Source organism: Erythrobacter sp. S249, from assembly GCF_057364975.1.
The window spans coordinates 851,738-909,408 of the sequence record NZ_CP200287.1; the positions used below are offsets into that span (position 1 = coordinate 851,738).

The 57,671-nt window shown below is 56.8% G+C and carries 47 protein-coding genes (2 of these 47 running past the window's edge); 25 read left to right on the forward strand and 22 right to left on the reverse strand.

Annotated features, from left to right (window positions below):
• Nucleotides 1-1,433, forward strand: partial view of an NAD-dependent succinate-semialdehyde dehydrogenase gene (locus tag AC0V6V_RS04160; RefSeq protein ID WP_486164182.1) — the 3' portion only. It extends 16 nt beyond the left edge of the window; the window shows 1,433 of its 1,449 coding nt (coding positions 17-1,449); the start codon falls outside the window, past its left edge; it ends in the stop codon at nucleotides 1,431-1,433.
• Nucleotides 1,434-1,775: 342 nt separating this feature from the next.
• Here AC0V6V_RS04160 and AC0V6V_RS04165 read toward each other — a convergent pair whose 3' ends face one another.
• From AC0V6V_RS04165 to AC0V6V_RS04175, 3 genes are all read right to left on the reverse strand, one after another.
• On the reverse strand, nucleotides 1,776-2,936 hold the full coding sequence (locus AC0V6V_RS04165) for an alpha-hydroxy-acid oxidizing protein (protein ID WP_486164183.1): 1,161 nt from the start codon (nucleotides 2,934-2,936) through the stop codon (nucleotides 1,776-1,778).
• 84 nt (nucleotides 2,937-3,020) lie between these two features.
• Nucleotides 3,021-3,371 (reverse strand): thiol-disulfide oxidoreductase DCC family protein, encoded by a 351-nt coding sequence (locus tag AC0V6V_RS04170; RefSeq protein ID WP_486164184.1) that lies wholly within the window; start codon nucleotides 3,369-3,371, stop codon nucleotides 3,021-3,023.
• Between the two features lie 67 nt (nucleotides 3,372-3,438).
• Entirely contained in the window at nucleotides 3,439-4,944 is a 1,506-nt protein-coding gene (locus AC0V6V_RS04175; RefSeq protein WP_486164185.1) for a ShlB/FhaC/HecB family hemolysin secretion/activation protein, read from the reverse strand.
• Nucleotides 4,945-5,216: 272 nt separating this feature from the next.
• On the opposite strand from AC0V6V_RS04175, the gene AC0V6V_RS04180 reads away from it, so the two are divergent.
• Both AC0V6V_RS04180 and AC0V6V_RS04185 read left to right on the forward strand, forming a co-directional pair.
• Complete coding sequence (locus AC0V6V_RS04180; protein WP_486164187.1) at nucleotides 5,217-7,103, forward strand: FecR domain-containing protein; 1,887 nt, start codon at nucleotides 5,217-5,219, stop codon at nucleotides 7,101-7,103.
• 135 nt (nucleotides 7,104-7,238) lie between these two features.
• Nucleotides 7,239-9,590 carry an EAL domain-containing protein gene (locus AC0V6V_RS04185; protein ID WP_486164188.1) on the forward strand — a complete coding sequence of 784 codons (2,352 nt, stop codon included), beginning with the start codon at nucleotides 7,239-7,241 and terminating at the stop codon, nucleotides 9,588-9,590.
• On the opposite strand, the gene AC0V6V_RS04190 is transcribed toward AC0V6V_RS04185, so the two are convergent.
• The 4 genes from AC0V6V_RS04190 to AC0V6V_RS04205 form a co-directional block, all read right to left on the reverse strand.
• Complete coding sequence (locus AC0V6V_RS04190) at nucleotides 9,587-11,557, reverse strand: sulfotransferase (protein WP_486164189.1); 1,971 nt, start codon at nucleotides 11,555-11,557, stop codon at nucleotides 9,587-9,589. The genes AC0V6V_RS04185 and AC0V6V_RS04190 overlap by 4 nt on opposite strands.
• Before the next feature lie 111 nt (nucleotides 11,558-11,668).
• Nucleotides 11,669-14,314: a TonB-dependent receptor gene (locus AC0V6V_RS04195; RefSeq protein ID WP_486164190.1), complete on the reverse strand. Its 2,646-nt coding sequence runs from the start codon at nucleotides 14,312-14,314 to the stop codon at nucleotides 11,669-11,671.
• 352 nt (nucleotides 14,315-14,666) lie between these two features.
• Nucleotides 14,667-16,466, reverse strand: coding sequence for a BCCT family transporter (locus AC0V6V_RS04200; RefSeq protein ID WP_486164191.1), 1,800 nt, complete (start codon nucleotides 16,464-16,466; stop codon nucleotides 14,667-14,669).
• A 79-nt stretch (nucleotides 16,467-16,545) separates the two neighbouring features.
• Entirely contained in the window at nucleotides 16,546-18,957 is a 2,412-nt protein-coding gene (locus tag AC0V6V_RS04205; protein ID WP_486164192.1) for a glycoside hydrolase family 3 N-terminal domain-containing protein, read from the reverse strand.
• Between the two features lie 102 nt (nucleotides 18,958-19,059).
• On the opposite strand from AC0V6V_RS04205, the gene AC0V6V_RS04210 reads away from it, so the two are divergent.
• From AC0V6V_RS04210 to xylA, 5 genes are all read left to right on the forward strand, one after another.
• Entirely contained in the window at nucleotides 19,060-20,112 is a 1,053-nt protein-coding gene (locus tag AC0V6V_RS04210) for a LacI family DNA-binding transcriptional regulator (protein ID WP_486164193.1), read from the forward strand.
• Nucleotides 20,113-20,178: 66 nt separating this feature from the next.
• The gene (locus tag AC0V6V_RS04215) at nucleotides 20,179-21,585 is read left to right on the forward strand and encodes a sugar porter family MFS transporter (RefSeq protein ID WP_486166041.1); all 1,407 of its coding nucleotides are present in this window, start codon (nucleotides 20,179-20,181) and stop codon (nucleotides 21,583-21,585) included.
• Nucleotides 21,586-21,666: 81 nt separating this feature from the next.
• The gene (locus tag AC0V6V_RS04220) at nucleotides 21,667-22,518 is read left to right on the forward strand and encodes an aldose 1-epimerase (RefSeq protein ID WP_486164194.1); all 852 of its coding nucleotides are present in this window, start codon (nucleotides 21,667-21,669) and stop codon (nucleotides 22,516-22,518) included.
• Nucleotides 22,518-23,945, forward strand: coding sequence for a xylulokinase (xylB, locus tag AC0V6V_RS04225; protein WP_486164195.1), 1,428 nt, complete (start codon nucleotides 22,518-22,520; stop codon nucleotides 23,943-23,945). The genes AC0V6V_RS04220 and xylB overlap by 1 nt, the downstream gene beginning before the upstream one ends.
• Nucleotides 23,945-25,258 (forward strand): xylose isomerase, encoded by a 1,314-nt coding sequence (gene xylA, locus AC0V6V_RS04230; RefSeq protein ID WP_486164196.1) that lies wholly within the window; start codon nucleotides 23,945-23,947, stop codon nucleotides 25,256-25,258. Before xylB ends, xylA begins: the two co-directional genes overlap by 1 nt.
• A gap of 95 nt (nucleotides 25,259-25,353) precedes the next feature.
• Here the strand turns inward: xylA and AC0V6V_RS04235 are convergent, their stop codons facing one another.
• From AC0V6V_RS04235 to AC0V6V_RS04270, 8 genes are all read right to left on the reverse strand, one after another.
• Nucleotides 25,354-26,388 (reverse strand): DUF1838 family protein, encoded by a 1,035-nt coding sequence (locus tag AC0V6V_RS04235; protein ID WP_486164197.1) that lies wholly within the window; start codon nucleotides 26,386-26,388, stop codon nucleotides 25,354-25,356.
• Nucleotides 26,389-26,414: 26 nt separating this feature from the next.
• On the reverse strand, nucleotides 26,415-28,769 hold the full coding sequence (locus tag AC0V6V_RS04240) for a TonB-dependent receptor (RefSeq protein WP_486166215.1): 2,355 nt from the start codon (nucleotides 28,767-28,769) through the stop codon (nucleotides 26,415-26,417).
• Nucleotides 28,770-28,895: 126 nt separating this feature from the next.
• A complete protein-coding gene (locus tag AC0V6V_RS04245; protein WP_486164199.1) occupies nucleotides 28,896-29,411 on the reverse strand; it encodes a DUF3598 domain-containing protein in 516 nt (171 codons plus the stop codon).
• Nucleotides 29,412-29,440: 29 nt separating this feature from the next.
• On the reverse strand, nucleotides 29,441-29,851 hold the full coding sequence (locus tag AC0V6V_RS04250; protein ID WP_486164200.1) for a nuclear transport factor 2 family protein: 411 nt from the start codon (nucleotides 29,849-29,851) through the stop codon (nucleotides 29,441-29,443).
• Nucleotides 29,842-31,266, reverse strand: coding sequence for an MmgE/PrpD family protein (locus tag AC0V6V_RS04255; RefSeq protein WP_486164201.1), 1,425 nt, complete (start codon nucleotides 31,264-31,266; stop codon nucleotides 29,842-29,844). The genes AC0V6V_RS04250 and AC0V6V_RS04255 overlap by 10 nt, the downstream gene beginning before the upstream one ends.
• A 90-nt stretch (nucleotides 31,267-31,356) precedes the next feature.
• On the reverse strand, nucleotides 31,357-32,583 hold the full coding sequence (locus AC0V6V_RS04260) for a serine hydrolase domain-containing protein (RefSeq protein WP_486166216.1): 1,227 nt from the start codon (nucleotides 32,581-32,583) through the stop codon (nucleotides 31,357-31,359).
• 28 nt (nucleotides 32,584-32,611) lie between these two features.
• The gene (locus tag AC0V6V_RS04265) at nucleotides 32,612-32,980 is read right to left on the reverse strand and encodes a hypothetical protein (RefSeq protein WP_486164203.1); all 369 of its coding nucleotides are present in this window, start codon (nucleotides 32,978-32,980) and stop codon (nucleotides 32,612-32,614) included.
• Between the two features lie 2 nt (nucleotides 32,981-32,982).
• Nucleotides 32,983-34,179, reverse strand: a complete 1,197-nt coding sequence (locus tag AC0V6V_RS04270) for a class I SAM-dependent methyltransferase (protein ID WP_486164204.1) — start codon at nucleotides 34,177-34,179, stop codon at nucleotides 32,983-32,985.
• Nucleotides 34,180-34,405: 226 nt separating this feature from the next.
• Here AC0V6V_RS04270 and AC0V6V_RS04275 point away from each other — a divergent pair, with 226 nt between their 5' ends.
• From AC0V6V_RS04275 to AC0V6V_RS04305, 7 genes are all read left to right on the forward strand, one after another.
• A complete protein-coding gene (locus AC0V6V_RS04275) occupies nucleotides 34,406-35,668 on the forward strand; it encodes a hypothetical protein (RefSeq protein WP_486164205.1) in 1,263 nt (420 codons plus the stop codon).
• Nucleotides 35,665-36,954, forward strand: a complete 1,290-nt coding sequence (locus tag AC0V6V_RS04280) for an MFS transporter (protein ID WP_486164206.1) — start codon at nucleotides 35,665-35,667, stop codon at nucleotides 36,952-36,954. Before AC0V6V_RS04275 ends, AC0V6V_RS04280 begins: the two co-directional genes overlap by 4 nt.
• A gap of 2 nt (nucleotides 36,955-36,956) precedes the next feature.
• Complete coding sequence (locus AC0V6V_RS04285; RefSeq protein ID WP_486164207.1) at nucleotides 36,957-38,153, forward strand: class I SAM-dependent methyltransferase; 1,197 nt, start codon at nucleotides 36,957-36,959, stop codon at nucleotides 38,151-38,153.
• Complete coding sequence (locus AC0V6V_RS04290) at nucleotides 38,150-39,355, forward strand: serine hydrolase domain-containing protein (protein WP_486164208.1); 1,206 nt, start codon at nucleotides 38,150-38,152, stop codon at nucleotides 39,353-39,355. Before AC0V6V_RS04285 ends, AC0V6V_RS04290 begins: the two co-directional genes overlap by 4 nt.
• Before the next feature lie 100 nt (nucleotides 39,356-39,455).
• Nucleotides 39,456-40,658: an FAD-dependent oxidoreductase gene (locus tag AC0V6V_RS04295; protein WP_486164209.1), complete on the forward strand. Its 1,203-nt coding sequence runs from the start codon at nucleotides 39,456-39,458 to the stop codon at nucleotides 40,656-40,658.
• A 1-nt stretch (nucleotide 40,659) separates the two neighbouring features.
• Nucleotides 40,660-41,427 carry a maleate cis-trans isomerase family protein gene (locus AC0V6V_RS04300; protein ID WP_486164210.1) on the forward strand — a complete coding sequence of 256 codons (768 nt, stop codon included), beginning with the start codon at nucleotides 40,660-40,662 and terminating at the stop codon, nucleotides 41,425-41,427.
• A 19-nt stretch (nucleotides 41,428-41,446) separates the two neighbouring features.
• The gene (locus tag AC0V6V_RS04305; RefSeq protein ID WP_486164211.1) at nucleotides 41,447-42,307 is read left to right on the forward strand and encodes an isocitrate lyase/PEP mutase family protein; all 861 of its coding nucleotides are present in this window, start codon (nucleotides 41,447-41,449) and stop codon (nucleotides 42,305-42,307) included.
• Nucleotides 42,308-42,312: 5 nt separating this feature from the next.
• Here AC0V6V_RS04305 and AC0V6V_RS04310 read toward each other — a convergent pair whose 3' ends face one another.
• The 3 genes from AC0V6V_RS04310 to AC0V6V_RS04320 are packed head-to-tail and all read right to left on the reverse strand — an operon-like array spanning nucleotide 42,313 to nucleotide 44,380.
• On the reverse strand, nucleotides 42,313-43,230 hold the full coding sequence (locus AC0V6V_RS04310) for an IclR family transcriptional regulator domain-containing protein (RefSeq protein WP_486164212.1): 918 nt from the start codon (nucleotides 43,228-43,230) through the stop codon (nucleotides 42,313-42,315).
• A gap of 8 nt (nucleotides 43,231-43,238) precedes the next feature.
• Nucleotides 43,239-44,072 carry an SDR family NAD(P)-dependent oxidoreductase gene (locus tag AC0V6V_RS04315; RefSeq protein ID WP_486164213.1) on the reverse strand — a complete coding sequence of 278 codons (834 nt, stop codon included), beginning with the start codon at nucleotides 44,070-44,072 and terminating at the stop codon, nucleotides 43,239-43,241.
• A 2-nt stretch (nucleotides 44,073-44,074) separates the two neighbouring features.
• A complete protein-coding gene (locus tag AC0V6V_RS04320) occupies nucleotides 44,075-44,380 on the reverse strand; it encodes an REDY-like protein HapK (RefSeq protein ID WP_486138410.1) in 306 nt (101 codons plus the stop codon).
• A gap of 163 nt (nucleotides 44,381-44,543) precedes the next feature.
• On the opposite strand from AC0V6V_RS04320, the gene AC0V6V_RS04325 reads away from it, so the two are divergent.
• Nucleotides 44,544-44,906: a hypothetical protein gene (locus AC0V6V_RS04325; RefSeq protein WP_486164214.1), complete on the forward strand. Its 363-nt coding sequence runs from the start codon at nucleotides 44,544-44,546 to the stop codon at nucleotides 44,904-44,906.
• 6 nt (nucleotides 44,907-44,912) lie between these two features.
• On the opposite strand, the gene AC0V6V_RS04330 is transcribed toward AC0V6V_RS04325, so the two are convergent.
• The 3 genes from AC0V6V_RS04330 to AC0V6V_RS04340 are packed head-to-tail and all read right to left on the reverse strand — an operon-like array spanning nucleotide 44,913 to nucleotide 47,391.
• Nucleotides 44,913-45,833, reverse strand: a complete 921-nt coding sequence (locus AC0V6V_RS04330) for a polysaccharide deacetylase family protein (RefSeq protein WP_486164215.1) — start codon at nucleotides 45,831-45,833, stop codon at nucleotides 44,913-44,915.
• Nucleotides 45,830-46,711 (reverse strand): polysaccharide deacetylase family protein, encoded by an 882-nt coding sequence (locus AC0V6V_RS04335; RefSeq protein ID WP_486164216.1) that lies wholly within the window; start codon nucleotides 46,709-46,711, stop codon nucleotides 45,830-45,832. The genes AC0V6V_RS04330 and AC0V6V_RS04335 overlap by 4 nt, the downstream gene beginning before the upstream one ends.
• Nucleotides 46,708-47,391 (reverse strand): isochorismatase family protein, encoded by a 684-nt coding sequence (locus tag AC0V6V_RS04340; RefSeq protein WP_486164217.1) that lies wholly within the window; start codon nucleotides 47,389-47,391, stop codon nucleotides 46,708-46,710. Before AC0V6V_RS04340 ends, AC0V6V_RS04335 begins: the two co-directional genes overlap by 4 nt.
• A gap of 151 nt (nucleotides 47,392-47,542) precedes the next feature.
• On the opposite strand from AC0V6V_RS04340, the gene AC0V6V_RS04345 reads away from it, so the two are divergent.
• From AC0V6V_RS04345 to AC0V6V_RS04380, 8 genes are read left to right on the forward strand one after another with little or no spacing between them, the layout of a single operon-like run.
• Nucleotides 47,543-48,835, forward strand: a complete 1,293-nt coding sequence (locus AC0V6V_RS04345) for a 3-isopropylmalate dehydratase large subunit (RefSeq protein WP_486166217.1) — start codon at nucleotides 47,543-47,545, stop codon at nucleotides 48,833-48,835.
• Nucleotides 48,772-48,906, forward strand: a complete 135-nt coding sequence (locus tag AC0V6V_RS04350) for an aconitase family protein (protein WP_486164219.1) — start codon at nucleotides 48,772-48,774, stop codon at nucleotides 48,904-48,906. The genes AC0V6V_RS04345 and AC0V6V_RS04350 overlap by 64 nt, the downstream gene beginning before the upstream one ends.
• Nucleotides 48,907-48,914: 8 nt before the next feature.
• Complete coding sequence (gene leuD / locus AC0V6V_RS04355) at nucleotides 48,915-49,511, forward strand: 3-isopropylmalate dehydratase small subunit (protein WP_486164220.1); 597 nt, start codon at nucleotides 48,915-48,917, stop codon at nucleotides 49,509-49,511.
• Nucleotides 49,512-49,545: 34 nt separating this feature from the next.
• On the forward strand, nucleotides 49,546-50,493 hold the full coding sequence (locus tag AC0V6V_RS04360) for a hydroxymethylglutaryl-CoA lyase (RefSeq protein WP_486164221.1): 948 nt from the start codon (nucleotides 49,546-49,548) through the stop codon (nucleotides 50,491-50,493).
• Nucleotides 50,490-51,680 carry a CaiB/BaiF CoA transferase family protein gene (locus AC0V6V_RS04365; RefSeq protein ID WP_486164222.1) on the forward strand — a complete coding sequence of 397 codons (1,191 nt, stop codon included), beginning with the start codon at nucleotides 50,490-50,492 and terminating at the stop codon, nucleotides 51,678-51,680. Before AC0V6V_RS04360 ends, AC0V6V_RS04365 begins: the two co-directional genes overlap by 4 nt.
• Before the next feature lie 29 nt (nucleotides 51,681-51,709).
• Entirely contained in the window at nucleotides 51,710-52,645 is a 936-nt protein-coding gene (locus AC0V6V_RS04370; RefSeq protein ID WP_486164223.1) for a polysaccharide deacetylase family protein, read from the forward strand.
• Nucleotides 52,642-54,156 carry an aldehyde dehydrogenase family protein gene (locus AC0V6V_RS04375; RefSeq protein WP_486164224.1) on the forward strand — a complete coding sequence of 505 codons (1,515 nt, stop codon included), beginning with the start codon at nucleotides 52,642-52,644 and terminating at the stop codon, nucleotides 54,154-54,156. The genes AC0V6V_RS04370 and AC0V6V_RS04375 overlap by 4 nt, the downstream gene beginning before the upstream one ends.
• Nucleotides 54,153-55,058, forward strand: a complete 906-nt coding sequence (locus AC0V6V_RS04380) for a hypothetical protein (RefSeq protein ID WP_486164225.1) — start codon at nucleotides 54,153-54,155, stop codon at nucleotides 55,056-55,058. Before AC0V6V_RS04375 ends, AC0V6V_RS04380 begins: the two co-directional genes overlap by 4 nt.
• 142 nt (nucleotides 55,059-55,200) lie before the next feature.
• Here the strand turns inward: AC0V6V_RS04380 and AC0V6V_RS04385 are convergent, their stop codons facing one another.
• On the reverse strand, nucleotides 55,201-57,399 hold the full coding sequence (locus AC0V6V_RS04385; protein ID WP_486164226.1) for a YadA family autotransporter adhesin: 2,199 nt from the start codon (nucleotides 57,397-57,399) through the stop codon (nucleotides 55,201-55,203).
• Nucleotides 57,400-57,542: 143 nt separating this feature from the next.
• Between AC0V6V_RS04385 and AC0V6V_RS04390 the strand changes: the two genes are divergently transcribed.
• Nucleotides 57,543-57,671: the 5' portion of a LuxR C-terminal-related transcriptional regulator gene (locus AC0V6V_RS04390; protein ID WP_486164227.1), read on the forward strand. It continues 519 nt past the right edge of the window; the window shows 129 of its 648 coding nt (coding positions 1-129); it begins with the start codon at nucleotides 57,543-57,545; the stop codon falls past the right edge of the window.

A 57,671-nucleotide genomic window follows, 5' to 3' on the forward strand; every position in this document is an offset into this window, starting at 1 on the left:
AAATCAAAATGCTGATCGGCGGCGAATGGGTGACGGATGGCGGTGATGGCACAATGGCCGTCACCAATCCGGCGACCGAGGCGGTGCTTGGCCAATGTCCAAAGGCCTCGTCGGAGCAGCTCGATGCGGCATTGGCAGCAGCAGACGAAGGCTTCAAAATTTGGAGCAGTACGCCGGGTATCGAACGCTACAATATCTTGCGCCGCGGCGCAGAAATTCTGCGCGAACGCGCGCCGCAAATCGCCGATATCATCACCGCTGAAATGGGCAAACCGCGCGCGCAGGCGCTGCCCGAGGTGGTGGTCTCTGGCGATGTGATCGATTTTCTGGCTGAGGAAGCCAAGCGTCAAGGCGGCCGTCTGGTGCCGTCGCGCCATCACGGCCTTTTGTCTCAGCAAGTGCTTCATATGCCGGTCGGCCCAGCGGTGTTGCTGACCCCATGGAACTTCCCCGTGAACCTGGCCGCACGAAAGCTCGGCGGAGCATTGGCCGCTGGCTGCTCGGTGATTCTCAAGCCTGCCGAGGACACCCCGGCCAGTGCGCAAATGCTCGTCGAAGCACTGGTCGATGGCGGATTGCCAAAGGGCGTCATCAACCTAGTCTATGGTGATCCCGGTCCGGTGTCAGAGCACCTGATCGCCTCTCCGATCACCCGCAAGATCAGCTTCACTGGCTCAACAGCGGTAGGCAAACATTTGGGCGCACTCGCCGCGCAGAACATGAAACGCTTCACGCCAGAGCTTGGCGGGCATGCACCGGTCATCATCAGCGAAACCGCGGATTTCGAACGCAGTCTCGCTGCCTGTGTCGCGAGCAAATTCCGCAATGCCGGGCAAGTGTGCGTATCGCCAACGCGCTTCCTCGTGGCCCGCGGCGTTTACGACAAGTTCGTCAGCGAATTTGCGGCCCGCGCGGCTCAGATCAAAGTTGGCGATGCAGGCGCGGATGAAAGCGTCGAAATGGGCCCGCTTGCGCACGAACGCCGCGTCCCTGCCATGGCGCATGCACTCGGCGATCTCGGCGGCGGCAAGGGGGAGGTCGTCACTGGTGGGGCTGCAATCGAAGGCAGCGGCTTCTTCTATCAGCCCACAGTGGTGGCCAATCCCAGCATGGACAGCCGGCTGATGACGGAAGAACCATTCGGCCCGATTGCTGGCATTGTGCCCTATGACACAATCGAGGACGCGGTCGAGACAGCCAACGCTCTGCGCTATGGCTTGGCTGCCTATGCCTTCACCAGCTCGCTGGATGAAAGCCATTACTTGGGGCAAAATTTGCGCGCGGGAATGGTGGCGATCAACCACTTGGCCGTGTCTTCACCCGAAACCCCATTTGGCGGTGTCGGCGACAGCGGATTTGGCTCAGAAAGCGGGGAGGAAGGCTATCTCGGATACACCGAGACGAAGCTCGTCACGATTGGCAAATCAGGCTGAACGCAGCCCGTTTTGTCTCAATCGAGAATAGGTACGATACGCGAGAGGATGCGGCGCATTGGGCTATGGCTTTCCATCGGCTTGATGCGGCCCCAGCGCGCTCGGCGCGAATATTCATCTTGAAGTTGAACCGTCCGGCCCATCGCATCTGGGCCACTCGACCTGATCGTCGGTATTTCCATTTCTGCTTCCCCAAGAGGCAATAGCCTCGAATCGCTATATTTAGCTGTCTAAAAGCTAACACCTAACAATCTGGAAATGGAGTCGCATTTTTCATTTAAGCTGCAGCGAGAACTAGCTTTTTCTGCCAAATACGCTGCTTAAGCTCGGGTAAAAGCCGCCTCAAACCCGCTGAGCCCCCGCCGCGCGCACGGCCTCCAAAGTTGGGTAACCGTTTACCGCCATCAGCAAATCCGCCTCGGCCAGGATCGATCGCAGCACAAACTCTGCACCCTTCGCTCCGCCCAAGGCCAGCCCATACGTGTATGGCCTGCCCACGCCGACAGCAGTCGCGCCCAAGGCCAGCGCCTTAACCACATCAGTGCCGGAGCGAATACCGCTATCGAACAGCACCGGCACGTTGCCAGACGCCTTCACCACGTCTTCAAGCAGGTCGATAGTCGCGATCCCGCCATTTGCCTGCCTCCCGCCGTGGTTGGAGCAATAAATGCCGTCAGCGCCAGTATCGACGGCCTTCTTTGCGTCATCAGGGTGGCAAATGCCCTTCAGCACAATCGGCAGTTTCGTCACTGATTTCAGCCATTTCATGTCGTCCCAGGTCAGCACCTGGCCAAAGGTCGCAGCCCAAGTCATGATCGCGGTCTTGGGATCCTCTTCCGGCGGCTTTTCAAGCAGCGACCGGAACACCGAATCGCAGAAATAATTGTGCAGCACCTTGCCGCGCAATTGCGGGAAGTTAGAGGCGTTGAGATCGCGCGGTCGCCAGCCCGTCACCCACGTGTCGAGCGTGACCACCAGAGCTTTATATCCGGCGGCCTCCGCGCGGCCGATCAGGCTTTCGGCGAGCCCCTTGTGACGCGGCGTATAAAGTTGAAAGAAGCCCGGCGTGTCACCGCAAGCATCATGGACATCCTCCATGCTGTCATTCGCCAACGTCGAAGCGCACAGCGGCACGCCCGTCGCCGCTGAGGCCTGCGCAGCAGCGATATCGCCGTGCTTGTCCTGCGTCGCCTCGCCCGTCAGCCCAATGGGCGCCATGAACAAAGGGGTCGGCAGCTTCATACCGAACAGATCAATCGATAAGTCCCGCTCCTGCGCATCGACCATCATGCGCGGGATCATGCCCCAGTGATGAAAGGCAGATGAGTTGCTGTCTTGTGTGTGCTCATCGCCGCACCCGCCTGCGACATAATTGGTCAATGACGGACCTAGCGCCTCATGGGCGCGCTTTTCCAGCGTCGCAAAATCGACCGGAAACTGAGGAAGAATGCCCTGCAGCCCGTCGTTGTAGATCTCGTTCTGCATCGCTCCGAAATAGCTCATCGCTCAACCCTCTCTCGGTCATTTTTAGATTGTGAGCTTGGGGTGAAGAAGAGCTTGAAGCAAATGGTTTTTGCTTGATCGGCTCTAGTTGAAAAAGCGCTGCAAGGCCGGGCGTACCTTCAAGAACTGGATATAGAACCGCTCAAGAATGCTGAGCACAATCCGGTTGCGAGCCAGCAGGCCTAGTGGGCGGAAAAGCGGGATCGCGCGCCACATAGCGGCGAATGCAGCCGCGCCGCTCAGCAACTCGCCGTCTTCGCTTGCATGAAACCTCGCCAGCAATTGCGCCTGATCGATTGGGCACACAGCCTCGCCCGCTTCGCTGGAAACATCGATGAACTTCACCGCCTTGGCGGTGTCCATGCGCCGCATCAGTGCGATCTCTCGGGTGCACAGCGGACATGCCCCGTCGAACCAAACTGTGACTTTAGCCATGTGTTTTAGATGCGAACGGAGCCGCCAATTATCAACCGAGCAGCTTGAGAAAGCCCGTGCGAGGCGCTCAGAAGTTGATCCCAGCGCGCACGTTCAACTCTGGCGAATTGTCATCACTGCGCTCTGCGCTGCCTCCCAAAGGAAACCCGCCTTCGATCTCAAAACCGACCGGCCCGATGCGGCCGCGCACGCCTGGTCCAGCAGAAAAGAGCGAGCCCTCACCCACGCCCGCGCCAATATCGGTGACATAGCCGCCATCAAGAAAGGCGTAGAATTGGAGAAAGTCGAACGGCAATTTGTCGGGTGCAAAGCGATATCGCAGCTCAGCCAGGCCATAAACACCTTCGTCGCCCAGCACTTCGCTAAAATCATATCCGCGCGTGCGGAACGGCCCGCCCAGCGCCATCTCTTGTGGAGCCAGCAGCGGACGATCTGCAATCTGCCCCCCGGCAGCGAAATAGACATCAAAACGGCCAGCGACCGGCAAACGCGCATCACCCCAGAGCGAGACCTTGGAGAATACACCGTCACCATCGCTGCGCGAGACCAATGGATCGCCGCGCCGGCTTGCACCTAGGATACCCAGACCGCGAACGTGGCTTGCCCCGGCGCGAACGCGTCCGCCAGCCACTGCCCATTGCGTTGTGATACCAATCGAAGCAGTTACGATGGTGTCATCGCGCAGCATCTGCCCCAGCTCGTCTTGCTCAATTGCAATGTACGAAACATTGCCATTGACCCACAGGCTTTTGTCCTTCGACCTGATGATCGGCTGATCAAGCGATATCCCTGCCCGCAACGAATCTCCGTTTACATCACTGTCGCCAAAAGGCCCCTCTGGCGAAGTCGAGCCAATCGAGCCATTAATCCCTGCAGTAAGGCCAGAGCTGTTGACCTGCGTCCGGTAGGAACCGGAAACAAACAGCAATTCTTCTGGATCGACAGGGTTGATCCGCAGGGCAGCGTAAAGCTGATCCGAAGAGCTGAGCACATCGGTTTGGCGAGTGGAGGCCACTGCGCGGTACGGGCCGAACGAACGCGTGCCGTAATTGTCCGCCTGGATCTGATAACGATCCTTTTCCTGTTCCAAATTGACCACCAGAACGGCTCGGCCATCACGGCGTGAAATCTTAGCGTCCTTCAATCGCGCTGAAGGGATGTCAGTCACGAGCAGCAGTGCCGCTTCCAAATCGCTTTGCTTCACCGGTCGGCCCTGCAGGCGGTTCAGAATTCGGCGAGCCTGAGCATTGTCATAGCCATTGATCTCGATTGCATCGACGCGGCCCTCATCGACCGCAATCTGGACAACGCCAAAACCATTGTCATTCTCAAGCACGTCCGCTTTGACGTAGGCGTAGCCTTCTTCCTTCGCGAGATCAGCGATTTGTTTGGTCAGCTGAGCTAGCACTTCCTCGCTGCGTTCTTCTCCAAAGAAACCCTCGACGACCGCCTGATAGCGCGCATCGTCAATGGCCTCATTTCCGAGAATAACAATCGCGCCGATTTGATCGGTTTGTTGCTCTTCAGTGCGCTGCTCGCCTTGCTCATACAGCACTTCGTCGCCGCTTTTCATGACGGACAACATCGTGATCCGCGGCGGATTAACGGTCTCCTGCGCGTTCAACGCAGGCGCTGCGATGCATAAACATGCACCCAACGAAACTGCCTTGGTTAAACGCATTGAAACCTCCTGAATGGAGGCGTGCGCCTAGCTGCAGCGCGCTAATAAACCCTTACCCGCGAGCGAATTAGGGAAATGTTAGCTACCCCGCTTCAGCACTCCTTTAGAGGCGGCGGTTCAAAGGCATACTAGCACTGAACTGTAATCTTATTTGAGACCAACCAATGATCCGCCTTGCCAAGAAATCCCTTGTGGTTGCCGCCTTGATGGCCAGCACCAGCGCCTTTGCCAGCAGTGGCTGGAGCGTTTCCGAGGCGAGCGGGTCGGTTACGATCACACGCGGCGAGAAAGTTCTTCAAGCTCGCAAGAACAGCCGCCTGAACGAAGGCGATGTGATCCGCACCGGCACCGGCGCCCGCGCTGTTCTGGTCCGCGGCAAGGAATATGTCGTTGTCTCACCAAAAGCGCATATCCGGATTGCAGAGCCCGAAAAGTCCGGACCAGTTACGCAGATCTTTCAATATCTCGGCAATGTGCTGTTTAAGATCGAAAAGAAGAGCACCCCGCATTTTGGCGTAGAGACGCCGTACATGGCCGCTGTGGTCAAGGGGACGACCTTCAACGTGTCGGCTGGCGATGATGGCACCAGCGTTCAGGTTACCGAGGGTGCGGTCGAAGTCACCACTGGCGATGATCTCGAAGCAGCCTTGCTCACCCCAGGCCTCGTCGGGCTAGTCGAAGCGGGCGCAATCGGCGATTTGATCGTCATTTCGAACGATCCCGATGGTCCTAGTGCGGAAGAAGCAACCGTACGCGGCACACCTAGCTTTGTGCCCGCTCTCAGCCAGCCAGCAGCAGAGCCGGTTACACGCATCGCTAACGCAGCGGCAAATTCTGGCGGCGCAGCTGGCGCTAGCAGCGTCACCCGGGAACAACCGTTTGCGGGACCTGTTGCGGCCGGACCAACGACCCAAGCTGACGCTGGCCCTGCGAACGGTACTGCCCCAGGATTGCAGGTCGCGATCGGCGCCGCATCTGGCGGACAGAGCGCTTCTTATGACGACTTCAACGACGTCATAACGAATAGCGGTGGCGAAGAGGAAAGCAGCGCGGCCCAAGATTTCGTCATCTCAGAACCAGGAGATGGTGAGAGCGGCCCGATTGAAATCATTGCCGAGGACGAAGGCAACACCGCTGCTCCAGTCGCAGAAGAGACCGATGCCAGCATTGACATCGGCACAGTCGATGTCGGCGCTACTGACGAAAATGGTGCATCTGCGAATGATACAGGTCTCGTCTATGCGGAGGATCAGGCCAATGGTTCTTGCGCTGGTGTCGCGAATTGCTCGGGTGGCGAAAATCCAAACAATGGCGGCATTGATCTAGATGATGATGCCTCCGATGAAGACGTCGGTCTGGATGCTGGCGTAGTTGGCCCGATTGACGGCTCTGATAGCGAAGAAGTCGACGTCGGCGCGGATCTGGGCCTCGGCTCAGGCAATGACGGCAGCGACGAAGACACCACCGGAAATGGAAACGGCAAATCGGGCGGTAACAACGGCAATGCCAACGGCCTCGAGAATGGCAATGGCGGTGGAAACGGCAACGGAAACAACGGCAACGGAAACGGCAATGGCGGCCCCAGTTCCGATGATGAAGACGTCGGCCTCGATGCAGGCGTAGGCGGTCCGATCGACGACTCCGATAGCGAAGAAGTCGATGTAGGTGCAGATTTGGGCCTCGGCTCAGATAATGACGGCAGCGACGACGAAACCACCGGAAATGGAAACGGCAATTCGGGTGGTAACAACGGCAATGCCAACGGCCTCGAGAATGGCAATGGCGGTGGAAACGGCAACGGAAACAACGGCAACGGAAACGGGAACGGTGGCCCCAGCTCCGGTAATGAAGACGGCTCCGAGGGCGGTGTTGGGGTGGACCTTGGAGTGGACCTCGGCGGCGATGATGGCGCGGATGCCGACTTAGGTGTCGATCTCGGCTTGGGCCTGGGTCTAGACGATGACGACGACGATGATGATGCCGGAGAGAACGGCGAAGGCGGCGAAGGCGGTGAAGGCGGTCGAGGCAGAGGCCAGGGCAATAATAACTAAGCTCGAAGCGCTGAATTTCGCCTCTCCAAAGCTCTGATTCTCCCGGTAAAATGCGAGAGAAACCTCACTTAAACCCTTTCTGACTATACGCGTTCACTTCGAAGCGGCATTCCGCCGTCCATCGGGAGTATTTGCGTGCGGCTAGCCAACGCCTCGGTCACAATGCAGGGCAAAGTCGCGCGCGCAGTTGCCTTTGTGATAGCGCTGCTTATCGCTGCGCTCGCAACGCTGAGCGGGCTGTCGGGAAATGCCGAAGAAAGCCTTCGCGACAATCGCGATCGATTGCGTATCAGCGAAGCGTCCGGTGAAATTGTTGTCCTCGAAATCGACGGACGCTCAATCCAGGCGCTTGAGCAATGGCCTTGGCCGCGCAGCTTCTACGCCGATGCCATTCTAGAGCTGGACCGTTTGGGTGCAGAACAAATCGCCTTTGATGTCGATTTCTCATCACGCTCAGAACCAGAGCAAGACGCCCGTTTTGCAAGTGCCCTTAAGCAATTGGGCGGGTCCGTGGTCCTGCCAACCTTCCGTCAAGAAAACCGGGCTAAGCAAGGCGAAGATGGCGAGAACATCACCGAGGCTTTGCCCCTGCCCGAATTTCGCGAGCATGCATTCCTCTCAGCGGTTAACGTGCTACCAAATGCTGACGGACGGATTGAGTTCTACCCATACGGCGTTTCGACCAATGATGTGCCGCGCCCATCCATCGCAAGTATGGTCGCAGAGGAACATGGCCGGATCGATCAATACTTCCGCGTCGACCAAGCGATTGATCCCGACACCATAGCGCGCATTTCCTTTGTCGACTTGCTCGAGGGAAAAGTCGCGCGCGAACAGGTCTTTGGCAAACGCATCATGGTGGGCGCGACAGCGATCGAGCTAGGTGATCGCTATCCAACTGCTCTGTTCGGGGTTCGGCCCGGTGTCGTGATTCAAGCGCAAGCGGCTGAAACACTGCTGCAAAATCGCATGCGCAGCGACAGTGGACCATGGTTGCCACTGACCATTGCAGCAATGGTTTTGGCAGTCATGCTTCGTTCGCTTTCAAGGGGTCGTTCCCGCGTGGCCTTTGGTGCCGTGTTTATCGGGACTGTGGTTGCTGGCATCGCGCTTGCCTTTGATCAGCTCGCGCTGCCCTACATCCAACTGATCCCAATCATGATCTTGCTTGGTAGTTTCATTGGATTGCACCGATTGATCACATCTGCGCTCAGCCTGCGCCATGCGAGGCGCACCGATGCAGCATCCGGTCTTCCCAACCGGCGCGCGCTGGAAATCGAGCTGGCAGACCAAGCGGACCGAGCAATTGCGGTCGCCAGGATCGATGATTTTGAGCAGATTGAAGCGATTGTCTCTGGCTCTGATCTTCCGCGCATTGAGCGCAAAATTGCGAAGCGTCTGGTCGCGCTTGCAGGATCAGAGCAGGTTTATCGAATTGACCGCGCGATGTTCGCTTGGTTCGTTCCGCAAGACCATAGCGACGCTCTCGAAGAACACTTTGCGTCGGTGCAATCCTCCTTCGCGGCACCTTTCGATCTTGATGAGAAACGGCTCAAGATCAAAGCCTTTTATGGCAGTTCGCAAGGTTCGATAGCCGATGCTGTGACTGCCGCAGAATACGCACGCAGGCGCGGCATTGACTGGTCCACCAACGCGCTCGGCCTTCAAGATGAAGCGCAATTCCAGCAGCGAATTCTGGGCGAGCTCGACGACGCGATGCAGACCGATGCAATCCACGTTGTCTTCCAACCGAAAATGCGGCTTTCCGACAGAGCAATTTACGGTGCAGAATGCCTTGTGCGCTGGGACAGCCCAACTCTGGGACGCATCTCACCGGCTGACTTCATTCCAATCTTGGAGACCAAGGGCCAGATCAGCGAGCTGACCAAGTTTGTCCTTGCGAAAGCGCTGGAGCGCAGCCGCGAAGCCAATGAAGCAGGGCAACCGGTTCAATTGGCGGTCAACATTTCGGCGCAATTGCTGTCCGATCCAGCCTTCGTCAACAGCGCAATCGCGATGATGGAAGAGGCGCATAGCAAAGGCGCATCTGGTATCACATTAGAAGTGACAGAGAGCGCGCCGCTGGCCGATCCAGAGCTCGCCAAAACGACGCTCAGGCGTCTTACCGATGCGGGTGCACGCATTTCCATCGATGATTATGGAACGGGCCAGGCAACGCTCAACTATCTACAGGGCTTCCCTGCACAAGAGATCAAACTCGACCAGAGCTTTGTACGCGATCTCGTGGCCAACCGCGCAGACAGGATCATGGTGCAATCCACCATCGATCTGGCGCATGCGCTCTCGTTCGACATTGTTGCAGAGGGAGTTGAAGACGCAGCAACCATCGAGGCGCTCGCCGAGTTCGGGTGTGATTATGTGCAGGGCTGGGAAATCGGCAAGCCGATGGATTGGGCGGACTTTGTCCAATTTCTGAAGTCGGCAGAGGCCGCTAAAACACAGTCGGTCAGCTCCGCAGCGGCTTAAAACGTCGACGCCTTTCCTAGAGCGCTTTTCAGGTCGTCAAGGTAAGGCTCAAACGGTTTCCAGGCGCCCTGCCCCTTACGGTTGATCGGCTGGCGGACCTGCTCGCTGCTGGCAGTGCGCACAGCGCGATCTGTCTTGTGAAAGTCTAGGCAGGCCTCCTCAAACTGCAGCCCCAGATATTCGAGCATCCGCCGCGTTTGCCCTTCGAGATCATCGAGGACATCCTCATGCTGCACGCGCAGAACCTTACCCGGCAATACCGTGTCCCAATGGTCCATCAGCTCGACATAGCCGGAATAGTAGCGCCCGACCTCGGTCAGACCATAGGTGAACTCCTGACCCTCGGCAAACAGCTGTTTAAAGCCGGAGAAACAACAATCCATCGGATCGCGCCGCGCATCAATGATCTTGGCATTCGGAAGGATCAGATGGATCAGGCCAATATGCCGGAAATTGTTGGGCATCTTGTCGATGAAGAATGGCGCACCTTGCCGGTGAACGCGGGTGTTGGTGATAAATTCCTCGCCAAACTTCGCCAATTGCTCGCCGCTCAAATCATGCAGCACGGCTGGATAGAGCGATTGCCCAGCCTTTCGTCCGCGTAGCCGGTGCGCGAGCGCGAGAATATCCGGCAGCTCCAGCGTCCCATCAACTTGGCTGTGGCTCGCCAGGATTTGCTCGAGCAAGGTTGATCCGGCGCGCGGCAGACCAAGGATAAAAATTGGGTCCGGCGCATCGTGGCCGGCGCTATCATGTTTCTCAAACAGCTCTGCCGTGCACAGCTCGCGCTGCGTCGCCAGCTCGGCGGTCATCGCATCAGCGCTGTAGCGGGTTTGCGCGCGTTTCAGGTCATTGCCCTGCGCATAGGCGGCAAAGCTCTCTTGGTATTCACCGCGATCCTCGTGCGCTTTGCCCAGGGCAAAAGACAGATGCACACGGTCCATAAAGGCGAGGTCCGCTCGAGCGATCTGATCGCTCATCGCTTTGAGCTCTTCATCGCTGAACCGGTAAGTCTTTAGATTGGCTAGCGCGTAATAGGCATCGCCATGGTCACCCTTGGCGGCAATGGCTGCGCGGTATCTCGAAACCGCATCTTCACCGCGCCCCCTCGTCTTGAGCGCATGGCCCATGCTGGTTAGCGTAGCCGGGTCTTGCGGCAACTTCGCAAGCACCGCTTCGAACAGCTCAAACGCGCGATCAAAATCGCCTGTCTGCATGCTTTCAATGGCGAGCCGCGACTGGAACAGCGGATTGTCGGGGTCACTGGCGTGGAGCGCCTCCGCTTCCTCTCGCGCGCGCTCGAACTTTTGCCGACGGCGCAGCACATCGACATAATCCAACCGCAGCTGGATATTGTCCGGCTCAAACGTGACCGCGCTTTCCAGCAAGAACTCCGCATCATCCAGAATGCCCAGCTCCAGCCCGATCTTGGCGAGCAAGCGCATCCCCTCAACATTGCGCGGATTGGAACGCAGGAAATATCGGCAGATCTCCTCAGCGCGTAGCACCCGTCCTTCCGCCAAATGATTGGTAACCGCAATCAGCTCCCGCGGCAGAGTGGCGAGCCTTTGCTGCTGTGCAGTCGCAGCGGCAGCTTCGGCGGTGCGCCCTGCCCCGCTGGCGATGCGTGCTTGTTCGCGCCAACTGGCCTCAAGCGCCGGGTTAAACCGGGTGGCGCGGGCAAAGGCGGCAAACGCATTTTCGCTCTGCCCCCGAGCTAGCGCCAAATGCCCCTCTTCCTGCCAGGCCCGGCCATGTTCTGGCATGGCGGCATGAAGCTGCCTCAAGTGGCCTGCTGCATCATTGAGGCGCCCAAGATATCGGCATGCGACCGCGGCCAGGTACAGCGCGTCGCCATCGTCCTGCTTTTCAGCAAGCACTGAGTTCGCGTGCGCCAACCCTTCTTCAAATCGGCCCTGTTGCAGCACCTCTTGCGCGGTTTTCAGCAGCTCTTCGCGTGTCGCCATTTCACCGCCTTACAAATCCTGTCCGCATAAGCCCAGAGCCCAAAAGCAAAGCGGCGGAAATGAACCCACTAAGATCCATTCCCGCCGCATTGTCTTGCTGATTGTGTCAGATCAATAGTCGTAGGAAATCCGCATTCCAACCGTTAGTGGACGATTGGTGGTGATGCGAGCCCGGTCATTGATGAAGTTGCCCGAAATCTCGGCGCGCTCATCGAACAGGTTCTCACCATAGATCTCGAACTTCCAATTGTCGGAGGTCACGCCCGCCGCCAGATCGACCAAGGTGTAGCTGTCGAGCTCAAGCTTGTTGATCTCGATAATGTCGGTCAGCTTGGATGCCGAATGGCTCACTTGAGGCTGAATGTAAGCGCCCAAAGTGTCGCTCAAATCCCATTCGTAGCGGACCCGCAAATTGCCTTGGAATGATGGTGCGAACGCAAGGTTCGTCCCGGCAAGCACGTCATTTGTGGGTGTGAGAACCTCGGTAATCTCGGTGTCGAGCACCGAGAAAGCACCAGCAATTGTCAGACCGGGCGTTGCGTATGGAGCGATTGTGAAGTCCGCCTCCAAGCCATAGATCTCTGCATTGGCGGCATTGTCCGAGAAGAACAGATTGGTGATGCTCGGATCAAAGATAGTCGTCTGAAGGTTGCTGATATCGACATAGAATGCGCTGCCGTTGAAACGCAGCTGGCCATCGATCAGATCGAGCTTCCAACCCAGTTCGTAGTTCTTAACTTCATCGGTTTCGAGCTCAAACGGGACCGTAAATCCGTTGGCGCCTTGCGCACCGCCCGGACGGTTCAGCAAGCCAGGACGAAAGCCCTCTGAATAGGTCGCATAGAAAAGCATGTCTTCGTTTGGCGTCACGGTCAGTGTGCCTTTGAAGATGGTACCGCTTGTCTTGGCGACGTCTGGCGCTTGAAGCGCGTTGAACACTTGCGTCGCTTGCGCGGTGCTCAAGCCAGCCGCCTCGATGTCGGCAATGCTATCGCCCAAGGTGAAGGTTTGACGCAGTGCCGCGTTACAAGAACCGATGAAGGTGAACTGTCCGTCACCATCATAAAGATCGTTGATATTGGTGCCGAATGCGTTCGCGTCTTCGGCCGCACCTGAGTTACAGAACGAACCGTTGGCGCTGCCTTCGAAATCAACTTCGACGTCATAATAGCGTGCGCCGAATGTCGCGGTCAGCAGGTCTGGGACAATATCAAAGCTGGCCTCGCCAAAGATACCAAACTGCTCGTCAGTCCGGCGAATATCGTTGCGGAAGATCGTGCTCGCTGGGAACGGACCTTCTTCAGAGATAAAGCCGGCTTGCGGGAAGTTCGGTGCAAATGGACCAAATGGCTGAGCCAGAACATTGCCCGGATAGGCAAAGTCGTTGCGCTCTTGCAGTTCAAGATCAGAATAGAACCCACCCGCCGTCACGCGCCAGCGGTTTTCCGCCGGAGTGCTAAAGCGCAGCTCTTGAGTGAAGACGGTGGTGTTGCTGTCTGAAGTGACAAACAGGTTTGGTGCCTGGCACGTTCCGCTTGGTGCGGCTGCACCAGGGTAGCTGACCGAGCCATCACAGATGTAATACGGCAGGTACTGACCAACAAACAGATAGTCGGAATAATCGACCCGCTGTTCCGTCTCACGGTCGGTGTAGGCACCGGTGTAAACGATATCGAGCATCGCCAAGCGGCCTTCGACGGTCCAACTGGTGTTCGAGAAATTGTCTTCTAGGCGATCGTCCTCGAAACGCTGAATTTCGAGATTGTCGAGGCCCAGTTCTGGGTCGGCAAAGAACACGCCGTCGGATTCAACGCTCTGGCGGGTGTGCGACAATGTGACCTTCCAGTCAGGCGTCACTTCCCACAATGCGCTCGCGCGGAAACCAGAATATTGGGTGTCGTTAAAATTGTCTTCGACCAAACCAGCATTGTCAGCATTGATGAAGGTGACAGCCGACAGATCGGCGCCCGCTTGGAAACCGCCGCGATTGGCATTCACCGGAACACCATTTGAGCGAACCGTTCCCGATGGGCGAAAACGCGCGCTTTCGCTGACATTGCGAGTGCCCGCGACGTTGTCGATATACCCGCCTTGATCATCAAGGAAGACCACGCCGCGCAGAGCAAACGTGTCGGTCACCGGTACGTTGACCATTGCTTCGGCCTTGTAGCTTGCCTCACCGCCTTTGGTGAAAGACACGCCGCCAGAGAACCCAGCGTCAAAGCCGCTGAGGTCAGGCTTGTTGGTGATCAAACGGACGACGCCAGCTTGCGAACTTGCACCGAAGAGTGTGCCTTGCGGGCCAGAGAGCACTTCGATGCGCTCAAGGTCAGCGGCGTAAACGTCGAGGTTACGGCCCGGCTGTGCAAGCGGTTGTTCATCAAGATAGAGCGCAACGTTTGGTGCAAGACCGGCAACGCCCGCAACCGAGAGGTTCGGCGTGGTTGATGCAAGACCGCGAATGTAGATCGTGCTTTGGCCTGGGCCACTACCACCGGCGGTGACCGTCGGCAGCTGATCGAGATAGTCTTCAAACGTATCGATGTTCAGCTCATCGAGCTGCTCTTCACCGATTGCGGAGACCGACACAGGCACGTCCTGCAGATCTTCACTGCGCTTTTGCGCGGTCACAACAATCGTTGGAACCCCGCCGCGCGCTTCTTCTGCTTCGCCTGCCGGCGCATCTTGTGCGACCGCAGGTGATGCGACAGCAATTGCCAGCGCGCTCACTGAGGCGCGCCTTGCGAACTTAACCATTATGCTTGTCCCCTATAGACATCAGGTGACCCGCGATGCCCGAATGGGCCGCTGAGTCAGTAAAATAGCGCAGTCAGAAAGACTTCGCGCTCTTGAAGGGGCTGGTAACAAGCGATCAAAGGCCCGGCCACAGCTAGCGGTTAAATTTTCAGGACTTAGAGAAGCCATGTTGCAAAATAACAACATCGGCAAATATAGAATGAATTTTGCGAAATAAGAAATTCGTACTTATAGTTTTAAGTTTTTTATTCTCAATTTTTCAGATCTATACTGCATTTCTATACTCGATTTTTTCAAGTTATGGTAAATATCGATCGATTTACTCTTGGTGTCGATCGATCTATAAGGCAAGTTATTCTTTTACCATTACTTTCTCATTCCACTCCTCACATGCTTCTGCAGTAGTGGGCACGCCGTGATGTTTGCGCACAACGTCGAAAACGATCGCCTTCACGATCGAAATCATCATCAGCAGAACCACAAATGAGAACGGCAAGGCGCCGATAATCATGGTGATGCGGATCGCCTCGATCCCGCCGAGGATCAGCATGGATCCAACGACAAACGCCAGCGCGATACCCCAGAAGAAGATGTGGTAGCGGCGCGAACCCTCGTCTTCCCCCGCGCCATTGATCGTGTTGACGATCAGGATCGCGCTGTCAGCAGATGTGATAAGATACGTCATCAGCAACACCACGACCAAGCCTGACACGATTAGAGCGGTTCCATCGCCCAGCATCGCAGCCAAGGTGGCATAGAGTTGATCCGCCATGGGGGCCGCAAGAATGGCTCCATCCGCAGCACCGCTGAGTTCCAGATCGATGGCTGTCCCGCCCACCAGCGCCATCCACACAAAGCACATGAGCGAAGGCACCATCGCCACGCCAAACACATATTCGCGAACGGTGCGGCCGCGCGAAATCCGCGCGATGAACATGCCAACGAACGGAGCAAAGGCGATCCACCACGCCCAATAGGAAACTGACCACCCCAGCTGCCAAGAGACCAGCGCGTCGCCCACCTCGCTACCATCGGAGATGAAACGCGCGAGCGATTGCTGCGGCAAAGTGATGACATAATCCCAAGTAGCGACGCCCAGCAGTTTTAGTCCATAAAGCCCCGATCCCACGGTCGCGAACAGCGCCAAGAGCGCGAAGGACAGCCCCATATTGAGGTTGGAAAGCCATTTGATCCCGCGCCCAACGCCAGACAATGCGCTGACGGTCGAAGCACCAACCAACACCAGCAGAGCCGTTATGATCCCGGCATTTGAGGCAGCAAGCGCGCCATCGTCACCAGCCGTCATAAGCCAATCGCCCATGCCAATTCGGTAGAGGCCAGCGACAAACTGCTCGACACCAAAGCCAAGCGTGTAGGCCACCCCCAGGATCGTCGCGACCACTGCGACGACATCGACGACATGCCCTGCCGGACCTGACATTACCTTCCCAAACAAAGGCGCAAGACTAGACCGGATCGTTAGCGGCAAGTCACGCCGGTGCGCGACATAGGCAATGCCCAGCCCGACCAGCGCATAGGTGCACCACGCGCCAAACCCCCAATGGAGGAAGGTGTAGAGATAGGCCGGTCGCACAGCTTCGGCTGACAGCGGCTCAATATCACCGCGTATAATGTCTGGATTGTTTGCGAAGTGCGCCAGCGGCTCTCCAGTGGAGAAGGTCAGCATCCCAATACCAATGCCAGCCCCAAACAGCATGGCAAACCAGGAGAAACGCGAGAACTCCGGCTTCTCATCCGGCGCACCCAGTCGCAGACTGCCGGATTGCGGGATCACCGCCAAAACCGTGCAAACCACGACCAAGGCCGCAACGAGATAGATGTACCAGCCGCCAAACAGCGCAATGATCGACGTGTTGGCCGCCCCTAAAGTCGCCAGCGCCTTTGCCGGGAAGAAAATCGCCCACATAATGATCAAGGAGACAATTATCTTAGACGGGATCGTCACCGCCCGGCTGAAGCCATCGTAAAAGCCGCGATCGTGTGTCTTAATTGGCAGATCAACAAGTGGTGGCGCAATCGGCGCGCTGGCTGGCGCGCTGGTGCCGCTGACGGTGTCGTTATGGATAATTGTCTCCCCAGCGCGGGCCCGACTAAACTCGAAAAAATGGACCCCTGCGCGTGATCCAATCATAGGTTAGACGCTGCGCATTGCAAACCCAGTGCGCTCAACCGCGCGAAATCGACTTAGACTGCTGGGCTGGTTCGTAACCTCAGTCTGCTGCCAAAGTCAGCTCTGCTTGCTTCACATCGCGGCTATTGCCACCCGCCATCAGGATAAATTTGCCCGGCTCAACCACACGCTCCATCCTATCATTCCAGAGGCTGAAATCAGCTGGCTTGAGATCGAAGCGAACGGCGCGTTCTTCGCCTGGCTGCAGAGTGACGCGCTCAAATCTAACCAACTGCTTCACCGGAGTAGTGACCGAGGCATGGACGTCGCGCAGATACAATTGCACGACTTCGTCGCCTGCAAGCTGTCCCGTATTCTTGACTGAGACCTCGACCCCGACTGTATCCGAGGTCGAGGGCGTCTCGCCGATCACGCGCGGGGCCGAAATGTCGAAGTTCGTATAGCTTAGGCCAAAGCCAAAGGGGTACAGAGGCTCCTTACTATCAAATAAATAGCCGCGCCGCGCCTGAGGTTTGTGATTGTAGAAAACCGGGAGTTGCCCAACATTTTGAGCGACTGTGACCGGCATCTTGCCGCCTGGATTGGACTTGCCAAACAGGACGTCGGCGACCGCATTCCCGGTTTCTTGACCTAGGTACCAGCCCTCAATGATCGCAGGGGCCGTTTGGTTTAGCTCGACAATCGATAGCGGTCGGCCATTGAGCAGCACGGTCACGACCGGCTTACCCGTAGCCAGCATTGCGCGGGCCAGATCCATCTGCTGACCTACCAATGTGATATCGGTCCGGTCTCCGAGGTGGGTCGTTGCCCACGCTTCCCTGCTGGTCTGCTCATTGCCGCCGATGACCATGACGATCACGTCAGCATCTTCAGCTGCTGTGACAGCCTCCGCGATCAAACGGCGGTTCTCCTCTTCGGGAACGAGGTCGACGGGATCAGCCGCCCAGACCCGGCTTTCCGTAATGCGAACACCTTCCGAGAATTCAACCTCGAATTCCCCGCCAGCAGCGCTTTCGAGCCCCTCTAGCACGCTCACAACTTTGCGAGGGATATCGCTGTAGCCGCCCAAAGGCGTGTCTTTCGCATGTGTCCCGACGACGAGTAACTTATCGATTCCGTCCGCACTCAATGGCAGCAGGCCCTCGTTTTTGAGCAACACCATCGACTTACGCGCGGACTCGCGAGCAAGCGCAATGGCTTCATCATTTGCTTCAATCCGCTCTGCATAATCCGCGTCTGCGTAAGGGTTCTCGAACATGCCAGTGGTGAATTTCAGCCGCAGGATGCGGCGGACTGCCTCGTCGATCAGAGCAACATCCACCCGCCCCTGCGCCACAAGATCTGCGAGAGTGAGGAATGTATCCGCATCGGCCATTTCGTTGTCCACGCCTGCCTTAATCGCGCGTTCCGCGGCCTGCTCTGCATCCCCGAGCATTTGATGGCGGGTGACCATTTCTCGTATGGCGAAATAGTCGCTCACCACGGCCCCTTTGAAACCCCATTCTTCTTTGAGGACTGAGTTAAGCAGCCAGCCATTGGCATGGCTCGGCAGGGCGCCAATCTCATTGTATGACGGCATAACCGACAACACGTTGGCCTCCTTCACAGCCCGCTCAAACGGGGGAAAGAAATAGGTTCGCAAGGTGTGTTCGCTCAGTTCCGCAGGCGCGACATTGGTGCCGCTTTCCGGCTGACCATGGCCCGTCATATGCTTTAGCGTCACAAGCACTTTATCATCGGCGAGTGGCAATTTCCTGCCCTGAAATCCGCGGATTGCCGCCAATCCAATTTCCGAGACGAGGTATGGATCTTCGCCGTAGGTTTCCTCAATCCGGCCCCAGCGCGCATCGCGAGCAATATCGACCACAGGGGAAAGCGCCAGCTGCGCTCCGCGCGAGCGCATTTCACGTGACGCTACGCTGTAGACTTGCTCAACCAGCTGCGGATCCCAAGTGCTGGCCAAACCGATCGCTTGCGGAAAGCTGGTGGCGCCGCGCGCGACGTAACCGTGCAGCCCCTCCTCATGCATCAAGATTGGAATGCCGAGACGTGTTTCCTCGACGGCCCAGCGCTGCGCGGCGTTGACATAGTCGACGGTTTCGCGCGCGGTGCGATTGCGCCCCTCTGCCGAAGCCCCTGCATCGCCGGAATTCGATTGGTCAACGCCGCGAAAATCCGATGGGCGGGCAACCATGCCAATGCCATTGGGGAAACTCGCGTTGGCCTTTGTAGAATCGAAATCACCTTCGGCGGTCTGCACTTTCTCCTTTTGCTCCCAAATCGTGAGCATTTGCGCGACCTTCTCCTCCAGCGTCATCCGCGCCAGCAAATCTTCAATGCGGTCTTCGATTGGCGCGCCTGCGTTCTTATAAGTTGCCAGCTCAACACTCGCGCTTTGTTGGCTAACAGCGACGGTTGGATAGGCAGCAATGCCCCCGAACAATCCGACAACCGCCGCGCAGCCAGCAGCTCCCCTTACAAATTTGCGCATATTACCATCCTCACCTTCCCAAATGATAGCGCTATCATACGTTATGGGCGCAGCATTGCAATGCCCCTCACTGACCGCTAGTCACTATGAGCGAGGGACACTATGGCACGAACACGGCGGCGGAATCGGCAGACAGTAACAATTGATGATGTCGCGCGCCAAGCAGGCGTGTCGGCAATGACGGTTTCGCGGGTAATGAACGCGGAAAGCGGCGTGCGAGACGCGACCAGACAGACCGTCCTTAAGGCCGTAAACGCGCTCAATTATCAGCCCAATCGCTCGGCCCGGCGCTTGGCCAAGGGCGCCGATGTTCACATTGGTCTGATCTATGCGAACCCGTCAGACAGCTATCTTGGGCGGTTTTTAAGGGGCGCCTTGGAAGCGGCTCAAGCGAGCGACAATCATTTGATCGTCGACATCTGCGATGAGAACACGCCAGCCGCCCATGTCGCCTCGGCCATGCGTCTGGCAAAGGCTGGTATTGCCGGTGTAATTCTACCGCCACCAACGTCTTCAGCGCCGGAGATCCTGTCCCTTTTTGAAGAGTTAGGAATACCAGTCGCGACTGTTGCCAATGGCACCGCAGAAAAAATCTCTAATGATATCAATATTAAGGACGAAACGGCGTCCATGGTGATGACGCAATATCTAATCAAATTGGGACACCGAAAAATCGGATTTATCAAAGGGCCGCCCGACCAAATGTCTAGCACTATGCGCGAGCGAGGATATCGCAAGGCTATGGCTGAGGCCCAAATCGAGATTGCTCCGAATTGGGTGATAGACGGACAGTACACTTACCGCTCCGGAGTGACCGCAGCAGAGCTCCTGCTAGCCTCCACGCCCCGGCCCAGTGCTATTTTCGCAAGCAATGACGACATGGCCGCAGCGACGATTGGCGTCGCGCATCGGCATGGCCTGTCAGTACCTGACGAATTGACCGTTGTCGGCTTTGATAACAGCCCATCTGCGATTTCCGTCTGGCCAGAACTGACCACTATCGATCAACCGGTCAGTGCGATGGCAAAGTCCGCCTTCAACCTAGTGCTGAGCAAGGTAAGCTTGGGCGAGCAATCCGACGAAGAATACGCATTTGAGCAGACGCACGAATGCCGCCTGATTGAGCGCGGATCATCCGCGTCAGCCAATCCGTAAGTTTGGGTTGGACATTATTTAAGTTACCGCTAACATAACTCTCAAGAATGTCTTTGGGAGAGGATTCTGGTGACTAATGAGGCAACAACGGATAACGCACGCTTCGTCTTTCTGATCGTATCAGTAGCGACGCTCGGCGGTTTTTTGTTCGGGTTCGATAGCGGTGTGATCAACGGCACGGTTGACGGTCTGCAAACGGCATTCAATTCGACTAGCGTCGGCACCGGCTTTAATGTCGCCTCTATGCTGCTCGGCTGCGCTGTTGGCGCGTTCGTCGCAGGACGGCTGTCTGACAAGATTGGCCGGCGCGCTGTGCTCTTGATCGCGGCAGTCTTCTTCATTGTATCCGCATGGGGTTCTGGGATCGCTGGCGATGCCACCACCTTCGTCATCGCTCGCATTATTGGCGGTCTCGCCGTTGGCGCAGCCAGTGTGATTGCACCAGCCTATATCTCCGAGGTTGCCCCAGCCGAAAAGCGCGGCAGGCTGTCCTCCATTCAGCAAGTGATGATCATTATTGGCCTGACCGCCGCATTTCTCTCAAATTACTTTTTGGCTGAGTTTGCAGGAGGCAGCCAAGAGCAGGTTTGGGGCGGATTTGAGGCATGGCGCTGGATGTTCTGGGCAGAATTGCTACCCGCCACTCTGTTTCTGGTGCTGCTCTTTTTCATTCCTGAAAGCCCACGGTTTCTGGTCGCAAAAGGACGCGAAGAAGAGGCTCAGTCGATCCTCCACTTGTTGCTTGGGGGCATCGATGTCCCGGCTAAAATGCAAGAAATTCGAGACAGCCTGGCTGGAGATCACCAACCGAGATTGTCTGACCTTGTCTCCAGCCAAACTGGTAAGATCAGGACAATAGTTTGGGTCGGGGTTGGGCTTGCAACATTCCAACAGCTCGTGGGCATCAACATTGTATTCTACTACGGTGCGGTCCTCTGGCAGGCGGTCGGTTTTACGGAGAATGATGCGCTCAAAATCAATGTTTTGTCAGGCGCGCTATCGATTGGTGCGGTATTCCTGGCGATCGCATTAATCGACAGGATTGGTCGCAAGCCATTGCTCCTCACTGGGTCGGTCGGAATGGCGATTGGCCTCACTGTCATGGCGCTGGCCTTCGCATCTGGCTCCTTGGTCAACGGAGAGCTGGTCCTGTCCGATGGAGCAGGCCTTGCCGCTCTAATTGCCGCCAACGCCTATGTCGTCGCGTTCAACTTCAGCTGGGGGCCGGTGATGTGGGTGATGCTGGGAGAGATGTTCCCTAACCAAATCCGCGGCTCTGGATTGGCGGTTTCCGGCTTTGTTCAATGGACCGCAAACTTCCTGATAATCATGAGCTTCCCATGGCTTCTTGGAAATGTTGGGCTTCCGATCACCTACGGCTTCTATGCACTTGCAGCGCTTGTTTCCGTGATCTTTGTTGCAAAGATGGTCGCCGAGACAGCCGGCAAAGAGCTTGAGGCAATGCAGGGCTAAAATGGCAAAAGCGTTGGTTCTTCCTGTCGGCATCGGTGACCTAACTGAGAGGGAAACGACACGGTCAAAAGGCAGGTCGCCATGCAATTGTTAGAGCTGACTTGCGGAGCGACCCAGCTCAGCCTGTCGCCTTGGCTCGGCGGAGGAATTGCCGCGTTCACGTGGCAGGGGCATGATGTCTTCAGGCCCTACACCGGTGGCACCGATCCGCTCGCGCTCGCAAGCTTTCCATTGGTTCCCTTCTGCAACAGGATCGCGCACGGCCAAGTCCCGATCGGCTCGGGGACCAGTTCATTCCCGCTACTGCACAAAAGCGCTGAACCGGTCCATGCCCTCCACGGTCTTGGCTGGGTCAGCCCGTGGGCGGTCACACAAAGCTCTTCCAGCAGTGCTGTTCTTACGCTGCATCATGACGGCGCAGTTTGGCCATGGAGCTTTGAGGCACGGCAAGAAATTACGGCTCAATCCGATGGGTACTGTCAAAAAATGGACGTCACCAACTTGGCCAACACACCGATGCCCGCTGGACTTGGCCTGCACCCATACTTCCCGAGAGAAGGCGCTCAGCTCAATGCGAATGTTAATGGCGTATGGGAGAATGGGCCAGACCGACTGCCCAAGTCGCACCGCACATTCTCGCGTCGGCCCAAGTGGTTCACAGGTCCTCCGGTGGACAATTGCTACACTGGACGGAGTGCGCCGATTGAGATCTCTTGGCCTACCCACAGGCTGACAATGCGCCCGTCAGCAAATTTGCCCTTCACGCATGTCTATTGCCCGGACGGGAAAGACTTCTTTTGCGTCGAACCCGTCAGCCACATTCCCGATGCGGTAAACAGCAGCCTCAGCCATGATGAGACAGGCCTTAAGATGCTTCAACCTGGCGAACGCATGGAAATTGAGTGCCGCTTTGCCTTAGAGGAGACGACCTGATGTGGCTTGGCATTGATCTGGGCACCTCGGGCGTAAAGACCGTGATCGTCGATCATAGCGGCGCAGTCTTGGCCCAAAATACGGCGCCTTTAACGGTCCAGCGCCCGCAAGCTCTGTGGTCCGAACAAAACCCCGATGATTGGTGGGAAGCGGCAAAGATCGCGATTGGCGGATTGCCTGGCGCTTTACGCAGCCAAGTTCGCGGGATTGGCCTGTCTGGGCAAATGCACGGCGCAGTTCTGCTCGACAAAAATGACAAGGTGATCCGCCCAGCCATTTTGTGGAATGATGGGCGCAGCGCGGCTCAATGCGGCGATCTTGATGCGCTCGCTCAAGAGCACACGGGCAACCTCGCAATGCCCGGGTTTACCGCCCCTAAGCTCGCATGGCTGCGCGCGAACGAGCCAGCGATCTTTGAGCAAACCGAGACAGTCCTGTTGCCGAAGGACTACCTACGCCTCTTGTTGACTGGCGAGAGGGCGACCGAGATGTCTGATGCATCGGGCACATTGTGGCTGGATGTCGGAAGCCGCCGTTGGTCGCCCGACATGCTTGAAGCGACCGGCCTTAGCGAAAGCCACATGCCGGACCTTATCGAGGGCGATGCAATTTCGGGCAGACTGAGCCAAGAAGTCGCCGACGAACTTGGCCTGCCCCGCGTGCCAGTGGCTGGCGGCGGCGGCGACCAAGCAGCGGGCGCTGTTGGAGCCGGCGTAACCGAGCCGGGCGATGCGTTTCTTAGCCTCGGTACATCAGGCGTGATTTTCGCCGCCAGCGCGAAATTTGAGCCCAATCCTTCAAGCGGCCTGCACGCCTTTTGCCATGCGCTGCCCGGCCGCTGGCACACGATGACCGTGATGTTATCGGCAGCGGCATGTCTCGATTGGGCGGCGCGGCTCACCCAGTTTCGCGATGTCGAAAGTGCGCTGAAAGCAGCAGAGGCAAGCACAGTCGCTCAAGACCAGCTCCCCCTGTTCCTCCCCTATCTTTCTGGCGAACGAACGCCGCACAATGACCCTGCAGCCAAAGGCGTTTTCTTCAACCTCACCCACGAAACCGGACCGGCGGAACTGATCAGATCGGTTCTCGAAGGCGTCGCCTTTGGCCTGAGCGATGGCCTCAAAGCCATGCCCTCTCCTCCAGCAGAAATGTCTGTGATCGGCGGCGGCGCGCGGTCATCTTTTTGGGCGCAGCTTTTGGCCGATATCTTGCAAACTCCGCTCACTTACCGGGACGGATCGAGTGTTGGCCCAGCAAGCGGCGCAGCCCGCCTTGCTCGCCTCACAATCACCAAAGAACCGGTCGCTGAGGTCTGCACTCAGCCGCCGGTGCAGGCGCAATATTCACCGCAACCTCATTCGGGAAAGAGGCAGCGTCTATTTCGCTCGCTCTACCCCACTCTCAAATCCAGTTTTGGAGACATCTGATGGGCTATTTCGCCGACCTTCCAACCGTGCCTTTTGAAGGCGCAAACACACGCAACCCGCTGGCCTATCGCTACTACGACGCAGATGCTCAGGTGCTGGGCAAGTCCATGCGCGAGCATCTGCGCTGGGCGGTCTGCTATTGGCACAGCTTCGCATGGCCGGGACACGACATCTTTGGTGCAGGAACGTTTGACCGGCCATGGAAACCCGGCGAGCCAGTGACAGCGGAACTGGCGCAGATCAAACTCGATGCGGCATTCGACATGTTCGCAAAACTGGGCGCGCCCTTCTATTGCTTCCACGATGTCGATGCGATGGCAGATCACGACAGCCTAGCCAGCTACACCCGGGAGCTGGACGCCATCGCCGACAAAATGGCGGGCAAAATCGAGGAGACCGGGACGCAGCTTTTGTGGGGCACCGCGAACCTCTTCAGCCACCCGCGCTATGCCGCTGGCGGTGCGACCAATCCAAATCCGGACGTGTTTGGCTGGGCCGCGCATCAGGTCCGCTCCATGCTTGAGGTCACCAACCGGCTAGGCGGCGCAAACTATGTCCTGTGGGGCGGGCGCGAGGGCTATGACACGATCCTCAACACCGACATCGGGCAAGAGCTCGATCAGCTTGGCCGCTTTATGAACATGGTGGTTGAGCACAAACACAAGATCGGTTTCAAAGGCACGATCCTGATCGAGCCAAAACCGCACGAGCCAACCAAGCACCAATATGACCGCGACACCGCAACGGTCTATGGCTTCCTCAAACATTACGGGTTGGAAGACGAGATAAAGGTCAATATCGAGGGCAATCATGCTACGCTGGCTGGAAACAGCTTCGAGCATGAGATTGCGACCGCCAACGCTTACGGCATTATGGGCTCAGTCGATATCAATCGCGGCGACCCACAAAATGGTTGGGACACAGACCAATTCCCAAACAATGTGCCCGAGATGACATTGGCGATGTATCACCTGCTGAAGGGCGGCGGCTTTGAAACAGGCGGTTTCAATTTCGACGCGAAGGTCAGGCGACAATCGGTCGACGCAGTAGACCTTTTCTACGCGCATATCGGCGGGGTCGACGTGCTTGCCCAATCGCTGCTGGCAGCGGCAAAGATCATCGAAGACGGCGAGCTCGATAGCTTCGTTGCAAACCGCTATTCAGGTTGGAAGGCCGGCATTGGCAGCCAGATCATGAGCGGCGAAATGAGCTTGGCCGAGGTGGCAGATCACGCGGTAAAGGCTGAGTTCAATCCCGCTCCAACCTCCGGGCGTCAGGAATACCTCGAAACACTGATCAACCGAGCGGTTTGAACCCGCGCACAAAGGTGAACGCCCCTTTTCATCGTCTCTCTAATTGCGGCTATGGGCACTGAGGACGCCCCATTTAAGGCCGACGTAACAAGCAGTTAGAAAGGCGGCTTAGCTGGCGCTGCGACGGGTATCTTGCCATCAGCGGGCAGCGGCGCTGGTTGTTGCTCACGCGCATACCATTCTAGCGAAGAGAGTGATGGTTCTTCCCACACATCCGGGGCTTTCAGATATTTGGGATGGTTTGCCTCGGCGTAATCCAATGCAACCTGGTCAGCGAGATCTAGCGTATCGCCCGACCCCATAAAGCAGTTGTAGATAATGTGTCCGTCGCTTGGGCCCATGAGCATCCATGGGAACCAAGGCGTAACCCGGTTCCAAGAACCGGTCGTCTTGATGACAGTTCCATTCGGGTTCTGCATTTCGTTCCAGTCCATCTGATAGAGAAAATTCTCTGTCACGCGGTTGAACCGGCTGCCGCTTTCACGTGGCCATTTGTCCGGCTGGAGAGCGGACGGGTAAAACAGATTGATCCGCTGAGCCAATCCGAGGAAATCGCCTTTGCGTTCCCAATTCAGCTGAAGCGGGATTTTGGGCGGCGCGCCGCCGTTCAAACCGCCATAATTGGGCGGCAACGGAATGTAGTCGGTCAGCTCAAAATTGAACGGATCGTTGGCGATATGAACAACCTTCACCTCTTCTTCGAGGTAGGGGTTGAACCACGTATCCATGATTTCGCCAGTTTTGAGATCGGTGTAATAACCAACTTCACGCAGGACTTTACGATAACCGGGATCCTTGCCCTCCAGCGAGGGGAGGAGCTTCGTGCAAGAAAATCCGGTAAAGCCCATCAAATCCCGCACAGCCTCGCCTGGACGCACGCCCTGGACGATGCCGGAATACCAGCCGACTTTCGTAGACTTCATATCCACATTGCCCATAATCCGGGCCAAAGCGTCGCGGTTGCCGCGCGGCGTGGTCAAATCGAGGAAGTCGCCCTTCAGGCCTTTGTCTATGGAGCCTGAAGCCGAGGCACTGGCCGATGCAGGAGTTTGCGCATTGGCACATCCTACCGTCAGCACCAAAGCCGCAGTACTGGCAGCTCCAGTTGTAACAAATTCTCTGCGGTTCATAATTTGTGGCTCCAGGAGAGAGGTTCTTAGTAATCGAACGACAATGTTACGCCAACACGGCGGCGGTTGCCCAAGGTCGGTACATAATCGACCTGGAAACGGTTAGCGATGAAGAACGCATTCGCCACATACACTTCGTCGAACAGGTTGGTTGCCCAAATCGAGGCCGTCCAGCTATTACCGCGGATGCCCGCACGAGCGTTGACCAGCGTTCTGGCCTCGATCGTTGCCGTGTTGATCTCTGATACGAATTGATCGGATTGTCCGGCAACATCCACCCGGCCAAATATCTCCAGCGCGTCAGTAACAGCAGTTTCGCCCGATAGGCCAATATTCCATTGAATATCCGACGTGCGCTGAAGATCGTTTCCGCCAATATCACCGTTGGAATTGCACACCACATCATCGCACAGCTGCGGGTTCTCAAACGGCAGGGCGGTAAACGAGCCACCGGCGAGAATTGTGGCCGAAACCGTGCCTTCGCTATAAGTTGCGTCGATGTAAGCAAGACCAGCATTGAGAGTAATGCCGTCGGTCAATTCCCAAGCCGTATCGAGTTCCAGACCCTTCGAAGTCGCTGCGGCGAGATTGTCGATAATCGTTGTGGAATTGACTGGTCCGCCAGTTGGCGTGCGCGAAATCTGAAGGTTTTGCCAATCGATATAGAAGGCCGCGGCGTTCAGCGTTGCAGCACCATTAAACAGCGTATTCTTGATGCCCACTTCATAGGTCCAGTTAGACTCTCGGCCGAAGAAGCGTTCCTCCGCAATGAGATCAGCAAAAGTAGACGAATTAATACCTCCGGATTTGATCCCGCGCGCGGCGGACGCATAAATCAAGTGATTGTCTGAGAAGCTGTAATCAACGCTGACACGGCCGGTGAAATAGTCGTCTGGGCGCGTGAATGTGCCGCCCAAGCCCGAGTCTGTCAGCGATATCTCTTCATCCGTATAACGCGCCTCCAAGTTGAAGTTCAGCTGCTCATCCAGCAACGGAATTTCCACTCGGCCAAAGATGGCTGTTTTCTCGGTCTGAGTAAGCGAATCTGTTGGCGTGACGCCGGCTGGGAAATCGGTAATTGGGTCCGTGCCGCCTAGCGGCACAAAGCCAAAGGCAACCTGCTCGAGATCATCGCCGTCCTGTAGAAAACCGCCTAGCTTAAGGTAGATGCCATTGTCTGCGGTGTATTCCAGCGCGAACTCATGGGTTTCATAATCAAATTCGCCAACGGGTAAAAAGGTGAAGACATTGCCAACCTGCCCGAATAGGGCCGTGCCCGCGATCGGATCGCGATCCGAGTTACCAGCCGAAAAGACATTCCCGCTAAAATCACCGTAAAGGTAACTTGCTGAGAACTGGTCCGTGATCTCCCATTCCGCAGCAACGCGGATCAATTCAGTTTCTGCGGTCAATCCATAGCTGCGCGGGTCAACCAGAATGCCATCAACACCGCTTGGATTGGGCGCAGGGGTTGCAGGCAATTCTCCGCAGAACAACTGGTTCACGGGTTGGAAAAACACTGTTGCGGTGCTGCAATTCGTGTCAACACCGCGAGCAAGCCTGTAACCGGCACGCTGCTCGCTTTGCGTCTCGAAACGATAGTAGTCGAAGTCGAATTTCAAGGTGTCAACCGGAGCAAAACTGGCCCCAACAATGATTGACTCTTTTTCGTAGCCCCCAATATCTTCATCCGTACCAGGATTGGTTCCGGCCGATGCGAGCGGATGGGCGTTGTCAAAATCACCGTCAAACTCCGCATAACCCAGAGCCAACCGGACAGAGAGTCGGTCATCAACAACTGGTGCAGAGAAATTTGCATTGAGATCCAGGCCGCCATTTTCCGACAGGCCAATCGAACCGCCAACAGACAGCTCAGAAAGGCTGCGCTCATTGGTCACATAGTTGATCACACCAGAGAAGGCGTTGGCACCATAAAGCGCGCTTTGCGGGCCTTTGACCACCTCAATTCGGGAAAAGTCCGTCGCCGCCACATCAAAGGCGTAGTTTCGCGGAATATTGACCCCATCGAGGAAGATCGCGACGTTCTGCTCAAGCGAAGCAACCGAGAACTGCGTGGTGCCGCGGATTGTGGGCGAAGCGAAACCACCGTTCGAGAAATCCTCAAACACCAAACCCGGCGTTTGCAGCGCAACATCCTCTAGCTGCGTGATGTTTCGCTCCTCAAGATCCTGAGCCGAAAAGGCAGTGACCGATGCCGGGACATCCTGGATGCTCTCTTCAACTTTACGCGCCGTCACAATGATGACGTTAGAGCTCACTTCTGCCTCGGCCTCAGCCTCCTGAGCCATGACTGGAAACGCTGGGACAAGAATTGCAGCTGCAAGACTTGTAGTGGCGAGTGCTTTTGTCTTCGAGTTCATGAGTTCCCCCGTCTGCCTTAGCATTTGTATGTTGCGCGAGCAGGCTAACAGTGCGCTTGCGAAAGTCTGTCGCACCAGTTCTGTTTTATCCGGCAAGCGGATAGTTTTTTTGCCATCTCAATAAAATCAAGAGGTTGGCGGGTCAAAGTTTTCCCAATTCTGCCAATCGCGCGTCACAAAAACCTCGTCGATGAGGGTTCGCATGTAGCATTTCCCGTCACGGAACCACTGCCAGGTGCGGGACTTGTGTTTGTTTTCCTTATCGACCTGGATAAACTCATAGAGATAGACGCCAGGCTCGCCCTTTCGGACCCAGTTCAGGCACATGCTCAGATCATTGTCATCGGGCAACATTGCCCCGCAAGACCCCTTGATATGCTCATTGTCCCACCAAATTCGGCCATCCCGATAGCTTGCAGGAAAGTCGCGCGCTTCATGCCGGCCGTCTGCCCAATAATAGTGGTTGGTTTGATGGTAGTCAGCCGGTTTTGCGTCATCAGGCAAACGGCAGAGCAAGCGCGATTTGTGCTCGTCGACCTTTTCCCCCGTCTCTGCGTCGTAATAGCGGTAGACGCCTTCCCAGACGCCTTCAGCTTTAGCCAGCAATGGCATATTTTTGCGAATGGGAGTCATTTCTACCATGAGCGTTTCCTTTGCTATTCAATTCGTAATCAAGTGCTGGAGCCGACTTCGAAGCCTTTGCTCAAAGGGGCCGATGCGTAGATGAGGATGTCGGCCAACTGGCCATGCTCATCAATTTCAAAAAAGTTGCAGTTGGACATATGCGTTTCGGTTCCGTCCTCCTCGATCAAAGAGATGTTGAACCGCACCGCCAGTCTTCGTGCTTCGGTATCGGCAACCGGGATAAAGTCCCGGAAATTGATTACCGGAAAGCTCGTTATAAAATCGTGCAGATGATCGCGTAGCGCCTGCTTGCCCGTATAGGTGAAGTTGCTGGACGGGATGCGCATTTCACAATCCTCCGCGATCCCGGCCATCACTCCATCTAGATCATGCGCGTTCAATTTCAGGAAGAAATTGTCGATCCCTGCTGCCAAAACTTGCTCTCTTGTCAAAGACATGGCTCTGCCTCCTCTGGCCGAGTGACCAACCGCACAATGTCAGCGAGCAATGTCTCCTCGCCGCTGGTATCCATCGCCTCAAACACGGCGGATGGTTCGGACGCGAAACGCGCAGCTGCAAAGCTAAGCCGCGCCTTTTCAATCTCATCTTCGCGCACAAGCGGCCTTGATGGTGAACCAAACGGCGCATCAATCTGTGTCTCAAGCACGCGTCCATCCTTGAGCTCGATAACTATGGTTTGCGGGCCCAGCGCATTGGGATCGGGGTTATCATCCAAGATGACATGAACCTTTTGCGCATCTTCGATGGCTTGGGCTTCGGCGAAATACCGCCCCCTGAACAGTCCCGGATCAATCGTCCCGCGCCGGATCATCATGGGCGCCACGCATTGCAAACACAGCCGCGCATAGGCCCCTTCCATCTCCGCAGAATATGGGCGCCCTACCAGCAACAGGATAAGCGAGGGAACATGCGCGGTCAGCGAGACAACATCGCCCATTGAAAACGAGGCCTGCTTTTGCAGGTCCATAATCGCAGTGAGCGTAGCCTGCGTGGCGCGGCCAGCCGGAAACGGTTTGTGGGCGACCTCAGTGATTTTCCACGGCTTCGCATAATGCTCCAGCGCGGCCTCAAAGTCTCCGCCAGCCTCAACCAATGTGAAATAGCCAAACTTACCATCGATGATATCTTTCGGGCCGGTCAGCCCGGCTTCCGCCAGATCGGCAGCGGTTAAAGCCGCGCGTGCAGCAATGCCAATTTGCATCGGCAACGCTTCGGAACCCTCCCAATGCGCCTGCATCGTTCCCGACACTTGGCTGTAGGCCAGCCCCAGCAAACGGATCATTGTCTCGCGGTCAAATCCCCTCAGCAATCCGATGGCAACCGCTGCGCCCATTAGGCCAGCGGTGGAAGGGCGAAAGAAGCGAGGGTGATCTTTGGCCGCAGCGCCGAACATCACGGCCACTTCGACCGCAATTGTCAGAGCAAATAGGCAATCATCAAGCTTGCGCTTTTCCGCCTGCCCTTCGCTCAAAATCGCGGCAACGGGGGTGCACAAGGCGATAACGACAGACGGCTCATGCAGCGCATCCCATTCCAGACAATGGATCTGAAATCCGTTCACCACTGCTGCGGAATGAGGCGACAAAGCAACCCCAGGCCGGCCAAGAATCTGGCACATACCCTTGCTACCCCGGTCCCATTTGCGCGCTGCCGCCAACACTTTTCGGCTGCCCGGATTGGTTATCCCGCCAACGCCTGTTGTCAGGCTGTCGGCCAGAAATGTCTTGGCGAATTTGAGCGCTTCAGGGGGAAGGTCCGCCGGGCTCGACCCCAAGATGCGGTCAACCAAGCGTTCGGTCATTTTGCCGCCCGATCGGTCGATCAATTCTGCCGGTTTTTGGACCTTGCTCATAGCCCAAGTTAATAGGACCTATATCACTCCAAGAGCGGGCAAATCGGCGTTCTTATCGACTGGCGGATAAAACGGCGCCCCGCCGAAATCCTATCGCTTTATCCCGCGCAAGATCATGTTGGCCAATGCGGCATTGTCCCATGTGAATCCCTTTGGTGGGTTCCCCCCCATCCGCAGGATCACGAGCTCTTCCGACGGCACCAGATAGGCGACCTGATTGCCGTTTCCATCAAACAGGAAGACGTCATCGGCCAGATAAGGCTCGCTGTGATAAACCCCGGTGGGATTACTCTTCGTACCCAGAAATCCGCGCTTTTCCAGATACGGGCTGCCCAGCCACACGCCGAGACCATAGTGCGGATTGTCGGGCGATGGCTGACGGATCTGATCGACAAAGCCATCAGGCAACAAACGCCTCCCGCCTGTCACGCCGTCGTTCACCAACAGCGCCGCAACCTTCAGCCATGTTTGCGCGGGCAATTCCATACAACAGCCCGAATGCGCGAGACCGCCCTCGCGGTTGATCCAGACCTTGCCGCCTGGCGCGCCAATGGGCCGGAAAATCTCATTGCCGATAAACTCTTCATATTCGCGGCCCGTTGCCCGCTCGATCAATAGCGCGATCAGATCGCTGGCTGCATTGGCATAGGCAAAACGCGAACCCGGCGTATCGGTGAGCGGATATTCATCGACAATATACTGGCCGTGATACGGGTCGAGATAGGCGCGCGGAAATGGGCTGTCGAAGCTCATATCGAAGCCCTGTTCGAGCATGCCGGAATGCATGGTCAGCGCGTGGCGGATGGTCATCGCCGCTTTAGGCGTACCCTCCCATTCGCTTACAAAATCGGCAATTGGTTGATCGAGGCTGTCGATATGGCCCAGCGCCATTGCCCGGCCCACGGCGACAGCCGTCAGCGGCTTTGAAAGCGATTTGGAATTGAGCTGTGTATCAGCGGCGGCATCACCGAAATAACGTTCGGCCACCAGTTCACCCTTATGCCAGACAAGCAGTGCAGAGCTGGCCGCATCCGAGGCATATTGCGCCGCTGCATCAATGGCCGCGGCATCAATCGAGCCATTGGCGGCCAAGGTCAGCTTGGCATTGGCAGGATCAGCGCCGGGAATATCGGCCAGAATATCGTATACCGCTCGCCCGCGACCTTGAATGGTTTCCAATCGCTGCTGATAGAGAACCTCAGACGATGCAGGCCGCTCGCTCCACGAAGCGATGCCTTGCTGGCCGTCCGATACAGAACAGCCCGCCATCAAAGCCGCGCCGCTGGTGGCGAGAGCCAAACGATACAAAGCCTGCATAGTCAAAATCCTTTTGAACGCCTCGCGTTTACACGTTGCCCTTGGCGATGTTGTCCAATGTTGAGAGATAGCCATCATGGCTCTGCTGCAACGCCTGTTCTTCGGCGCGCTTGAGCGCCACGTAATAAAGCGACTGCAAGAATTCATCGCGCCGCGCGGCCCGGCCTGCTTGGCATTCCTCATCGGCGACGAAACCTTCGATCTCTTCAGAGAGAATAATGCCTTTCTGCTCAGCGATCCGCTCAATCGTGTCGAGCCGATCGCGCATGGCGTTAAACTCGCCCGCCAGGGTCAGGATCATGGACATGGCCTCGTCCAAACCCTCTTCGGCGTAAAATTCAGGGCGCCTGCCTTTTGAAAAGCGTGGTAGGCGTGATGCGGGTGTTTCAGCGTCCATGCTCAATCCTTCCTTGCGATCAGGACTTCCCAGCCAGCGCCGGGGGCAAATTCACCTGCAACGAATTCCTGCTCTGCTTCGGGCTCAGGTTCCGGTTCAGGTGCGAAGCCTTCGGGGATGAAGAAGGGAGCTGTGTCGAAGCGCACCGTCTCTTTGGCAAAGCCAGCATCAGCGGCCATTTGCTCTTGATCCAAATCGCGCATCGCGCCCCAGAATGGTTCGTTGTTGTAATAAGTCTCATTGTCCAAAATGAACTGGTTGAACGCACCCATTTTGAGGAAGGGCGGCAAATCGGCATGGATCATATACCCGCCCGGCTTGAGCAGCCGGTAACATTCCTCGAATATTTGCGGCATCGCCTTGCCGCTTGTCTCGTGCAGCAGGATATGGCTGACGATCAGGTCGAAGCTCTCATCCTCAAAGCCTGTTTGCGACGCATCGCGCTGCATAAATCCGACGTCCAAACCCTTGGCGGCGGCGCGGGCATGAGCATAGCGAATGCACGGCCCACCTACATCAATGCCCGTCACATCGGCATCGGGGAACACTTCTTTAAACGGCAGCGTCGAATGGCCGACGGTGCAGCCCATATCGAGAATACTGGTAGGCGTAAAACCGTCCAATTGCCTCTCGACATATTGGCAGACGGAGCGGCCCATGCCGTCATTATCCGGCCCCATCATGCCCATCGAATAGAGATAGACGCCGCGATCATAGAGCGCGCCAGCAGCCACATCCTGCTGACTTTCTTCGATCGAATAGCCGCCTGGCATACAGTGAATATCAATCGCGCTGACATAGCGCGGGACTTCAAACTCGGATGAGGTCTCCACCGGCGCCTTGTTGGCGTCAGAAAGTTTGGCCGCCGCCGCGTTCATCGCATCGAGATCACGCTCAATCGGCGCTTGAACGGACGACCAGATCATCTCCTGCGCCACACGATTGGTAAGCGCATAAGTCTGAAAATAGGGATCAGCGACCATGCCTTCGCGGATTTGATGACGGTCAGCCGGCTCTTGCCCGTGCTTTTTCTTATAAGCTCTCGATACTCGACCCTCAAACACAGGGCCGAGCCCCGGCAACAGGCGATCTTGGGTAAAGCGCTTGAGGCTCATCGCGAATTCTTGCTTTGCAAGGTCATCGTGATTGCCGACAACAAGCATATCGTGTTTTGCCTGTCCCGAAACAAACTGCGCCAACTCAATTCTCCTCATCGCAAAATCTGTCGCCAAAGTTCCTGTGAGCGCCCGCCAAGAACGTTTCGACTCACACCTTATTTGCTAGGTTTACCGTTCGCCTTCGACACTATGAACGGTCAATTCTAACCGCGTGGCGGTCAATTGCCGACTGGAATCTGGTTAGCCGCTAAACTTTGGTGTCGTTTCTTGCCGTCAAACAGAGCTTAGCGCTCATGGGAAAAGTTCAATGTCCGATCAAAATTTGGCCGCAGAGCAGAGTGAGGGTGATCTCTCAAAAACAATGCCCCAGAGCTGGCTAGGCTACGCATGGGCATTCTCGTTCTTTGCACTGAGTATTACGACCACACTGATGCCAAGGGCGGACAAGGCGACCCCGCTGCGCGAATTCTATCGCGGCTGGCATTATTCGATCGGCACGCTTGTCACCATTTTGAGCATTTGGGTGGTGATCCGGCTTTGGAAAAACCGCAAGAAGCCCATCAATCAGGACATGTCCGCGCTCGCCAATCGCTGGGCTTTCGCGCTTGCCTTCACAACCGCTTCCATCCTTTGTTTGCCGTGGTTCTTGGGAATGCTGAGCGGCTGGTCTAGCGGTCTTGAGCTGCACCTGTTCGGCTTATTCGACCTGCCAAGCCTTATCGGCAAAGACCGTACGATCTGGTTGTTCACCGGGTATTTTCACGCGGCCATTGGTTTCTCAATAGTGGCACTGACTTTGGTGGCGCTGCTAACCGGTCTGTATTTCCTGATGCGATATGGGCAGGGCCTATTCGCAGCATTCCCGCTTGGGTTTGGCCTTTTGGTGTTCTTGAATGCGGCGAGCATCGTTTATGCCAATGCGACTTTCGAAAGCCCCGAACCTGGGCCGGGCGCAGTGGCTACCTTCCTTGTATTTTGTGCTGTTCTTTGGGGCCTTGCGCGATTGCTCAAGCGGCAGCCAAGCCGGACCAGCGGAATTTTCAAAGGCGCAGCGGGAATGGGCATAGCCACGCTTAGTTGCGCGACGCTTGTAGCCGCCATTGGATTGTACGGGCCTTACCAACTCTTCCGCGTCAGCCCGATCGAAATGGGCGAAGTCGGAACTGGACCCGAGCAGACCGCAGCCATCACCGTGCAAGTCACGCCGGAGACTGCGCTTGAACGCGATGTGCGCGCCGAAAACTACAAATGGTGCACCTTCTGCCACACGATGAATAAAGGCGGCGAGCACAAGGCGGGCCCTAACCTTTATGGCATTTTTGGGCGGGAAGTCGGCACCGTGCCCGGCTTTGCATATACCGAAGGTTTTGCTGCCCACGGCAAGGAAGGGACAGTGTGGGACGATGAGCTGATGGACAAGCTGATCGCAGACCCTGATGCCTTCGCACCTGGGACAACCATGGTCGTCTCCAGCGGCAATGAACAAGACCCCGAACGGCGCGCTGCGCTCATCAATATTCTCAAAAAAGAAACGATGGGCGATGCCGTCGAGGAAGTACCCGCTCCATGAACCAGACGAAGCAAAGCGAGTTTGCCAAAGGTTGGAAAAGCTTATTTTCAGGGATGATTGGCGTCTCCACCGGCACCTCCCCGCTGCCGTTCAACACGCTGCCGATTGTGATCGGGCCGATCAATTATGCGATGGGCTGGTCCTTTCTGGAAATTAGCATCGGCATCACGATCTACGGCATTGTGGGATGCATCTTTGCACCGGCTGTAGGCGCGCTCGCTGACAATTTCGGGACCAAGCGCGTTGCGCTAACATCACTGCTTTTGTTCGGCTTTGCGTTTGGTTCGATGGCCTTTGTACCGGGGGAATTATCCGCATTCTATCTGTTCTGGGCGATCATAGGGATGGTCGGGATCGGCTCGTCTCCCGTCACTTGGAGCCGCACAATCAACCTGTGGTTTTATGAACATCGCGGGCTGGCTCTGGGCATCCTCTTGGTCGGGACCAGCATCGCCGGTTTCATAGTGCCGCAGATCGCCAATGCTGTGCTCGAAATGTCTGATTGGCGGACGGTATTTCTAGTCCTCGCCGCTCTACCCTTGTTCGTGGGTTTCCCCATCGCGATGCTAATGTTTCGCGACCCAGATCCCGATGAACGCCCGGTTGGAAACAACGCAACGCAGGGCAATTTGCCGGGCATGACACTGCGCGAGGCGGTCACCGGTTACAAGTTTTGGGTGATGTTCGTTTCCATCGCCTGCATCGCGCTCGCTTATGGCGGGGCGCATATTCACATGGTCCAGATGGTCATGCCGCATGGCTTCACCTCAGGTTCCGCCGCAACCATTATGGGTGTGGTGGCAATCGGCATTTTGTCGGGCCGCGTGATCGTTGGATTGCTGTTTGACAAATTCTGGGCGCCCGGTGTCGCTGCGCCAGTTTTGGCCATGCCGGTAATCGCCTGTTATTTCCTGATCGGTTCGGACACTCCGACCTGGCTAGTGTTTGTCGCGGGCTATTTGATGGGCTTTGCCGCAGGCGCAGAAAGCGACATGATCGCCTATATGGCCAGCCGCTATTTTGGCGTAAAGAATTACGGCAAGATCTACGGATTTCTGTTTCTGCCATTCGGCGTCTTTTCCGCCTTGTCCGCAACGATGTACGGAACAGTCAGAGATTCCACCGGCAATTATGATCTTGTATTGACCTGGGCGATGGGCCTGTTCGCCTTTGGCGGTCTGATCTTGCTGACTCTAGGGCGATATCCAGTCTGGGACAGCACTCGCACCAGTAAAGATGCCGAGTTAGACCAGCCCCCCGCAGGCTTAGAACCAACGGGAACCTGACCATGAAGCGTGAAGATGTTGCCCCGCCCTACAATGCCGTTGCTCAGCATGATGTGTTCCCAAAACCGGGCCATGATGATGCTGCGCGTTTCAATTTCTTGGCCAATTTCAATCGCTATATGGCGAGCGAATTGGGGCCAGGGAACAAGCGCGCTTATGATACGCAGGTCCTGCCTGCTTTCATAAAGGAGCATGGCCGCGAACCAAAAGACCGGTTTGAAATTCGCAAGGCGATGAACCGCAATCCGTGGCACCAATTCTGGTCGGCGCTCAAACGCAATTCGATGGAATACCGCCAGCATCAAGGGCGCATGATGGTCTTGCGCCAGCTCGATAGTTTGATCGAGAAGACCGAGGTCCTGAACGCAGGCAGCAATCGGCTAGTTCTCGACGAGAGTGTAGAGATACCGCGTTACCAAGCTGCAGTCGATATTCACTGTATGCCGGGCAGTTATCACGGCGAGGAATGCCCCGGCGATATTTCAGCCGGTGCCAATTACGATTGCGGAATTTTCGCAACCACGGCGGGCTCAATCGGTGCGCTGTCTGATGGCGGCGGTCAGGCTTTGGTCAAATGGATCAAGCAGGAAAAGCCCGGTTGGACCCCGCGCCGCATTCTCGATATTGGCTGCACCATCGGGCACAATATCGTCCCGCTCGCGCTGGCATTCCCCGATACGGAAATCATTGCAATTGATACGGCTGCGCCGGTGCTGCGTTATGGCCATGCCCGTGCCAAGGCCTTGGGCGCTGAGAATATCACATTCCTCCAACACAACGCAGAGGATCTTTCGCGGTTTGAGGACGGATATTTCGACTGGGTGCAGACGACCATGTTTCTGCACGAAACCAGCGGCACCGCCCTACCCGCAATCATCAAAGAGGGATACCGGACGCTGGCAAAAGGCGGGGTGATGTTCCATCTGGAACAGCCCGCCTACACCGACGATATGCCGCTCTACGAGCAATTCATCCGCGATTGGGACGCCTTCAACAACAACGAACCGTTCTGGTCATCCATGCACGCGATCGACCTAAATGAAGTGATGGTCGAAGCTGGTTTTGACCGAGACGCTCTGTTTGAAACCCATGTGAAGGCCGAAGTCGATCAAAGCGTATTCCCGGCAACAGCCACTGATGGTGAAACCGAAGACCATGGCCGTGCACCAGCTTGGCATGCTTTTGGAGCTTGGAAATGACGAAACGTTTGGCAGTTTTGACGGCGGCGCTGTTCATAAGCGCCTGCTCAACCGGCGAAGGCCTGGAGCCAGTCGCGCCAGCAACCGTCACAGAGGCTCCGGCCAAACGCGATGCTGCGGCCTATGCCCAGAGCATGATGGGTACGACTGTTCTTGATGTCGACCGGTTTGAATTCACCGCAGACATTGCCGGCTGTTCGGCGGCCTCATTACCTCGCGATATTCCAGCGCAGGGAAGTGCTCTCCACACCGCCATTGGCAAAGCAAAAAGCTATTCCGACACCGCCAATGGCACCAGTCTGCTGGTAATGATCGACGGCAAGATCGTCCACGAAAGCTATGACAATGGGCTGACTCCGGATGGCCTTACCGATAGCTATTCAATGCAGAAATCCTTGTTGGCTCTGACGTTTGCGGCCGCTTTGGATGATGGGGTGATCGGCTCGTTGGATGAGCCTGTCGGGCCATACATTCCCGAATGGGCCGGGGACGCTCGCGGAACCATATCCTTCCGCAACCTGTTGCAAATGGCCAGCGGACACAAACCCGCCCCCTTTGGTAGCCCGGACAGCGTGGCTCTTTTGTGGGGCGATGATATCAATGCTGTCGCCTTGGCCACACAGGCGGAAAACCCGCCCGGGCAGCAATTCTGGTATCTCAACTCGAACAGCCAGATCGCTGGTTATGCGCTCGACAATGCGTTGAAAAAGGCTGGCAAGACGAGCTATCTCGACTATTTTCAGAGCCGTATCTGGTGCGCCTTGGGCAATGGCCCAGCGAAAATGTGGCTCGACCGCACAGGCGGCTCACCGCACTATTTCTCAGGCATGTTTGCCACAGGCCGCGACTGGGCACGCGTTGGCGAGATGCTTCGCCAGCAAGGCACAGCAGGCGGCAAACAGATCATTTCGGCCAAGAGCATAGCCGAAATACTGCCCCCCTCGCCCACCAATCCGAATTATGCCGCGCACATATGGCTGGGCAAAGAGTGGAAGGCGATGCGCCAATACAATCCATCTCCTGCAGCCGCTGTTGCTCAGTCAGAGCCATATCTGGCCGATGATGTGATCTTCTTCGACGGGTTTGGCGGGCAAAGAGTGTACGTTGTGCCTTCCGCATCATTGACTGTGGTCAGAACGGGGATGGTCAATTTCGGCTATGACGACGCAATAATCGTCAACGCCTTGCTGTCAGCTCTGTAGCTTCGGTAGCCGCACTGCGAATAATAGCGCGAGGCGCCACACATTTCTGAGTGAAATGCCCATAGATTGCTCAATAGGTTGAGTTTTAGGGCAGCTTGGAATGAAGCAATTGAAGACCAAAGTTGTGATTGCGGGAGCTGGCCCGGTAGGCGCGGTGACCGCCTATTACCTGGCTGAAAAAGGCATTGATGTTGTTCTCCTCGAAGCGGGCAACAGCAACGCTCAGGATCTGCGCGCATCGACCTTTCACCCGCCAACATTGGAGATGCTCGACGAGCTGGGCATCACAGACAGGCTAATCGAACAGGGCCTAAAAGCGCCTGTGTTTCACTTCCGCGAACGCAAGACCGGAGATGTGATTGATTTCGATTTAGGCGAAATTTCTGATGTCACAAAGTTTCCGTTTCGCATCCAATGCGAACAATATCATCTCTCCTCGATGTTATCCTCAGCGCTGGAACACAATGAGCGGGCGCAGGTTCTGTTCAATCACCGCGTTGTTGGGTTTCACCAGCATAGCCGGGGCGTTGAAGTTTATGCCGAGACGCCAGAATCAATCGTTCGGATTGATGCCGACTATCTAATTGGCGCAGACGGCTCGAACAGCATTATCCGCAAGTGGTTGGAGACGGAATTCATCGGCTTCACCTACCCAGAAAAGTTCCTCTGCTTCAGCACAGAAGAGCCGATTGAGGAGACGATCCCTAACCTCAGCTATGTCAATTATGTATCTGATCCAGAAGAGTGGATGGTGCTTTTGCGGGTACCCAAATTGTGGCGTGTGCTTGTTCCTACGACGGAAAATCAAGGCGACGATTTCCTGACGTCAGACACCTATAAAACTGACGTATTTGATCGCCTTATCGGCAACGGCGCCAGCGTCGAAACCAAGCATCGGACAATTTACCGTGTGCATCAACGTGTTGCCAAAAAGTTCGTGCATGACCGTGTGATCATTATCGGTGATGCGGCCCATTTGAACAATCCGATCGGCGGATTTGGCATGAACAGCGGCATCCATGATGCAATCAATCTGTGCGAGAAGATGGAACGCATTTATAAGGGGTCGGATGCGGACGCATTGCTCGGCAAGTTTGAGCGCCAGCGCTACAAAACCACCCATGATTTCATCCAGGCGCAAACGATCCGCAACATGGAATATCTGGCGCAAGGCGATGATACAGAACACCAGCGGCGCAAGTCGGAGATGGAGCGCAATCGGTCCGATACAGAGCTGCGGCGTTCCTACCTGTTGCGGCAGTCGATGATCGAAAGCCTCGAAAAGCAAAAGGCGATTGCGTGAGATGCCGCTGAGACCACGGCCAAACCCTGATGCGCAAGGGCATAGGGCCCTGTTCGGTGTACTTGGCCCGTCAACAAACACGATCGTCCAACCTGATTTTGACGATATGCGCCCAGTAGGCGTCACCAACCATTACAGCCGAATTGTCGTCGATGATGCGCAGGCGATCTCTGATGAGAGCTTTATGGCCGGGACATTGGAAATTTCGCGCAACACCCTGGATGCGGTTCGCGGGGTACTCACGTGCAACCCCGATTTTCTGGTCATGGGCATGTCTGCCGTTACCTTTTACGGCGGTGCAGGTGGCGCACAGAAATGGCGCGAGAATATCGAGAGCGAAGCTGGCCTCAAATTGTGCACCGGCTCCCAATCACTGATTGAGGCGTTTAGCGCCTATGGCGGGATCAAACGCATTGCAGTGCTGTCGCCGTATTACCCCTCGGCCAATGCGCAAGTGGCACATTTCATGGCCGATCACGGCATTGAAGTGGTCCGCGATATCTGCCTGCGCTGCCCGAGCTGGACAAGCATTGCGCAAGTCAGCACGGCAACCCTTCGCGATCAGCTCAAGGCATTGGATGGCGATGATATTGATGCGCTGGTTCAGGTCGGCACGAACCTGTCCATGACGCGGCTGGCCGCTGCAGCTGAACTGTATCTGGGCAAGCCTGTGATCGCGATCAACACCGCGACCTATTGGAATGCGCTGAGGCAAAACGGCTTTGACGATAGGATCGCCGGCTTCGGGCGACTTTTGGAAGAGTTCTGATGCTGGCAAAGGCAAGGAAATGAACGGGGCAATCCTTCGCGAGCGCGCGCTTTCTGACAAAATCGTGGCCGCGCCCGGGGTCTATGACATAATGTCGCTCTTGCTGGCCAATCGGCACGGCTTCGCCGCGCATTATGCCTCAGGCTATTGGAACGCAGCAGCGACATTGGGCGAGCCGGATCTTAGCATTGCCGGATATCGCGATTTCATTACCCCGTTTGCCCGCTTGGCCGAGAAAAGCACAGCGCCAATCATCGCGGATGCTGATACCGGATTTGGCAGCTTGGCCAGCCTCGATCATTGCGTGAGGGGTTATCAGCGCGCAGGGATTGCCGCGATCCAGCTAGAAGATCAGCCTTTCCCGAAGAAATGCGGCCATTTTGGCGGTGTGCCTGTCGTTCCGGCCGCGGAGATGTGCGCGCGGATCAAGCTCGCTGTGGAAGCCCGCGAAGACGGCGATATGGTGATCATTGCGCGCACGGATGCCATCGGCGCGGAGGGCTTGGATGCAGCATTGGACAGGCTGAACGCGTACGCTGACGCAGGCGCGGATTGGTTGTTTCTTGAAGCTCCCAAAAGCGAGGAAGACATTGCCCGCGCAGCGCAAAGTCTCGATCTGCCGCTGATGATCAATGCGGCGCATGGCGGAAAGACACCGATCCTGAGGCCCTCGGAATACGAAGCGCTGGGTGTGTCCGTTGTCATCTATCCCGCCGGCGCACCGCTCAGCGCATCTGCGGCGGCAGACAAATTCTTTGCAGACCTGAGCCAAGATGACGCAAACCCCAGCGGTGAAGGCTGGTTCGCATTCAGCGACATGAACACTTTGATGGGCAAGGATAGGATAGAAGAGCTGCAAGAACGCTTTGGCCAAGCGTGAGCCAGCTAAACTTTGCCGCCCTCGACCTCTGCAAGTTCCTGACCAATGTTGATCGCGGTTTCTTCCAAATCAGCCAGATAGCGTTCGGCAACTTCAACATTCGTCATGGCAGACGCAAAGTAGATTAGCGTTAGCGTGCCCACGATGTCGCCATTGCCGCCCCAAAAAATCGGCACTGCAATAGACGAGGTTTTGCCTGCATCGGCGGTGTAGGTGTTGCGATTGTGAACTGCAAAACCCTTTGCCCGTATATCTTTGAGAACCGCATTATCGCCGACCATGACGAGCCCGACGCGGGAAGTGTCGTTCTCAGTCATGCGCCAACCTTCAACGATCGCATCCAGCTCCGCTTCTTCGCAATGCGCGATATACGCTTTACCCGATGCGCATTCCGAAATGGGCAAGGTGTAACCCGGGTAGTAATTGGTGAAAGTAAGGCTGGTTTGGCCATGAGTGGAATCGCGCACCATCATGCTGGTGCCCACGCGCGTCGCGAGCGAGATAGGCCAATTCACGTGCTCGGTGAGGTTAACCAGATGATCACGGGCAACACTGACCAAGGCGTCTTCCGCTTGGTAACCGGTCGACAGTGTTTGGACGAGAGCCGTCGCTCGGTACCGCTTGCGCGATGGCTCGCGCTCAATCATGCCCTCATGGATCAGCGTTTGCACGATCCGGCAGGCGGTCGGATAAGGGATCTCTGCAGCTCGGGAAATTCCCATCATGGAAATGGGTCCAATCCGGTTGACCGCCTGAATGACCGCTAAGCCGCGGCTGATTGCTCTGATGGGCACTCCGCGATCTAGTTTTGCTTCGGCCACTTCTACTCCATCGGTGCACTCGATTGGATCAAAGCTACCCTCACCCTCCGTGCTTTGCAATGCAGCCTCATCGCCTGCTGCGGCTCGCGTTACAAAGTCCATAAGCCCTCCTAGTGCATCTCTTCACCGCCAGAGACATTCATGGCCTCACCAGTGACATAGGCCGCATCATCACTGGCCAGCCATGCACAAGCCGCCGCAATGTCGCTGGGTAGCCCAGTGCGTCCCGACGGATTGCGCGCGCGCATGTCGGCGAGATAATCATCGATATTGGCGAAGCCTTTGTACTCCGCGAAATAGGCGTTCTGTTTCTCGCCCAGGCCGGTTGTCACATGGTTCGGGCACACGGCGTTGACGGTGATCTTCTTCGGAGCCAGCTCAACCGCAGCCGAGCGCGTCAGGCCGATCATCCCGTGTTTGGAGCTGCAATAGGGGATCATATGCGGAAAGCCGCTCTTCGCGGCCTGGCTAGCAATGTTGATGATCCGGCCTGCCTTGCCTTCGCTGGTCATATGCTGAGCCGCCGCCTTTGTGCAGTAAAACGCGCCCGACAGATTGACGTCGATCACCGCGCGCCATTCATCCGCACTGGTATCGAGCAGGGATTTCATGATGTAGCCAATGCCAGCATTGTTGATCATCACATCAACACCGCCAAAGTGCTGGACCGCGGCATCAACCATAGCCTGACAGCTATCATCATCGCGAACATCGCAGGCAATGGTCATCGCATGCCCGCCGCGCTCGGTCAGTTCCTGAGCGACCTCTTCCATTTCGGCGGTCGAGCCAATGTGGTCTGCGCCCATATGCTCGGTCGGTGCGCCAATATCGGAGACCACGCAATTGGCCCCTTCATCGGCAAATCTTTGAAGGATACCCTGCCCCAAGCCTTTGTGCCGGCCGGAGCCAGTGACAATCACGGTTTTCCCAGCAAAACGTGCCACGGCTAAAGCGCCTCTGTCAGGATGAACTCAGGGTTATCGGCGAATTCTCCAAACGCTGATGCGACTTTCTGAAACGCCTCTGTCGAGGTTTGCGCGCCAAATGCGTCCATGTCGTTGACGTCGATAATCTCAATGTACTCGTAGCTCGGCTTGGCATCGCTGCCCAGAACGCCGGATGATCGCAAAACGTCAAATCCGTCGACCGATGAAAGAGCGTTGACCCCTGGAATGTCGACTGACTTCGCCCACTCTTCATAAGCTGCGACATCAGCGTCGGATTTGAGATTGAACAGAGCAATGATTTTCATAGCGCTTTTCCCATTTTTTGAGAGGGCAGAGCTAAGCAAAGCTGCGGCCTTAAACGGACAATTCAGCCAGTTTGGCCGCAGCGCGGATATTTTCGACCTCCAAGCCATCTGGCTCGCTGCCCTTGGGATAGTTCCCACTCCTATCAAACGGAGTATGTCTGCCATGAGCGAAGACCCGATGGATTGGATTTCACTTGCCGGCAAAAAGGCGAAGGGCAAACGGCCCGCTTATTTTGACGCGCCCGAAAATGAGCGGATGTTGTCGATCCTGATGGCATTGGTGGCTGAGGTCTCCGTGGTTCGCGAACGGCTCGACACGGTCGAAAGGCTGCTGGACGAAAGGGGTTCAATCAACCGCGAGGACATCGAAACCTATGCGCCTGATCGCGATGCTGCCTTCGAACGCGGCCTCAAGACACGCGAATATATCGCAAGGGTCATGCGCGGCGTGCAGCAATCAATGGAGGCTATGCAAAAGCAAGAGCCTGACCTTGAACAGGTGAGCAAAGAAATTCGCGACAGCTAGAGGAGATCAACCTCTCGTCCACTGATCCAGCATCCCGGTGCCGGTTGTGAACGCGATGTCGGGATTCTGACTCAGCCCGTCGATCAGTGTTTCAAACGCATCAATTCGAAACGGCAATCCGCTGATATAGGGCGTCAGGTGAAGCGGCAGCATACGCCCGCCAAACTGCTTCGCTTCTTTAAGCAACCACTCGCTCGCATCGTCGATTTGCTGAGCATAGCTGTCCATCGAATGCTGCTGCACATTGATGATTTGCCTGTCCGACAGCTCATGATTGAGCGGCAGATTGGCAATCGCGCCGCTACCGGTTTCAAAGTGATAGGGCAGCTCGTCATTGACCCAATCGCACATGAAACGCGCGCCTGCCTCGGCGAGCAAACGCGGCGTGTTGAAGCTTTGCGAGCGGGCAATAGATAGCCAGCCTTCCGGCCGATTTCCCGTCGCGCTTTCGATCTGGTCAAAGCTCTTCGCGATAAGATCACGCTCGTCCGCCTCACTCATGCCGCTGGCGATTGTGCCGTTCATATCGACCGAGTGAGCGATGATCTCGTGCCCGCCCGAAACAATGTCAGACACAAGCTGCGGATAGCGCCCAGCTATGGCCGAATTCATCGCAACCGATACCGCATGGCCGCGTTTCTCAAACGCATCCAGCAGCCTGTAAATGCCGATACGCGTGCCATATTCGCGGGTAGTGTAGTGCCGATAATCTGGATAAGCCGTTTGCATATGGCCAGGTGCACGAAACGGATCATCGCTGGGCACCATAGGAAAATACTCTAGGCTGATCACCGGCCAGACCAGCAAGTCTTTTCCGTCATCCCAGGCAATCTTGGGACGCGAAAACATGTTGCTGTAGGGATAGAGCGCATGATCCATGCCGCGCTGGCGCTTTGGGTATTCGAGATAGGCCGGATCCAAGCTCATGCGGTCTGCTCCCGAAAGCTATCGACGATTGCGCCAGCCGTGGTGATCCAAGCTCTGCCGTCGCTCGCGATATGTTCAAGCACCCGCTCAAACGCGCCGATCCGATGCGGCTGACCAATCAGATAGCTGTGCAGCGGGATGCACATGACCGTGCCAGAGGCCGCTCCTTCCTCGGCCAGCCGATCATATTGCCGGATCAAGGTTTCGGCATAGTCTCGCGGCGACATGTTGTAGATGAAGAAGCCATAATGATCATTCACCTCCAGCGAATAAGGGATCGCGGTCAGGCTGCCCTTGGCGACATTCACCTTCGTCGGTTGGTCATCGTGATAGAGGTCGCAAGTGTAATCGAGGCCGTATTCCGCAAGCAGGTCCAGCGTGCGCGGTGTGTGGGTCAAAGCTGGTGCGAGCCAGCCGCGAATGCGTTGCCCCGTCGCCTTCTCAACCGTGGCGATGGAATCTTCGATAATCGCGCGTTCTTGCGCCTCGTCCATGCCGTAAGAATAGCGGGTGTTGTAAATGCCGTGGCTGAAAAACTCCCAGCCACGATCCCGCGCATCCTCAACAACTTCTGGGATATGATCACACAATGCGACCGAGAGGCTGACTGAACCGGGAAAGCCATGCCGGCTCATCATCTCGGCCATGCGCCAATGCGATACGCGGTTGGCGTGATCGCGGTGGCTATACCCCACCACATCGGGATGCGGTTTGGCCCACGATTTACGATGCGGATTGGCTGGCGGGTCTAGCTCGTAAAATTCCAGATTGGGCGCGACCCAGACCGCGCAGGTCTTGCCTTCTGGCCAAACGAGTTTTTCACGCCCGCGATAGGGCTGATATTCATAAAGTCCCGGATCGCTCTTCTGCGCGGTCATCCATGGCTCTCCAGCCATTCAATCACAGCAGAAACCGGCTCCACATCGGCATATTTGATCTGCAAATCGGTGAGATTGGCAAAGTGATAGCTCTCATGCTTATCCGCGCATGTCTCAATCGGCACGATGGTGCGATAGCCGTGGCTTAACGCATCCACCGCCGTTGCCCTGACGCAGCCTGACGTGGACCCGCCGGTGACCACAACCGTATCGACCTTGTGCCAAGTCAGATAGCTGGCCAGCTGCGTTTCGAAAAATGCGCTCGGCATCCGTTTGGTATAGCAAAGATCATCGCTGCCAATGTCACAGCGCGGATCAAACTCGTGCCGGGGCGAGCCATATCGAATGTTCTGAAGCGAATCCTCCGTATCGGTGCGCGTGCCCCAAACACCCGCATCGCTCGCATCACTTTTGTAAGCAACGCGGCTCCAGATAACCGGCATTTTGGCAGCACGAGCGAGGCTGGATATCGTATTGATATACTCGATCTGACGCGGATCGGTTTCATAGGCGGTTTTGAACATGTCGGTTCGGGTATAAGCTTGCTGGACATCGACATTGACGATCGCCAGCTTTGATCCAAAGCCGAATTTCTTGCGCGCAGGATTGGCCATCAATTCTTCGAATATCTGCCGAGCGGTCCGGCCATCCTCGATCATTTTCGTGCCAATTTGCGCCATCACAAACCTCCAGTGGTTTGCGCAAATCTATGCGGTCCGGCGCGGGCGCTGAGCAGGCCAATTGCGAGAATTAGTCGCACAGCGAGTATTTGGGCACGAATGCTGTGTCATACCGCCCAAATTCTTGCGATTATAGCGTATGGCAACAACGTTGTTCGACAAAATATGGAATCGTCATCTGATCGAGCCGCTTGCCGCGCGCAATGCGTTGATCGCGATTGACCGTGTGTTCCTGCATGAGCGGACAGGCGCGGTTGCGCTCAATTCCCTCAAACAGGCCGGCCGAAAACCGAACGATCCGGCCCGCGTGTTTTGCGTGATGGACCATATCGTCGATACGCGCCCAGGCCGTGGCGACCAGACATTGATGCCCGGCGGGCAGGCCTTCATCACAGAGACCCGCCAAGCAGCTGTCGACGCCGGCATCCATTTGTTCGACGTGAATGACGCAGATCAGGGCATCACCCATGTGATCTCACCGGAACTGGGGATTGTCCTGCCCGGCTGCACGCTAATCGCACCCGACAGCCACACTTGCACTCAGGGCGCATTCGGTGCGCTGGCCTGGGGTGTAGGCTCTTCTGAAGCTGAGCACGCGATGGCCACGGGTACATTGAGGGTGAAGCGGCCCGATACGATACGGGTCAAGTTTGAAGGCCAGATGGGTCCCGGTGTCACCGCCAAAGACATGATCCTGTCGCTAATTGCGCAATACTCGGCATCGGGTGGGCGCGGAAAGGTGATTGAGTTTTGCGGGCAGGCTGTTCGCGAACTCGACATGGAAGCGCGCATGACCTTGTGTAACATGGCGACCGAATTTGGCGCGATGAGCGCGATCATTGCGCCAGATGAGAAGACTTTCGAGTACCTTCAGAACCGGCGCTTTGCGCCAACAGGCGCGACATGGGACACTGCCTTGGCCGATTGGCAAATCCTCAGCAGCGATCAAGATGCGACCTTTGACGAGGAGATCGCGATTGATGCGAGCACCATTGCGCCAATGATCACTTGGGGGACCAGCGGCGACGCGGCGGTCGCAATCAATGGCCAAGTGCCCAGTAACGCGGATGCGCAAATGCTTAGCTATATGGCGCTCGAACCCGGGCAAGCATTGATCGGCCTGCCAATTGATGCAGCCTTTATTGGCAGTTGCACCAATTCGCGCCTTAGCGACCTGCGGCGCGCGGCGGATGTTCTAAGCGGAAGAAAGGTAGCCGCCGGGACGAAAGCGATTTGCGTGCCTGGGTCATCGGCGGTGAAGCGCGCCGCTGAGAATGAAGGGCTCCACCAGATATTTCTCGACGCCGGTTTTGAATGGCGTGAAAGCGGATGTTCGATGTGCTTCTTCGCAGGGGGGAGAGCTTTGCCGAGGGTGCGCGCGTGGTCAGCTCCACCAACCGCAGTTTCCGCAATCGGCAAGGGCATTTGGTCAAAACCCATATAGCCAGCCCAGAACTCGTCGCTGCCAGCGCGATCAAAGGCGCTATCGCTGACCATCGGGAGTGTGCGCGATGAGAGAGCCAATGACGCAGATAACGTCCCTTGCTGTGCCGTTGCTAAATGCAAATATCGACACGGATCAGATCATCCCTTCACGCGAAATGCGCTCCACTGGCAAATCCGGTCTGGCCAAGGGGCTTTTTGCAGGGGCGCGTTATCTGCCCGGGAGCGACTATCAACTCGACCCCGGCTTCGTTTTGAACAATGCCCAATTTGCCAATGCTCAAATATTACTGGCGGGCGAGAACTTCGGTTGCGGCTCCAGCCGCGAACACGCGGTGTGGGCGCTGGCCGAATATGGCATTCGCGCTATCATCGCGCCCAGTTTTGCGCCGATTTTTGAAAACAATTGCTCGCGCAATGGGTTGCTGTGCGCGGCTTTGCCTATGAATGTGATTGAGCTGCTGGCGGGTCAAATCGAAGCGATCAGCGTCGATCTCCCCAATCAGACCGTTACCTCCGCCGATGGCCAGTCTTGGCATTTTCCGATGGATGAAGAGGCCAAGATGATGCTGATCGGCGGATTGGATTCAATCGCGCTGACCCTCAAACAAGCTGAGGACATCAAAGGCTGGCAAGCCGCAGATCAAGCCCAGCGGCCATGGATTTACCTGCAATGAAACGCTCGCGAAGCATAATGAAGAGGCCGTCATAGTGACCAACGCCATCACAATCAGCGAAGTCGGTCCGCGCGACGGGTTGCAGAGCATCGATACGGTCATGCCGCTTGAAGCGAAGAAAGCGTGGATCGCAGCGGAAGCGGCCGCAGGCGTAAGCGAGATCGAAGTGGGCAGCTTTGTGCCGCCTGCTCTTTTGCCGCAAATGGCCGATACCGCCGAAGTCGTCGCCTTTGCCAAGACCATACCGAACCTCGATGTGGCAGTGCTCGTGCCCAATCTGAAAGGGGCCGAGCGAGCCATCGCGGCGGGGGCGGACAAGATATCGATCCCCCTCTCAATGTCGGAAACACATAGCCTGAACAATGTGCGCAAAACCCATGCGCAAATGATCAACGAAATCCAAGCCATCGCAGAGTTGGTTCGGCAACAGCCCGAAGCGCGACGCCCCTATTTGGAAGTGGGTTTATCGACCGCTTTCGGATGCACGATGGAAGGCGCGATTCCCGCCAGTCAGATTACCCGATTGGCCGAACAGGCCGTCGCCGCAGGGGCGCAGGAATTGTGCCTGTCCGACACGACCGGATACGCCAATCCCGCGCAGGTGCGCGACCTAGTGCGCCAAGTCAAAAGCGCGGTTGGCGATGACAGGCTGAACTCGCTGCACCTCCACAATACCCGCGGGCTTGGCCTTGCGAATGTTGTCGCGGGACTAGAGGTCGGCATCACCACGTTCGATGCCTCGCTTTGCGGTTTGGGCGGATGCCCATTCGCGCCCGGCGCATCCGGCAATATCGTGACCGAAGACCTTGTGTTCATGCTTAGCGCAATGGGGCTGGATTGCGGGATTGATCTGGAGGCGCTGCTCAAAGTTCGCGAGATTTTGGCCGAGGCACTGCCGGTCGAGCCGCTCTATGGTTTTACCGCCGATGCGGGCGTTCCTCTCGGGTTCGAACACGCAACGCCAAAGGCGGTGATCGCATGACAGATACGAACACACCCTCCCCGCTCGCCGGTCTTAAGGTGGTTGAGTTCACCCATATGGTCATGGGGCCGACGGTGGGCGCGATCTTGGCTTCTTTGGGCGCAGAGGTGACCCGAGTGGAGCCTGTCGGCGGAGACCGGACACGCCAATTGCGCGGATCAGGCGCGGGCTATTTCCCGATGTATAACCGCCACAAATCGAGCATTTGCCTCAATCTCAAACACGAAGATGGCCAAAAAATCGCGCGCGAATTGATCGGGCAGGCAGATATTTTAGTCGAAAATTACCGCCCCGGCGCAATGGACCGGCTGGGCCTTGGCTATGATGATGCAGCGGCGATCAATGAACGACTGATCTATTGCTCGCAAAAAGGGTTTCTGCCCGGCCCCTATGAAAACCGAACCGCGCTGGACGAAGTCGCGCAGATGATGGGCGGTCTGGCCTATATGACCGGCCCGCCAGGCAAACCTTTGCGAGCAGGGGCCAGCGTGATCGATGTTGCAGGCGGCATGTTTGGCGTGATCGGCATTCTAGCCGCCGTGGAAGAACGCCATCGGACAGGTCGGGGGCAAAAGGTCCAGTCATCTTTGTTCGAGACCACAGCCTATCTGGTGGGCCAGCATATGGCGCAACTGGCCGTCACCGGGGAGGCAGCGCAGCCCATGCCCGTGCGGGTTTCTGCCTGGGCGATCTATGATGTGTTTCAAACCAAGGATGAGCCCATCTTTATCGGTGTGGTCTCTGATCCCCTTTGGGCAAAATTCTGCGACGTTTTTGATCTGAAGGAACTTTGGGCCAATGAGGCGCTGCGCGAAAACAATGCACGCGTGGCGGCTCGCGATACAATCATGCCGCAAGTCCGCGCGCTGATGGAGCAATTCACCCAATCGCAAATCATCAGCAAGATCGAAGGCACCGGCATTCCCTTTGCCCCGATCAGCAGGCCGGAAGACTTGTTCGAAGACGAACATCTCAAAGCATCGGGCGCGTTGGAGAATGTGACGCTCAGCAACGGCACCACCACCGCCCTGCCCACCTTGCCCATCGAAATGAACGGTCAGCTGCTGTCGCGGGATGCCGATCTGGCAAAGCCAAGCCAAGACGCCCGCACAGTTCTGGCCGAATTGGGCTATTCACCCGAAGCGATTGATGAATTGGCGGCAAACGGCGTCACACAAACCGATTAGCCGCTAGCCAACTAGCGTAAGGAAAATGCATGTTCGAATATGACTATGTCCCGATTACCGAGCGCGGCCCATTGCATTGGCCGGGCGATGCGCGGGTCGCCTTGGTCATCACGATCAACATGGAAACATGGGATCTGACCAAGGACACGGATCAGCCCTATTATGCGGGCGGCCCAGCCTTGCTCCCCAATATGCTTGCCGGGCGTATTCCCGATTATCCCAACTACAGCTGGCGCGAATATGGTCAGCGTGTCGGCGTGTGGCGGATTATCGACATGCTTGACGAGCTGGGCGCGAAAGCCAGTTGCACCACCAATGCAGTGACATTCGAGCGGCGCGGCGCGATGACCCAGGCCTGCCTTGATCGCGGATGGGAACTCATCGCCCACAATTACGAACAGGGCGAATTGCTGACCGATTTTCACGATGATCCCGCCGCTGAACGCGACATCATCCGCCGCTCCATCGAAATCTATGAGAAGCATGTCGGTAAACGGCCGCAGGGTTGGCTGTCGTCCAGCCTGCGCGGAACGCTCAACACACCTACCATTTTGGCCGAGGAAGGCTTCCGGTTTTACTGCGACATTATGAATGACGATCAGCCCTATATGATCCGAACCGATGCTGGCCCGCTGGTCGCCGTCCCCTATTCCAACGTCATCAATGATTTCACCATCGTCACGCGCAATATGCGCACCACCGATGAATATCGCGATCTGTTGATCGAGGAGCTGACGGTGCTCCACAAGGAAGGCGAGACCCAGCCGCGCATTATGAATGTCGGCCTGCATCCGCATGTTTCGGGCCGCGCCCATATGATCCGCGCTTTGCGGGAGTTTATCGAATTTGCGCAAGATCTAGACGGTATCTGGTGGCCCACCCGCCAAGAAATCGCAGAACATTATTCAAAACAGCATGAAACCCACATCCCCGGGCAGCTAACAGCGAAAGGCGACACAGCATGAGCGAGATTTCAGTCAGTTCGATAGCGCCCAGTGCCGCGGCGCAGGCGTTTCTGGATCGGGAAAAGCACAAGCTCTTCATCAATGGCGAATGGGTGGATGCAGCAGCGGGCGGCCACTTCCCGACGCATGACCCGGCCACAGGTGAGGTTATTGGCCAAATCGCACAGGGCGGCGCGCAGGATGTGGAACGCGCAGTCGCTGCTGCTCGCGCAGCCTTTGATACTGGCCCTTGGAGCGCCATGACACCAATGGAACGCAGCGCCATTCTTCACCGGATAGCCGACCTAATAGAGGCGAATATTGATGAGTTGGCCGAGCTGGAGACGCTCGACCAAGGCAAGGCGCTCTATGTCGGGCGCTGGGCCGAAATCCCCGGCGCGGCGGCGCAATTCCGCTATTTCGCAGGACTAGCCCCGGCCATCGAAGGCTCCTCCATTCCCACCTCGATCAGTTACCAGCCCGAAGGCAAGGAAATCTTCGCTTACACCCGCAAGGAAGCTGTGGGCGTTGTCGGGGCCATCGTGCCATGGAACAGCCCGCTGGTGCTGACAGCGATGAAGCTCGCGCCCGCTCTTGCGGCGGGTTGCACAGTGGTTTTGAAACCGGCGGAAGACACATCTCTCACCGCGATCCGTCTGGTGGAATTGATGGCAGAGGCTGGCCTTCCCGCCGGTGTCATAAACCTTGTCACGGGGCTCGGCGCGGAGGCAGGCTCGCACCTTGCCTCGCATAATGATGTGAACAAGATCGCCTTTACCGGATCAACCGCCACGGGCCGGGCGATTGTTGAGGCGTCGATGGGCAATCTCAAACGCGTCACGCTGGAATTGGGCGGCAAATCGCCGGTTATCGTGATGCCCGATGCAGACCTTGATGCAGCGATACCAGGCGCAGCCAATGCAATCTTCTTCAATGGAGGGCAGGTCTGTATCGCGGGCTCGCGGCTATATGCCCATTCGAACGTCTATGACCAGGTGGTCGAAGGGATCGTCGCGGCGGCGAAATCCATCAAACTTGGCCACGGTCTTGATCCCGAAACGCACATGGGTCCGCTGGTGTCACCCCAGCATGCCGCCAAAGTCGCGAGCTATATCCAATCCGCGCGCGATGAGGGCGGGACCATTCATTGCGGCGGTAATGTCACCGGCCCCAATGCCAGTTTTGTCGAACCCACCGTTATCACTGGCCTAGCGCCTAACGCTAAGGCGCTTTGCGAGGAAATCTTCGGCCCCATCTTGGTGATTCAGAGCTTCGATGATGTCGATGAAGTCGTCGCCGCTGCCAATGACAGCGAATACGGCCTCGCTGCTGGTATCTGGTCTGAGGGGCTATCCAATGCGACGCGCCTCGCCAACCGGCTCAATGCCGGCACAGTGTGGATCAACAGCCACGCCATGTACGACGCCTCGCTGCCCATCGGAGGAACCAAGCAATCGGGCTATGGCCGCGACAGCGGTCAGGCGGCGCTTGAAAACTATTTGGAGCTTAAGACGGTTTGCGCCGTCATATGAGCGTGCACTCGCTCAAGCATGGCTCGATCCTATGCGTCACGGCAGCGTTGCCGGACTTGGATTTGGCGCTCGACGATTACCACGGACGCTTAGGGCTTAGGCTCGTCTCTGAAGGCGAAGTGTCGCAGCAAGAAGCATTCTCGTGGCAAGCCCATGCTGTTGCAGGAAACCGGCAGGCAGTGCTGCAACCCATATCGGGCGCCGAAAGCTATATCCGACTGGTCGAGCAGCCCTTGCCAGACGGATTCCGCGCGACACAAACCTATGGCTGGGCCGCGTTTGAGCTGAGCGTAGAAGACGCCTTTCAATGGCCGGCAGTCTTGGAAGGAAGCGGTTTCGATATTGTCGGCCCGCCGCGCCATATCCCCGGGCTGGACCACCTCATCGCCATGCAAATGGTCGGGCGCGGGCAGGAGATGATCTATCTCAACGAAGTGCGCGACAACACGCCGAGCACTGATCTGCCCAAAGCGCAGTGCCCCGTCGATCTGACCTTCATCTGCATTCTGGCGGCAAAGGATAGGCAGCGCGCCGTGCAGTGGCACTGCAATGAGCTGGGACTGGATGAGAGCGAGACCCACACCATCCCCTATTCCTCGATCAACCGCGCGTTTGATCTGCCAACCGATCATCAAACCAGCCTAACCATGGTTCACAAGGGGCGCATGCCGATCATCGAGGTGGATGGCTATCCCGATACAGCGAGCGAACGCCCTGTTGCGCCTGGCCATCTGCCGCCGGGCAACGCCATCGTAACGCTGGCGGTGGATAGTTTGGACAAGATTGGCCTCGCTCCGATCACAAACATCCGATCAGAAAAGGGCGCGCCCTACCTGGGCCGGCGATCAGCTACGTTCGTTGGGCCCGAGAGTGAGCTGATCGAATTGGTGGAAGTTGGCTGATACACTCCAAGGTGCACCACAATAAATGTCGAGCCCGCGCTCACCAACATATCGTCGGCATTCGGCTTCGGGTGGTTTAGGGCTAGGACGATAGAAGCGGGCACACGCATGCGCCCGCTCCCATCTCTCTTCAAAGCGAGCCTTAGAACTCGCCCGCGACGCCTGCGCGTACGCTGGTGGAGTTCCCGCCTGCATAGGTTACCCCGGCTGTGATGGCGAAGTCGCCTTCGAACCGGTGCATCAGGCCAGCGGAGAAGCCGACCTCGCCGCGGTAGGTGGCAACGTTACTAGCATAGCTGGTCTTACCGGCTGCGCTGGGGAAATGCGGCGCTGCTTGTGCTGCGATGGAGGCGATGCCGCGCTGCGCATCACGGTCAATTGTGTCGGTGAGGTCGAACAACGTGTTGACCCGCCCACTGAGCGCATCAAACTGAGCGGTCGAGACCTGCGCAACCGCGTTAAGCGCCACACGCACATTGTCGACTGAGGCGGCTGTGGCCACGCTTTGACGGCCCAGCGTGCCATTGGCATCCACCGTCACCGCGTCAACCGGGCCCACCTGAGCCGCCGTGCTGGCGTCGATATCGCCGATCCGCACGGATGATCCCTCTCCTCCAAGCGCCACTTGGTTGGCTGCCGTGGACGCTGCCTGAAAACCAACCGCAGTCGAGTTCACATGCGTAACGCTTGCCTCACGGCCCACAGCTGTACCAAACTGCGCGGTGACCTCGCTTGAGCTGCCCACCGCTGTGCCAGCGCTGCCGCTGACGTTTGCTTGAAAGCCCACCGCAGCCGCTGAGTTGGCTGTGCCAGCGATAGTCACGCTGGTACCAATCCCGGTGGAGAAGGCTCCTTCCACCCGCGCTGAGTTGCCAACTGCAGTCGCATTGAGCGCGCGGGCTTGAGACCCTGTACCAAAGGCCGATGTCCCGTTTGAGGTCGCCACAGAACGTGCGCCCACAGCCGTTGCCAAAGCGCCATTGGTCCGCGCCCTTGCGCCAAACACTGACGCCTCCTGACCAATCGCAATCGTAGCTGACCCAACAGCACTCGCATCCTGACTGCTCGCACTCGCATCCACGCCAAACGCGATGGCATTCTCGCCGGTGGAGCTTGTGCCCGAACCAAGCGCAATCGCATTCAGTGCCCCCGCTAGTGCACCGTCGCTCATCAATGTCTGACCGCCAATTGCAATTGCGCCTTCAGCGTTCGCAAGTGGACCAAAGTTGTTGGCTCCTCCTAGCGCAATCGAACCTAAACCATTCGCAACTGAGTTTGCACCAACAGCAGTGGAACGCTCCACGGCTGCAGTGGCTCCTGCTCCCAAGGCAGTTGCTTGGTCCCCAGTCGCTTCGGCAAAAGAGCCAACGGCGGTCGACACAAAACCCATTGAGTCTGCGTCGTTACCAATTGCGACGGCTCCATTTTCGCCATCAGCCACCGAGTTCTGGCCAATCGCAACACTGCCATTATTGGCTGAAGAAGAGCCAGCACCGAGAGCAACTGTGCCTGAGCCGCTTGCTGCGGCGGCTCTGCCAATAGAGATAGCGTCTACAGTAGTGGCGTTGCTATCAGAACCGATCGATATGGCATCTGCCCCGCCAGCATTAGCACGCGCTCCAAGCGCTACTCCTCCTGTGAGAGCGCTGGTATTTACACCCAATGCGGTGGCTTCAGCCGCTGCATTCGCAAAGGCGCCGATTGCGGTTGCGCTGCCCCCAGCTGTTGTTGCGGCCGCGCCCACGGCAATTGCGTTGAAATGACCGGCGTTGGCATTGAAACCGACAGCGATGGCTTGCTGCGCCGATGCATTTGCTGAACCAATGGCGATTGCGCTTTGGCCGCCAGCATCTGAATTGCGGCCAACGGCAGTTGCAATTGCGCCATCTGCTAAAGAGTTAAATCCGATAGCGGTTGCATTATTAGCGGCAGCATTTGCGCCAACACCAAATGCCGATGCTCCATCACCAACAGCACGAGTAATACCGTTTGAACCATTGCTGCTTGCATCACCGCCAACTGCGGCCGCGCCATCACCATCGGCAATTACCTCGTTACCAATCGCCAGCGTACCCGCGCCTCTCGCCGTTGCAGTATCGCCCACCGCCGTTGCGCCATCACCATCTGTATTCTCCGGATCAGCAAGAGCGGCGTTACCGCAAGCAAAAGACTCACTGTCGTTTTGGTCATTTGCATTGCCGTCGGTATCTGTGCCTGCATCGGCGACCCCGTCATTATCAGTGTCGAGCAAGCAGGTATCGGCCTGTGCGGTTTGCGGCATGGCCACAATCCCCATCGCCACCGCAGTGGTGGCCGTGGCGGTCAAAAGTAACTTACGCATTGTATTTCCCCTTTTCTATCCAAAAAATTCTGGCGCAGGACTAGGGAAACGCTGGCCTGCCGCATATACCGCGATCGCGGTATGGTGATCGCCTGATTGTAGGGTATGCTGACCCGCCTCGAGTGTTTTTAAGGTGCTGCCCCATGATCCGCGTTGCCATTATTGAAGATGATCCGGCCATGCGCGATCTGTTGTCGCATGCGGTCAGCGAAGCGGAGGACATGATCCTGACCGACACAGCGGCCAACTGCGTTGCGGGCTCTGGCATGATC

What these genes read in the sequence shown, in the direction of transcription:
- AC0V6V_RS04165 (WP_486164183.1), bottom strand. Translation starts at nt 2,936, where the DNA reads ATGAGCTATTTCGGAGCGATGCAGAACGAGATCTACAACGACGGGCTG.
- AC0V6V_RS04170 (WP_486164184.1), bottom strand. Translation starts at nt 3,371, where the DNA reads ATGGCTAAAGTCACAGTTTGGTTCGACGGGGCATGTCCGCTGTGCACC.
- AC0V6V_RS04175 (WP_486164185.1), bottom strand. Translation starts at nt 4,944, where the DNA reads ATGAAAAGCGGCGACGAAGTGCTGTATGAGCAAGGCGAGCAGCGCACT.
- AC0V6V_RS04180 (WP_486164187.1), top strand. Translation starts at nt 5,217, where the DNA reads ATGATCCGCCTTGCCAAGAAATCCCTTGTGGTTGCCGCCTTGATGGCC.
- AC0V6V_RS04190 (WP_486164189.1), bottom strand. Translation starts at nt 11,557, where the DNA reads ATGGCGACACGCGAAGAGCTGCTGAAAACCGCGCAAGAGGTGCTGCAA.
- AC0V6V_RS04195 (WP_486164190.1), bottom strand. Translation starts at nt 14,314, where the DNA reads ATGGTTAAGTTCGCAAGGCGCGCCTCAGTGAGCGCGCTGGCAATTGCT.
- AC0V6V_RS04200 (WP_486164191.1), bottom strand. Translation starts at nt 16,466, where the DNA reads ATGATTGGATCACGCGCAGGGGTCCATTTTTTCGAGTTTAGTCGGGCC.
- AC0V6V_RS04205 (WP_486164192.1), bottom strand. Translation starts at nt 18,957, where the DNA reads ATGCGCAAATTTGTAAGGGGAGCTGCTGGCTGCGCGGCGGTTGTCGGA.
- AC0V6V_RS04210 (WP_486164193.1), top strand. Translation starts at nt 19,060, where the DNA reads ATGGCACGAACACGGCGGCGGAATCGGCAGACAGTAACAATTGATGAT.
- AC0V6V_RS04220 (WP_486164194.1), top strand. Translation starts at nt 21,667, where the DNA reads ATGCAATTGTTAGAGCTGACTTGCGGAGCGACCCAGCTCAGCCTGTCG.
- xylB (WP_486164195.1), top strand. Translation starts at nt 22,518, where the DNA reads ATGTGGCTTGGCATTGATCTGGGCACCTCGGGCGTAAAGACCGTGATC.
- xylA (WP_486164196.1), top strand. Translation starts at nt 23,945, where the DNA reads ATGGGCTATTTCGCCGACCTTCCAACCGTGCCTTTTGAAGGCGCAAAC.
- AC0V6V_RS04235 (WP_486164197.1), bottom strand. Translation starts at nt 26,388, where the DNA reads ATGAACCGCAGAGAATTTGTTACAACTGGAGCTGCCAGTACTGCGGCT.
- AC0V6V_RS04240 (WP_486166215.1), bottom strand. Translation starts at nt 28,769, where the DNA reads ATGAACTCGAAGACAAAAGCACTCGCCACTACAAGTCTTGCAGCTGCA.
- AC0V6V_RS04245 (WP_486164199.1), bottom strand. Translation starts at nt 29,411, where the DNA reads ATGGTAGAAATGACTCCCATTCGCAAAAATATGCCATTGCTGGCTAAA.
- AC0V6V_RS04250 (WP_486164200.1), bottom strand. Translation starts at nt 29,851, where the DNA reads ATGTCTTTGACAAGAGAGCAAGTTTTGGCAGCAGGGATCGACAATTTC.
- AC0V6V_RS04255 (WP_486164201.1), bottom strand. Translation starts at nt 31,266, where the DNA reads ATGAGCAAGGTCCAAAAACCGGCAGAATTGATCGACCGATCGGGCGGC.
- AC0V6V_RS04260 (WP_486166216.1), bottom strand. Translation starts at nt 32,583, where the DNA reads ATGCAGGCTTTGTATCGTTTGGCTCTCGCCACCAGCGGCGCGGCTTTG.
- AC0V6V_RS04265 (WP_486164203.1), bottom strand. Translation starts at nt 32,980, where the DNA reads ATGGACGCTGAAACACCCGCATCACGCCTACCACGCTTTTCAAAAGGC.
- AC0V6V_RS04275 (WP_486164205.1), top strand. Translation starts at nt 34,406, where the DNA reads ATGTCCGATCAAAATTTGGCCGCAGAGCAGAGTGAGGGTGATCTCTCA.
- AC0V6V_RS04280 (WP_486164206.1), top strand. Translation starts at nt 35,665, where the DNA reads ATGAACCAGACGAAGCAAAGCGAGTTTGCCAAAGGTTGGAAAAGCTTA.
- AC0V6V_RS04285 (WP_486164207.1), top strand. Translation starts at nt 36,957, where the DNA reads ATGAAGCGTGAAGATGTTGCCCCGCCCTACAATGCCGTTGCTCAGCAT.
- AC0V6V_RS04290 (WP_486164208.1), top strand. Translation starts at nt 38,150, where the DNA reads ATGACGAAACGTTTGGCAGTTTTGACGGCGGCGCTGTTCATAAGCGCC.
- AC0V6V_RS04295 (WP_486164209.1), top strand. Translation starts at nt 39,456, where the DNA reads ATGAAGCAATTGAAGACCAAAGTTGTGATTGCGGGAGCTGGCCCGGTA.
- AC0V6V_RS04300 (WP_486164210.1), top strand. Translation starts at nt 40,660, where the DNA reads ATGCCGCTGAGACCACGGCCAAACCCTGATGCGCAAGGGCATAGGGCC.
- AC0V6V_RS04305 (WP_486164211.1), top strand. Translation starts at nt 41,447, where the DNA reads ATGAACGGGGCAATCCTTCGCGAGCGCGCGCTTTCTGACAAAATCGTG.
- AC0V6V_RS04310 (WP_486164212.1), bottom strand. Translation starts at nt 43,230, where the DNA reads ATGGACTTTGTAACGCGAGCCGCAGCAGGCGATGAGGCTGCATTGCAA.
- AC0V6V_RS04320 (WP_486138410.1), bottom strand. Translation starts at nt 44,380, where the DNA reads ATGAAAATCATTGCTCTGTTCAATCTCAAATCCGACGCTGATGTCGCA.
- AC0V6V_RS04325 (WP_486164214.1), top strand. Translation starts at nt 44,544, where the DNA reads ATGAGCGAAGACCCGATGGATTGGATTTCACTTGCCGGCAAAAAGGCG.
- AC0V6V_RS04330 (WP_486164215.1), bottom strand. Translation starts at nt 45,833, where the DNA reads ATGAGCTTGGATCCGGCCTATCTCGAATACCCAAAGCGCCAGCGCGGC.
- AC0V6V_RS04335 (WP_486164216.1), bottom strand. Translation starts at nt 46,711, where the DNA reads ATGACCGCGCAGAAGAGCGATCCGGGACTTTATGAATATCAGCCCTAT.
- AC0V6V_RS04340 (WP_486164217.1), bottom strand. Translation starts at nt 47,391, where the DNA reads ATGGCGCAAATTGGCACGAAAATGATCGAGGATGGCCGGACCGCTCGG.
- leuD (WP_486164220.1), top strand. Translation starts at nt 48,915, where the DNA reads ATGACGCAGATAACGTCCCTTGCTGTGCCGTTGCTAAATGCAAATATC.
- AC0V6V_RS04365 (WP_486164222.1), top strand. Translation starts at nt 50,490, where the DNA reads ATGACAGATACGAACACACCCTCCCCGCTCGCCGGTCTTAAGGTGGTT.
- AC0V6V_RS04370 (WP_486164223.1), top strand. Translation starts at nt 51,710, where the DNA reads ATGTTCGAATATGACTATGTCCCGATTACCGAGCGCGGCCCATTGCAT.
- AC0V6V_RS04375 (WP_486164224.1), top strand. Translation starts at nt 52,642, where the DNA reads ATGAGCGAGATTTCAGTCAGTTCGATAGCGCCCAGTGCCGCGGCGCAG.
- AC0V6V_RS04380 (WP_486164225.1), top strand. Translation starts at nt 54,153, where the DNA reads ATGAGCGTGCACTCGCTCAAGCATGGCTCGATCCTATGCGTCACGGCA.
- AC0V6V_RS04385 (WP_486164226.1), bottom strand. Translation starts at nt 57,399, where the DNA reads ATGCGTAAGTTACTTTTGACCGCCACGGCCACCACTGCGGTGGCGATG.